General features: G+C 56.0%; 40 protein-coding genes (1 of these 40 running past the window's edge). 15 read left to right on the top strand and 25 right to left on the bottom strand.

Annotation, left to right across the window (positions count from 1 at the left end; translation table 11 throughout):
* From Pla52o_RS25675 to Pla52o_RS25655, 5 genes are all read right to left on the bottom strand, one after another.
* On the bottom strand, window positions 1-967 hold the 5' end (the start) of the coding sequence (locus Pla52o_RS25675) for a polyketide synthase (RefSeq protein WP_146597501.1). The gene continues 1,376 nt to the left of window position 1, outside the view; the window shows 967 of its 2,343 coding nt (coding positions 1-967); the start codon lies at window positions 965-967; the stop codon falls past the left edge of the window.
* Complete coding sequence (locus Pla52o_RS25670) at window positions 968-3,772, bottom strand: VWA domain-containing protein (RefSeq protein WP_231612665.1); 2,805 nt, start codon at window positions 3,770-3,772, stop codon at window positions 968-970. It lies immediately after the preceding gene.
* Window positions 3,769-6,168 carry a BatA domain-containing protein gene (locus tag Pla52o_RS25665; protein WP_197169536.1) on the bottom strand — a complete coding sequence of 800 codons (2,400 nt, stop codon included), beginning with the start codon at window positions 6,166-6,168 and terminating at the stop codon, window positions 3,769-3,771. Before Pla52o_RS25665 ends, Pla52o_RS25670 begins: the two co-directional genes overlap by 4 nt.
* Before the next feature lie 69 nt (window positions 6,169-6,237).
* Entirely contained in the window at window positions 6,238-7,119 is an 882-nt protein-coding gene (locus Pla52o_RS25660) for a DUF58 domain-containing protein (RefSeq protein WP_146597510.1), read from the bottom strand.
* On the bottom strand, window positions 7,109-8,173 hold the full coding sequence (locus Pla52o_RS25655; protein WP_146597499.1) for an AAA family ATPase: 1,065 nt from the start codon (window positions 8,171-8,173) through the stop codon (window positions 7,109-7,111). Before Pla52o_RS25655 ends, Pla52o_RS25660 begins: the two co-directional genes overlap by 11 nt.
* A gap of 474 nt (window positions 8,174-8,647) precedes the next feature.
* On the opposite strand from Pla52o_RS25655, the gene Pla52o_RS25650 reads away from it, so the two are divergent.
* A complete protein-coding gene (locus Pla52o_RS25650) occupies window positions 8,648-9,415 on the top strand; it encodes a ribonuclease E inhibitor RraB (protein WP_146597498.1) in 768 nt (255 codons plus the stop codon).
* A gap of 222 nt (window positions 9,416-9,637) precedes the next feature.
* On the opposite strand, the gene Pla52o_RS25645 is transcribed toward Pla52o_RS25650, so the two are convergent.
* The gene (locus Pla52o_RS25645; RefSeq protein WP_146597497.1) at window positions 9,638-11,116 is read right to left on the bottom strand and encodes a Gfo/Idh/MocA family protein; all 1,479 of its coding nucleotides are present in this window, start codon (window positions 11,114-11,116) and stop codon (window positions 9,638-9,640) included.
* Between the two features lie 621 nt (window positions 11,117-11,737).
* Here Pla52o_RS25645 and Pla52o_RS25640 point away from each other — a divergent pair.
* The 3 genes from Pla52o_RS25640 (at window position 11,738) to Pla52o_RS25630 (ending at window position 17,227) form a co-directional block, all read left to right on the top strand.
* A complete protein-coding gene (locus Pla52o_RS25640; RefSeq protein WP_231612664.1) occupies window positions 11,738-13,051 on the top strand; it encodes an NAD(P)-binding domain-containing protein in 1,314 nt (437 codons plus the stop codon).
* Window positions 13,052-13,904: 853 nt separating this feature from the next.
* The gene (locus Pla52o_RS25635; RefSeq protein WP_197169535.1) at window positions 13,905-15,794 is read left to right on the top strand and encodes an exo-alpha-sialidase; all 1,890 of its coding nucleotides are present in this window, start codon (window positions 13,905-13,907) and stop codon (window positions 15,792-15,794) included.
* A 332-nt stretch (window positions 15,795-16,126) separates the two neighbouring features.
* Window positions 16,127-17,227: a hypothetical protein gene (locus Pla52o_RS25630; RefSeq protein ID WP_146597494.1), complete on the top strand. Its 1,101-nt coding sequence runs from the start codon at window positions 16,127-16,129 to the stop codon at window positions 17,225-17,227.
* 515 nt (window positions 17,228-17,742) lie between these two features.
* Here Pla52o_RS25630 and Pla52o_RS25625 read toward each other — a convergent pair.
* The 5 genes from Pla52o_RS25625 to Pla52o_RS25605 all read right to left on the bottom strand — a co-directional run bounded on the left by Pla52o_RS25625 (window position 17,743) and on the right by Pla52o_RS25605 (window position 22,898).
* On the bottom strand, window positions 17,743-18,816 hold the full coding sequence (locus Pla52o_RS25625; RefSeq protein ID WP_146597493.1) for a pyridoxal-phosphate dependent enzyme: 1,074 nt from the start codon (window positions 18,814-18,816) through the stop codon (window positions 17,743-17,745).
* Window positions 18,813-19,772, bottom strand: coding sequence for a succinylglutamate desuccinylase/aspartoacylase family protein (locus tag Pla52o_RS25620; RefSeq protein ID WP_231612663.1), 960 nt, complete (start codon window positions 19,770-19,772; stop codon window positions 18,813-18,815). The genes Pla52o_RS25625 and Pla52o_RS25620 overlap by 4 nt, the downstream gene beginning before the upstream one ends.
* 2 nt (window positions 19,773-19,774) lie before the next feature.
* On the bottom strand, window positions 19,775-20,587 hold the full coding sequence (locus Pla52o_RS25615) for an SDR family NAD(P)-dependent oxidoreductase (protein WP_231612662.1): 813 nt from the start codon (window positions 20,585-20,587) through the stop codon (window positions 19,775-19,777).
* Window positions 20,574-21,335 (bottom strand): HpcH/HpaI aldolase family protein, encoded by a 762-nt coding sequence (locus Pla52o_RS25610; protein ID WP_146597490.1) that lies wholly within the window; start codon window positions 21,333-21,335, stop codon window positions 20,574-20,576. The genes Pla52o_RS25615 and Pla52o_RS25610 overlap by 14 nt, the downstream gene beginning before the upstream one ends.
* A gap of 63 nt (window positions 21,336-21,398) precedes the next feature.
* Window positions 21,399-22,898, bottom strand: coding sequence for a sodium:solute symporter family transporter (locus Pla52o_RS25605; RefSeq protein ID WP_146597489.1), 1,500 nt, complete (start codon window positions 22,896-22,898; stop codon window positions 21,399-21,401).
* Window positions 22,899-23,055: 157 nt separating this feature from the next.
* Here Pla52o_RS25605 and Pla52o_RS25600 point away from each other — a divergent pair, with 157 nt between their 5' ends.
* The gene (locus tag Pla52o_RS25600) at window positions 23,056-23,304 is read left to right on the top strand and encodes a transposase (RefSeq protein WP_146597488.1); all 249 of its coding nucleotides are present in this window, start codon (window positions 23,056-23,058) and stop codon (window positions 23,302-23,304) included.
* A 631-nt stretch (window positions 23,305-23,935) separates the two neighbouring features.
* Here the strand turns inward: Pla52o_RS25600 and Pla52o_RS25595 are convergent.
* From Pla52o_RS25595 to Pla52o_RS25550, 12 genes are all read right to left on the bottom strand, one after another.
* Entirely contained in the window at window positions 23,936-24,352 is a 417-nt protein-coding gene (locus Pla52o_RS25595) for a hypothetical protein (RefSeq protein ID WP_146597487.1), read from the bottom strand.
* Window positions 24,353-24,606: 254 nt separating this feature from the next.
* Window positions 24,607-25,575 carry a DUF1559 domain-containing protein gene (locus tag Pla52o_RS25590; protein ID WP_146597486.1) on the bottom strand — a complete coding sequence of 323 codons (969 nt, stop codon included), beginning with the start codon at window positions 25,573-25,575 and terminating at the stop codon, window positions 24,607-24,609.
* A gap of 291 nt (window positions 25,576-25,866) precedes the next feature.
* Window positions 25,867-27,033, bottom strand: coding sequence for a sialidase family protein (locus Pla52o_RS25585; RefSeq protein ID WP_146597485.1), 1,167 nt, complete (start codon window positions 27,031-27,033; stop codon window positions 25,867-25,869).
* Between the two features lie 120 nt (window positions 27,034-27,153).
* Complete coding sequence (locus Pla52o_RS27230; protein WP_197169532.1) at window positions 27,154-27,291, bottom strand: hypothetical protein; 138 nt, start codon at window positions 27,289-27,291, stop codon at window positions 27,154-27,156.
* 374 nt (window positions 27,292-27,665) lie between these two features.
* Window positions 27,666-28,613 carry a DUF1559 domain-containing protein gene (locus Pla52o_RS25580; RefSeq protein ID WP_146597484.1) on the bottom strand — a complete coding sequence of 316 codons (948 nt, stop codon included), beginning with the start codon at window positions 28,611-28,613 and terminating at the stop codon, window positions 27,666-27,668.
* 503 nt (window positions 28,614-29,116) lie between these two features.
* Window positions 29,117-29,284: a hypothetical protein gene (locus Pla52o_RS27225; RefSeq protein WP_197169531.1), complete on the bottom strand. Its 168-nt coding sequence runs from the start codon at window positions 29,282-29,284 to the stop codon at window positions 29,117-29,119.
* Between the two features lie 321 nt (window positions 29,285-29,605).
* Window positions 29,606-30,772, bottom strand: coding sequence for a sialidase family protein (locus Pla52o_RS25575; protein WP_146597483.1), 1,167 nt, complete (start codon window positions 30,770-30,772; stop codon window positions 29,606-29,608).
* Window positions 30,773-30,909: 137 nt separating this feature from the next.
* Window positions 30,910-32,367, bottom strand: a complete 1,458-nt coding sequence (locus tag Pla52o_RS25570) for an MFS transporter (protein WP_146597482.1) — start codon at window positions 32,365-32,367, stop codon at window positions 30,910-30,912.
* Window positions 32,352-33,458, bottom strand: coding sequence for a D-TA family PLP-dependent enzyme (locus Pla52o_RS25565; protein ID WP_146597481.1), 1,107 nt, complete (start codon window positions 33,456-33,458; stop codon window positions 32,352-32,354). The genes Pla52o_RS25570 and Pla52o_RS25565 overlap by 16 nt, the downstream gene beginning before the upstream one ends.
* 34 nt (window positions 33,459-33,492) lie before the next feature.
* Complete coding sequence (locus Pla52o_RS25560; RefSeq protein ID WP_146597480.1) at window positions 33,493-33,882, bottom strand: RidA family protein; 390 nt, start codon at window positions 33,880-33,882, stop codon at window positions 33,493-33,495.
* Between the two features lie 80 nt (window positions 33,883-33,962).
* Complete coding sequence (locus Pla52o_RS25555; RefSeq protein WP_146597479.1) at window positions 33,963-35,567, bottom strand: M81 family metallopeptidase; 1,605 nt, start codon at window positions 35,565-35,567, stop codon at window positions 33,963-33,965.
* On the bottom strand, window positions 35,554-35,763 hold the full coding sequence (locus Pla52o_RS25550; RefSeq protein WP_146597478.1) for a hypothetical protein: 210 nt from the start codon (window positions 35,761-35,763) through the stop codon (window positions 35,554-35,556). The genes Pla52o_RS25555 and Pla52o_RS25550 overlap by 14 nt, the downstream gene beginning before the upstream one ends.
* Window positions 35,764-36,349: 586 nt before the next feature.
* Here Pla52o_RS25550 and Pla52o_RS27990 point away from each other — a divergent pair.
* The 5 genes from Pla52o_RS27990 to Pla52o_RS25525 all read left to right on the top strand — a co-directional run bounded on the left by Pla52o_RS27990 (window position 36,350) and on the right by Pla52o_RS25525 (window position 41,875).
* On the top strand, window positions 36,350-36,457 hold the full coding sequence (locus Pla52o_RS27990) for a helix-turn-helix domain-containing protein (protein WP_197169530.1): 108 nt from the start codon (window positions 36,350-36,352) through the stop codon (window positions 36,455-36,457).
* 530 nt (window positions 36,458-36,987) lie between these two features.
* Window positions 36,988-37,737, top strand: a complete 750-nt coding sequence (locus Pla52o_RS25540) for an RraA family protein (RefSeq protein ID WP_146597476.1) — start codon at window positions 36,988-36,990, stop codon at window positions 37,735-37,737.
* Between the two features lie 15 nt (window positions 37,738-37,752).
* The gene (locus Pla52o_RS25535) at window positions 37,753-38,820 is read left to right on the top strand and encodes a dipeptidase (RefSeq protein WP_146597475.1); all 1,068 of its coding nucleotides are present in this window, start codon (window positions 37,753-37,755) and stop codon (window positions 38,818-38,820) included.
* Window positions 38,821-39,080: 260 nt separating this feature from the next.
* Entirely contained in the window at window positions 39,081-40,253 is a 1,173-nt protein-coding gene (locus Pla52o_RS25530) for a glycosyl hydrolase family 28-related protein (RefSeq protein ID WP_197169529.1), read from the top strand.
* 374 nt (window positions 40,254-40,627) lie between these two features.
* The gene (locus Pla52o_RS25525; protein WP_146597473.1) at window positions 40,628-41,875 is read left to right on the top strand and encodes an alpha/beta hydrolase family protein; all 1,248 of its coding nucleotides are present in this window, start codon (window positions 40,628-40,630) and stop codon (window positions 41,873-41,875) included.
* A 444-nt stretch (window positions 41,876-42,319) separates the two neighbouring features.
* Here the strand turns inward: Pla52o_RS25525 and Pla52o_RS25520 are convergent, their stop codons facing one another.
* Both Pla52o_RS25520 and Pla52o_RS25515 read right to left on the bottom strand, forming a co-directional pair.
* Complete coding sequence (locus tag Pla52o_RS25520) at window positions 42,320-43,303, bottom strand: YncE family protein (RefSeq protein ID WP_146597472.1); 984 nt, start codon at window positions 43,301-43,303, stop codon at window positions 42,320-42,322.
* Window positions 43,304-43,683: 380 nt separating this feature from the next.
* Window positions 43,684-46,128, bottom strand: coding sequence for a type IA DNA topoisomerase (locus tag Pla52o_RS25515; RefSeq protein WP_146597471.1), 2,445 nt, complete (start codon window positions 46,126-46,128; stop codon window positions 43,684-43,686).
* Between the two features lie 550 nt (window positions 46,129-46,678).
* Here Pla52o_RS25515 and Pla52o_RS25510 point away from each other — a divergent pair.
* From Pla52o_RS25510 to Pla52o_RS25490, 5 genes are all read left to right on the top strand, one after another.
* A complete protein-coding gene (locus Pla52o_RS25510) occupies window positions 46,679-48,862 on the top strand; it encodes an acetylxylan esterase (protein WP_231612661.1) in 2,184 nt (727 codons plus the stop codon).
* Between the two features lie 230 nt (window positions 48,863-49,092).
* Window positions 49,093-50,382 carry a 3-keto-disaccharide hydrolase gene (locus tag Pla52o_RS25505; RefSeq protein ID WP_146597470.1) on the top strand — a complete coding sequence of 430 codons (1,290 nt, stop codon included), beginning with the start codon at window positions 49,093-49,095 and terminating at the stop codon, window positions 50,380-50,382.
* A 913-nt stretch (window positions 50,383-51,295) separates the two neighbouring features.
* A complete protein-coding gene (locus Pla52o_RS25500) occupies window positions 51,296-54,421 on the top strand; it encodes a DUF1592 domain-containing protein (protein ID WP_197169528.1) in 3,126 nt (1,041 codons plus the stop codon).
* Window positions 54,411-55,745: a DUF1552 domain-containing protein gene (locus tag Pla52o_RS25495; RefSeq protein ID WP_146597468.1), complete on the top strand. Its 1,335-nt coding sequence runs from the start codon at window positions 54,411-54,413 to the stop codon at window positions 55,743-55,745. The genes Pla52o_RS25500 and Pla52o_RS25495 overlap by 11 nt, the downstream gene beginning before the upstream one ends.
* A 231-nt stretch (window positions 55,746-55,976) precedes the next feature.
* The gene (locus Pla52o_RS25490; RefSeq protein ID WP_146597467.1) at window positions 55,977-57,443 is read left to right on the top strand and encodes a sulfatase-like hydrolase/transferase; all 1,467 of its coding nucleotides are present in this window, start codon (window positions 55,977-55,979) and stop codon (window positions 57,441-57,443) included.
* Window positions 57,444-57,671: the final 228 nt, after the last annotated feature.

The following is a 57,671-nucleotide window of genomic DNA, read 5'->3' as shown; positions in this document are numbered from 1 at the left end:
GCGTAACCGCTTCGATCCGAAAATCGTCTAGTCGAGCATCAAGACCTCGGACACTGAGCGTCATCGAATCGCTGAGTCCGGCCAACGGCGGGCCATCGAGTACAAACGATTGATATCCATCGACCACGCGTCCAATGCGTCGCATATTCGATTGCCCACGCGTTCCATCGTCGCTGCGATAGTAAACGGTGCACACGACCGGGACTTCGGCTGCTTCGGCCAGGGCCCGAATTCGCAAGGTGCCGCTGCTACCGCGCGGAAGCTGGATCACCTTTTCTTCAAACTCGACCAACGTCGGCGCCAATGCTTCTTCGTCGGTGGCCGAGATGACCGGCAACTCAATGCCGACCATGTCAAGCGTGGCACGGCGTGGCCAAGGATCATTGGATAACAGCGTCAAACGAGTGGTGGCGCGGGCAAAGGCCGTCGGGTTGAGCAGCAACAACGCCAGCGCCGCAAGCAACATCGGGGCCACGAACATCGTTTTTCGCAGGATCGGTTGCCACGTGAAAATGCGGGTGGTGTCAACTTGGTCAATCGCCGCGGTCGCTTCGAGATGGACTCGCTTTAACAATTCCGGGGCATGGGAGTCGTTGTCTCGGTCGCTACGATTGAGTTGGACGGTCGTCACCAAGCGGCCGCCCAGGTGCGGATGTTGGCGTTCGACGAGCAAGGCCAAACTGTCATCGGGCAACGGACGACGCAAGCGTCCGATCAACAAACGAGCGACCATCATCAGCACGGTCACGGCAACGACCAGCAACAGAATCAAACGCGCCAGTGGCGGCATTTCGGTGCCGCCTAACAACACCGGCCCGTAATCCAACGCTAGCCCGAGCCAGAACGCGGCTAACACCACCGCGGCAATCGCCAGCAGCGAATCCACGATGACATACCGACGAATCCGCTGGCGTAGCGAATCGATCAGACGTCGAAGTTTCGGGTCAAGTGAAAGTGGTGTTCCCATCTAAGCCAATCGGTGCAATCGCCGGGTTACCCATTCCATCGTCAACATGGTCGCGATCAGCCACATCAGCACGATGTTGCGACGACGGTTGAAATCGATGTCCGGCGTTCCTGGCAATACGGTGGTTTGAGGTTGCGGTTTTAAAAACGAAACAAGTGACCCCGAGAGCGATTCGAGACTGGTTTCTTCCGACATCGGAGAATAAGTTCCACCGGTCACGTCGGCGAGTTGTTTCAGTTCGTCGTCGTTGCGTCGCGGTCGTTCGAGTTCGACGGTGGGCAAGCGGACTTGGACGCTTTGCCGCAGCACTTGTTCCTCCAATGCATCGCCGAGTGTCAGTCGTAATTCATAGCTGCCCGCCTCGCGGACCACAAACCGACCGCCATAGGTTCCCGGTCGCGGTTCGCCTTTGAGTGGTAACAATTGGATGTCGTCGATTCGGCCGCTCGGTGCCAGTAGTTTGGCGGAAACTTCGGGAACGTTCAGCGGTTCAAATTGATCGTCGGTCAAGATGGCGCGGACCGTGATCGTCTCGCCCACCATCGCGCGTGCGGAATCGACCAACAACACGCCTCGCGTGCTGTCACGCATCAACCGCCCTTCGCTGACCCACCGCACGAGCTTGGTGTAGTAGCTATCGAAATAGGCATCACTCTCGCCACGCAAACGCCATATTTCGCCGCTGCCTTGGAAGTAGACCCGACCGGCACCATAAAAGTGAGACGCTAAATAGACCGGTTTTGTACCCCCGATTTCGGTCGTGGGATCCGAGAAATTCGCATACACCTTGGCGCCGGGCTTGGCACTTTTGACGCCCACAAAATCATAGACACCACCAAATTGTTGCCAAATCTCGAAGCTTTCCTTGGCATCTTCGGCGATCCAAAGGAACTCCGCGCGACGCGCTTCGGCGGTGAATTCCAGAGGCCACGGATTGTCGCCACCTTGGCGTCCGCCGCTTAGCAACGCACCGCGAGTGGAGAGGTTGACGGGAAAGAAGCCCGAGATTCGGCTGACCCGCGGGTCGGTTCGCAAACGGGTCCATTGAGGATGGTAGACCGGGCCTGCGACAATGATTAATCCGCCCGCTTGTTGGCTGATCCAACGATCCATCAAATCCAATGATTCCGCTGGGATCGCGGTCCAATCGGGATCAAACACCATGATCGTATCGTATTCAAACAACGCTTCGGGTTGCGATGGAAACGCTTGCAGCACTTGATCGGCGTCTTGGCTCATTCCGGGTTTACCGGTTTGTAACCAGACATCCAACTCGATGGATTTATCACGGAACAGTAAATTGCGGACAAAACGATATTCACGTGTGGGGCCGCCTGCGATCGCCAAGACGCGAAGCTTCTTGGCAACGACCTCGTAACGCGCGTCCCTGGTATCGTCGCGTTTGTTTTGATCTTCGGCGGGCGAGACGACACGGACTGCTAAACGTCGACGGCCGACCGATTCGGGCTGCATTTCAAATCGGATCGCTGTCAACGTTCCGTCGCTGGTGACTTTGACCTTTTGGCTATCGATGACTTCGCCCAAGTTCGCCGGCGCGTTGGTTTCCTCGTTCCCGGCATCGTCATCGAGCTTGTCGAGCAATTGAACGTCGACCTCCAAGTCGCTCGCACCGCTGGCTTGTAGCATCGCCGTGATCGCGAACTTGTCGCCTGGGTAGACGCGGCGTGGTGCATCCAAATCGACGACACGAATGTTGGTCGGGGCACTGCTGCTACCCAAGCCGACTGGGAATACCGCAACTTCGCTACGTGTCGCCGTGGCGATCGCCGAGGTCATGCCCGCGCCGCCGTTATTTTGGCCATCACTGAGCAAAACCACGCCGGCGAGCGTGGAAGCATCGTGGTCGGCCAAGACGCTTCGCAGGGCGTCGCCGATGCGACTTTGGGTGCCGGTCGCCGCAATCTCTTTGCTCCAATCGGAAACGCGAAGCGGGGTTGCCGATTCGTCGGTTTCCTCGTCCACAGGGTCTCGCTCTAAACCGGGGTCCGCCGGACTTGGCTCTCGACCGAGTATTTGTGCCAAACTGTACTGGGTCTCGATCGCGTAGACGCCGCCAAGGCATACGATTCCCAGCGCCAGCGAGAGTGCCGCGCCGCCGACGCACCAACCGATCGGCTCGACCCGTCCGGCAACTCCGAATAGCAGCGACAAGATCGAAAAGACGGTTCCTAAACCAATCAGTAGCACGCCTCCGACTGCCCATTTCGAGATCCCCGGCTGCGCAAGGTCCTTTTCGGAGGGATCGGAATTCGTAGCGGAGAGTCCTCCACGCGATTCCAATAATTTCGGTTCGCTGGTTTGGTCAAATGCATAAACACTGACGCGATGTTCGCCTTCGAGTCGTTTCAGCAGATCCGTTTTTCCAAGCAAACTCGCCACCCGCTCGGAGCGACTCTCGGTGCTTGCCAACGATCCGGCCGGCAACGACATGCTCTGGCTGGTGTCGACCAAAATCGCCACTTCACTCGGCCGAGTGACCATCCGTTCGGTGCGGCGATGGAGATCAAAGAAGAAAAAAATCAGGGCTGCGATCGTGACCAATCGCAATCCGATCAACGTTCGCCCGGTGATCACGGCCAAGGCGTTTGTATCGCGACGATAAAGACGGATACAAACAAACAGGATCGCGGCGAGCGCACCGATCAACAACGCCCACGACCACCAACCTTCCAAGGTGGCCGCTCGGGCGAATTCGTAAACCACGTGCTGAGTGTCGCGATTGACGGAGTCCGTCACCGCGGAAGTGAGAGTTTCATTCACGTTTGGATTTAGCGTTTCATTCATCTGGCAGCTCGCAACGAAAAGGCTCCGAGATGACTGGCCGCACGTTTGCCGTCGGTCGTTGAGGGGGATGCCGTGTGATAGCTAGCCCAGTAGGCAAGGGCTTGTTCGGCCGCCAGCAGCGTGATCAATAATCCCAGCAAGAACAACGTCAACGTCGAACTGCCGGCCGTTTGATTCTCGGCGTTCCATGCTTCACTGCTCAAAAATTTGACTTCCACTGGCAACAATCCTTGTTGGATGATTGCGGGGTCGGTGCGTTTTAAGTTTCCTTCGCCCGTTCGAATCACGGACGCCACGGGGACGATTTTGACACGTCCATCGGTCTGGGTGATCGCCCACTCGGAAATACCGGGGTTCAACACATCGTTCACGCTCGCCTCATCCGCAATCACCATCTCCATCGGATCCAAAGCCACGCGTGCGAGCACGCCGGCGTTGTCACCGTCAGCGATCGGTTCGGCGACCAATTCGATCGGCACTCGCGGAGGGGACTCGGTCGCAGGCAAGTAGGTTGCTTCGGGAGCGTATTGATCCAGGGCTAGGATTCGCTCGACGGGATCATCGATAAAGCGATGCGTCGCAGGGGCTGCACCACTCCATAAATCCGCATTGGCCTGCAACAGGAACACCACAAAAGTGGGATCCCCCGGCCAATTGGTCCATTGCCCATCAATTCCGCTGAGCACGGTGATCACGCGACCTCGATCGACATCGTGCTGAGTCACAAAGGGATTGCCGTCACGACGCTTTAAGACGGTTTTTACACGCGGGCCATTGGGATCAAGCTCCTCCGCCATCGCCGGTGACTGGAGCGTCCATGTACGCGTCAAACCGATCAGCGACAATGCCGCGTCTCCGCCCGCTTTCAGCGGCGCGAGAAGCTCCGGAGCGTCCCCAAAGACCACATCGGCCGACGCGTCGCCGCTCGCATGGGCCACCGGCGCGGACTCTCCTAACGGCATCGGCAACAGTCGTCGTCCGTTGGAAAGTAAATTGCGATTGTACGAATCACGATTGACGTCGTCGCCCAAGAACCAAGCCACCCCGCCGCCGCGTCGCACGTAACGATCCAATGCATCGGCGACGTTTTCATTGATCTCGGGTAAGTTAATCAAGTACACGGCGCGATAGGCGGCGAAGGTTTCCAGCGTTGCCGATCTTAAAAACGAAGGAGGCTGGACATCGGGAATGGCTCCGATCCGAACCTGGCTCCCTGGATCGAGTACTGACGCGACATGGTACGCACCGCGCGCGTCGGGATCGCCATCCACGATCAACACCTTTTCTGCATCTGAGAGTGGCAGGGAACAGGTGCGTGTATTGTCGATCGAGAGAGCGTCATCCGGTAGCGACACTTCGATCGCGTGGGTTCCCTGTTCGGCAATAAAGACTTGGAAGGTCACCGTGACCTCTTCGCCCGCCGGGATCGATTCGATCACGCGTGTTGGAAGCGGTTCGACCCGCCCGCTGGTCACCAAGGTCGGATCGGGCTGAGGAATGTCGCTTGGATAGTGGTAAACGCGTGCGTCGAGCGAGACGTTGTTGACGTTGTTGGAACCGTAATTGCGAACGGTGGCATGGATCACCACCGGCACGCCAGCGACCCAGACGTCTTGTACCGGTGAGAGATCGGTGACCGCTAGATTCGCTGCTTCCACGGCGGCACAATCGATCAAGCGGATCGAGACATCGTCCGCTGAGATCGCTCGCATCGATTCGGCCAAGCGTTGCGGCGCTGCCCAATCACGGTCGCGAAAGTCGCTGGCGATATACAAAACTTTCTGGTCCGCGGGAGTCGATTGGATCAATTTGCTCGCCAAATCCAAGGCGGGAACCAGGTCGGTCAGCAACGACGAGGCGTCCGTCGACATCACGCGGCTGATTAAGCGTGAATCGGAGGTGATCGTTTGAGCGGACAAATCGGCTGCGGAATCACCCGATTCGCTTCCTCCACGGACGGTCAGCGCCGCCCGACTCGATCGCATCACGGTCAATTGATGGTTGCCGTCATCGGTTGCCAAACGCCGCGTCAGATCTTGCAGTGATTGCAAGGCCCTCGCATAGGCGAGCGAACCGCCGCTCGAATCTCCCATCGAGTAGCTGTCGTCCAACACGACGACGTGATGGGTGGTGGTTCCGCCCAGCACGCCGAGCATTTGTCCGCCGCCGGTCCATCCGCATAACATCGCAATCAAGACCGTGGCCACCGCCAAACGAGCCAACAATAACAGCAGTTGGCGCAAGCGAATCCACTTTTTCTGCTTGCGGTAACTCGCGAGCAAAAAGTCCATGGCGGCCCACTTTTGTCGTCGGTGCCGAAGCATGTTGATCAAATGGACCAACAAGGGCACGGCGACGAACAAGAAGCCGATCGTTAATGCGGGGTAGAGAAACAAGGGAAGTTTAACGTGAATAAGGTGAGGTTGAAATGATGGAAGCGGTAGCCGAGCGAAGGCCCGCGGTGACTAGCGTTTCAGTTTAGGGAGCGATTGGCGCGCGGCGAGGAACTTGGCGAGCACGGCGTCCAACGGTTCGCTGGTGCGAACCTGTAAATAATCGATCGACAATCGCCCGCACGCTTTTTTGGTTTGGCTCAAGAACGTTTGCAACGCTTCGAGATAACCTTCTCGCAAAGCGCGAGGGTTGCAATTGAGAAAGTCATCGCTTTCGAGTCCTTCGAATCGCGTGGCGCCGCTAAATTCAAAATCCATTTCATGATCGTGTAAAATATGGAACATCGCCACGTCATGGCCACGTTGGCGAAGCATTCGCAACCCTTCCAACAATGAGTCGACGCCGAGCAAGTCAGAAATGATCACGACCAACCCACGGCGTGGAATGCTTTGCGAAATCTCCTTCACGACTGCGGACAAGTCGGTGCGTCCGTCGGCGCCGACCGAATCGAGCATCGAGAGGATTCGCGTCAATTGTTGTTGATTACTTTTCGCCGGCACGGTCGCCCGCACCTTGGTATCAAACGTGACGAGTCCGGTCGCGTCCTTTTGCCGCAACGCCAGATAGGCAAGTGATGCGGCAATCGATGCTGAATAATCAAATTTATTCGAGTCGCCATCACCGTACGCCATGCTAGCGGAGCGATCGACCAACAGCGTCAAGCGAAGATTCGTTTCCTCTTCGTATTGCTTGATGTGCAAACGATCTTGACGTGCATACACCTTCCAATCGATGTGACGAATCTCGTCGCCTCGAGTGTATTGGCGGTGCTGCAGGAATTCGATCGATTGCCCAAAGTAGGGACTCCGATGCATTCCCGACAAAAATCCTTCGACCACTCGCCTCGCCGACAACTCCAGACGACGAATGCGGGCGGTAACCTCAGGACGCAAATATTTTTTGGAAGCGGGCATCGCGGGAAAGTTCATCCTCGGTCGTTGGCGTCGCGGCAATAATCCGTTCAATCACGTCGTCACTGGTCACGCCGTCGCTTTCGGCAGCAAAATTGACGACCATGCGGTGCCGGAGCACCGGTTTGGCCAAGTATTGAATGTCTTCGATTTGCACATGAAAACGTCCTTGTAAAAGTGCCCGTGCCTTGCCACCGAGAATCAGGAACTGAACTGCCCGTGGACCCGCTCCCCAACCGACCAATTCATCGACAAAGTCGGGGACGCCGTCGCCTCCGACGCGGGTTTGCCGGACCAGCGAAAGGGCGTAGCGAACGACATGGTCGCTGACAGGGACTTGGCGAACCAGTTCTTGCAGTCGCAGAATCTCTTCGGCTCCCAACACCGCTTCGACCTTTTCAGCAGCCTTGCCCGTCGTGCGACGCGCTACTTCGAATTCTTCGTCGAAGCTGGGGTATTCCACAAAGACCTTGAACATGAAGCGATCTTGTTGGGCTTCGGGAAGCGGATAGGTTCCCTCTTGTTCAATCGGGTTCTGAGTCGCCAACACAAAAAACGGATCGGATAAGACGTGGCGATGACGCCCCACCGTGACTTGCCGCTCCTGCATCGCTTCGAGCAATGCGGCCTGCGTTTTGGGTGGGGTGCGGTTGATTTCATCCGCCAACACGACATTGGCAAACAGCGGCCCTTCCATAAATCGGAAGTCGCGTTTCCCGCTGGCCCGATCCTCTTCGATGATCTCCGTTCCTGTCACATCGGCGGGCATCAAGTCGGGGGTGAATTGAATGCGGCTGAAGGACAGGTCCAACGTTTGGGCCAACGTGCTGATCATCAACGTCTTGGCCAGCCCCGGTACCCCTTCGAGCATGCAGTGACCACGGCTGAACAGGCAGATCATGATCTCGTCGATGACGATTTCCTGGCCCACGATGATTTTGCCCAACTGCTCGATAATCCGCTTGCGAGCGTCATGTAACAGCTTCGAGTCTGCCTCGCTGATCCCGTTTTGATTTGCCGCGGCGTCTGCGGACATGCAACATCCTTCGCTGAAGAGGTAGTCAATCGTGGAGTGGTTTGGCGACGAAAGCATCCGCCTATTGGTGATAACAGAATACCAGGAAATTCAACTTCAAGCGCCATGGGGGCCGAAAAAGGAAAGCTTGCCCCCTTTGCCAGGAAAACGGGCGGCAACGAGACTCCGATCTTGGGGGGAAACGCTCACTGGCAAGCCAGCGGGAGAGTGATCGTGAACGGGGGCAATTCTCCCTCGAGTCGCGCTGTTTGGCGTCCCATTTAACCATTCACGCTTCGATTCGCGGCGGCGAAATTTAATGCGGTAGGACGAACGCGTCGGTCATTGGATCCAGCGGAAATCGATCGCCCCTAGGTGAGCGAAACAATGCCCGAATTGAGCCTTTTCGTCCGCTCCCGAATTTGGGTACGTCTGTTATGCTACGCGAAAATACAACTGCCAGATGGCTTTTACCCAATTACAACTGCGGCAAAGATGAACGAATCGAGTAATGACTTCCACGCTCAGATCAATGAGCTGTTTGATCACATGGTCAACAATCTTGACTATAAAACCGACGAGCCGCTGGAGTGGGTTTTTGGAATTGAGAGCACCGATATAGCGCTGCTTGAAAAAATCGGTGAACGGGTCCCAGAGAGCTACGGGTTTGATATTGAAGAAGAGGTCGAGCACGTCGATGACGAGGGGAACTCCACGATGAGCGGCCCCATGTTGTCGCTGCATCGCTGTGAAGCGTTGACCCCCGAGCAAGTGAAGGCATGTGCCGATGAAGTCGATGCCTTGGCGAAGGAGTTCGGTTTGATGCTCGCCGATGTGACCGCCTTTGACCCGATCGACGAAGATGACTTTTTTGACTGGATGCCGATCGAAGATGCCCAGTTGCGATTGCAACACTTCACCGAATCGGGCTTAGAAGTCGATAGCGACTTGCCCTGGTTGTTCTTGTTGTTCTGTACTGCCAAGGACGATTTGGATGCGTTGACGGTGGCATTGGATAACGAGAAATTAGGCACGATCGAAAGCTACGACGAACCTGACGAAGATGGCAATTACGGGTTGTGCTTGTTCATCGAAGGCAAGAATAACGAAGCGGAATTGGTGGCGATGAATGATCGTATTAACGCTATCGCCGCGTCGAATAACTCCGAAGTGGTGGGGATTCAGTTTCTCGACCAAGAAGATTTCAACGATGTCTACGGTGATGGCGACGAGAATGGCGACAGCGACGAAGACGAGTCGTGATCTTGCACACGCGGGAATCACGCGAGATTGAATCCCGTTTTGCAACGATCGTGAAATGGCAATGCAACGGAGTGCTGCGGAGCCGGAGTGGGTAAGGAAAACCAGGGTTTCTACGAAACGACAACGAGGCGGCATGTCCCAGCGCGGACGGCCGCCTCGTTTTTTGTTATCCAAGCCCGAAAGGCAGTGGGGTTTCCTTGCCTTTGCTTTCGACGTTCTCGCTTAGACCTCAGAGATCTGGGGGATCTTGAAGTTCGCGTTGTTGGGGTCCTTGAGCAATTGATTGGCCTCGGTTGCGAATTCGCCCGTGTGTTTTTCCGTTTCCGGATCGAACGTCAATGTGGGGCCAACAACGTACTTAGCCTCGTTCTCGGGCACGCCAACGCCGTCCTTCATGATCGAGTGTAGCTTGCCAAAGTGGATTGCCGCGTCCTTGTTGTCACCGAATTGGCCTGCTTTGGCGTTGAATGGAACCTCGCTGCCTAAGCGGTACGAGTTATTCATCAGGTGACCGAGTACACAACCGTAATGGGCGTCCATGACGTTCCCATTGGCCATGCTCGGATCGTTCGCGCGAACCGCGCTGATGAACGCATTGAAATGGCCGCCGGGGGTTACGTTTCCGGATGGCACCTTTAGCTCTTCGGGTTTGTCGGCACCGGGACGCAAGATCTTGTAGCGTCCTTCGCCCGTGATCACGCTGCCGTCTTCGAGATAATACTCGTTGTAGACTTGGGTCTTGTAGCCTTCGTGGTTCACGTTGCGAACATTAAAGAAGACCTGCTGGCCGTTGGGATATTCGGCCATCGAGAACATCGTGTTAGGGGTCTCGCCTTGATCATCCCATTGGAACCGGCCCCCCATTGCCATCATACGCACCGGATGCGTTTGGTCGTCGTCGATCGCCCAGCGTGCGATGTCCAATTGGTGGGTGCCTTGGTTGTTGAGGTCGCCATTGCCGGTTTCCCAGAACCAGTGCCAATTGTAGGGGTGGTAATTGGCATGGTATTGATCGATCACCGCGGGACCTTTCCAAAGATCCCAATTCAAATTCGAGGGTGGCGCTCCGTTTGGCTTCGTACCGATGCTACCTCTTGGTTTGCAGCAATAGCCATAGGCAATCTTCAGCTTCGGCAAGTCGCCGGACTTGAGCAATTCGTGAAGCCCTGCGATGCCGGAATCGCTTCGTCGCTGAGTTCCATGTTGAACCACGATGCCGTATTTCTTTTGTGCTTCGACCGCGACGCGTCCCTCGGCGACATCATGACTGAGCGGCTTTTCCACATACACATGCTTGCCGGCTTGAGCGGCCCGAATCGTCATCAGCGAATGCCAATGGTTCGGAGTCGCAATGGAGATGGCGTCGAGCGACTTGTCGTCGAGCGCTTCGCGAAAGTCCGACAAGCCCTTGGTGGTAAACTTTCCCTCGGCGCGTTTTTCGATTCCCTTCAAGCGATTCTGTAGCACGTTCTCTGCGGGATCGATTACATAAATGAGCTCCACGTTCTCGGCCTTCATCCACCCGCCGATGTGGGCATTGCCTCGGCCGTTCACTCCAGCCACCGCGATCCGCACGCGATCGTTAGCGCCTTTGATCCCTGCGGTTGCTTTGGTTCCCATGATGATCAGCGATCCGCCGATCGCCGAGGTGGTCTTCAGGAAATTGCGGCGTGTCGGTTTGGAAATCGGTTTGTGGCTCATAAAGTGATCCTTGCGTCAAAAGGTGGGGGGAGAGGTAGGGAGGGTGACATTGTAAACGCTTCCAGCACGGTTGTGTGAAAACTCCGTGTTTGTTCATCGCCCCAGTCCTGAATGCATGACGCAAGTCCTGAAAGTAAGACGCAGAAAGACAAGAGTGTGCAGAAATCCTTGTTTTTCTCAGGTTGCCTTCGTACTTTCGGGCGACCACGCGGACTTAGGGGCGATTCGAGGTTGAGCCGACACGCGTCGACTTCCCCGCCCCCCCGGTTTTCCCCACCGAGACGGCTTTCTTGCTTGAGGCTCTATCCAACGGGGGCCAGCCCGCAGATTGTCTGTCGTAACCTCTCCATTTTGTCGATTCAAACGCTATACGCGATCGGAGCGGCGGGATTCATTTCATGGGGGGCGACTCATGCTGGATTGATGCCAAATCGCAATTTTTTCGAATCAAACTTGATTCGTGTTGCATCTTTCCCAGAATACCTGCGTCTACATAGGTGAGCCGGTGCGAAGTCCGCGAGCCGCTGCGATGGTGGAATGTTGTGGAGCCACAACGACGCTGCTCCCAATGCCCGGCGTATTTTTACTTACCCAAACGCGAATCCTGCGGATCGAGAGAGCATGACAGAGTCAAATAAGTTGCCCATCGCCGTGATTGGTGCAGGGCCCATCGGGCTTGCTGCTGCAGCAAATTTGGTCGAACGAGGGCTGACTCCCCTGGTTTTTGAGGCGGGGCCTCGAATTGCCGCCAGCGTCTGGCAATGGCGGCACGTTCGATTGTTTACGCCATGGTCTTTCCTGATTGATCCGGCAAGCAAAAGATTGCTTCAAGCAGATGGAAGCTGGAAAGAACCCAATGGAGAGGATGTTCCCTACGCACAAGAACTTGTGGAGGGGCTGCTTGATCCGCTGGCGGCACACCACGCGATCGCCGCTCACATCAAGCTTGAACATAAAGTGGTTTCCGTTTCGCGTGACGGACATGATCGCATGGCAGACGGCAACCGCAACGACGCTCCGTTTCTAATCGTTGCGGAGACGCCGGAGGGCCCGCGACGCTTCAAAGTGCGAGCGGTCATGGATGCGTCGGGAACCTGGACGACTCCGAATCCGCTTGGCGCTGGGGGCGTCATGGCCGATGGCGAGCAAAAACTTCAATCGCACATTCGCTATGGGATGCCCGATGTGTTGGGACAAGAGCGAGAGCGATATGCGGGAAAACGCGTCTTGGTGGTGGGGTCGGGGCATTCGGCGATCGGGAGCGTATTGAGTTTGGAGAAGCTCAGGCAGGAGGACCCTGCGACCTCAATCGTGTGGGGCATCCGGCGAACCGACCCCACAAAGCTTTGGGGAGGTGGTTCCGCGGACGAAATTGTTGAACGCGGTGCGCTCGGAACCCGTGTGCATTCCGTGGTGAAGTCGGGGCTCGTGTCGCTGCTAACGGGGTTGTCAATCAGTGCACTCGAGGAGCGTCCTGGTGAAGGAATCGAGGTGGTTGACGTTGAAGGGGTGTCGCGGGTGGTTGTGGACGAAGTCATCGTTGCCGCAGGTTCACGTCCTAACTTAGAAATGCTTCGAGAGCTACGCCTTGAACTGGATATCTCGACTGAAGCGGCAAAACGACTCGGTCCCATGATTGACCCCAATCACCATCGTTGCGGTTCGGTTTCGCCACACGGAGCCGAGGAGCTGAAGCACCCAGAGAATGGGTTCTATATCGTTGGCATGAAAAGCTACGGTCGTGCACCCACGTTTTTGCTGCGAACAGGGTATGAACAAGTGCGTTCGGTTGCTGCGGAGTTGGCCGGCGACCTCGAATCCGCGCGGCGAGTGGAGCTCACCCTGCCACAGACAGGCGTCTGCTCCACCGACTTGGCTTATCGCGGTGAAGGAACCGCTTGTGGTTCGGCAAGTCGCGACCGTTGTGATTGCTAGTCCTTAGCCCGCTAACGCCAAAGGTATTGTTGGGTAAAACGCTCGTCCTTAAACAAGCGAAGATTTTAGAGGCGATGGGCTCTGGACGGGAGATCGACGCCATTCTTGGTACGGGTGCATGCGGTAGTAACGGTCGATTGCAGGTGAATGACGATATCCCGTTTCTTGGATCGAAACGGTCGCATGGCTTTGCCTCCTTTTGTTTCTTAATCGTAGCCTTGCTCTTAATCCTAGCCTTCTCCGGTTGGTGGCGGTCCAGCGGAGCTTGCGCAGACGGGATTGAAGGTGTAAGAGTAGGGGTAAGATCAAGAGTTGCCTGTTTCAGGGCTAGTCGCGTTGAAGGGATAGACTTCCCTTTGCCTTGCCAATGCAAATCATCGGAGACGAGGCGGCTGGCGAAGGGCAACCGCGATGAAGGGCTCCAGAACTACCCGGTTGACTTGTTCGGTTACCGGAGTGGCTGGGCCGAGTCAAAACACGAAAGTACAATCTGTAATCCATCTTGAGAATGCGTGGTCGTCCACGCAAGTTCCTCCAATCTTTCAATTAGGCTCCTGCCCCCTTTTCCGGTCCACAACACGAACACGATATTCGGTGGGGCGGCCTGGGGCGTTGCCGCCCGGACGATGCCCGATGCCAAAGTGATGCAGAGCGGGGGGCGCGAAGCCATTGCTCGACATTCCACTTTTTCTCTTTCGGGGGACCTGAACTCGGCGGGCTGAAAACTCGGCACTGAAGGTCCACACCGAAGGTGCAAACCGTGTAAGATGTGGCGACATGGTCTCAATATAGCCTACCAGAACAGGGCTCCGATGTATCTTTGCCGCTCAGTCGGCTTCAACGAATGCTTGCGATGAACACACTTGTATATCCGTTATTGATCAGTATCACATTGTTGTCAGTCAACCTATCGGCAGCCGAGCGGACGCCGATCTCGTTGGACGAGCCGACGCGTCAGCGGTGTCTAGAGATTTTGCGATCTGGGCTACGCAGCGACGAGTTCTGGCCGTCGATTCATGCAGCCGAGGGGCTGACGCTGGCCGGCTACGGCGACGAAGTCCGCGATTACCTGACTGATAAACTGGCGGCAGAAAAAGACGATCAACGGCGCTGTGGGATCGCTCGCGAACTCGTTCGTGCCGGTGACAAAGCTCGCACCACGGTGATGTTGGACATACTGGCTGGCGACGATCCCTACGGTCACGTTCACGCAGCCGAGAGCCTCTACAAAGTAGTCGAGATTGGTGACGGTGTGGCCCTGCGAAAGGCGTTCGCAACTACCGATGATATGCGAATACTCAAGCTGATGGCAGCTGCCGCGCTGGGCCGCTGCGGTAATCCGGATGCGATGCAGTTTCTCCGCGACTCATTAAATAGCGAAGACCTAGATGTACTTCGAATTGCGGTGTGGATTTTGGGGCGGATTGGAAACGCAGCGGACATCCCGCAGATCAAAGCTCAACTGCCACGCTGCGACGATGCCATACAGAAAGCGTATGTCCATCATTCCTTGGCGGCGCTGGGCGACGCGGAGGGGCTGCGGGCCTTGGCAGCAAACTTGCACGCACCGGACCCGGCTGTGCGAACCTATGCAGCCACGTTCGCTGGGGACGCTTGGGCCACCGGCGTCGTGGATTCCCTCAAGCAGCTTCTCGATGACGAGAACGCAGACACATCTTATCGCGCGGCGCAGTCGCTATTGGTTTTGAGCGGGCCTGTGCCGGAACCGAGCGACGCTGACGTTTCAACGCTGGTGTATCAAGCCAAGCCTGAGCATCCTCGTTACACCGAGGGTTCGATCGTGGCCTTAAATGATGGTTCGCTGTTGTTTGCCGTCACCGAATTTCACGGCAGTGGCAGTGATTTTGCGCAGGCGCATGTGGTGGCACGCCAGTCCACCGATGGTGGCCGGACGTGGTCAGCGTCTCGCGTACTGCAGCCCAACACGGGCGGCATGAATGTGATGAGCGTCACCTTGCGGCGATTGGCCGATGGTTCGATTGGGATGGTCTATCTGCAGAAAAACAGTCACAGCGAGCTGACCCCGTACCTGCGAATCTCCACAGACGAAGGGGCGACGTTTGGAGAACCGGTGAAGGTGTCTACGGCCGCCGGTTACCACGTTGTCAACAACGATCGCATCACGGCTTTATCGACCGGACGTCTGTTGCTGCCCGCCGCATCGACACCAGATGTAGCGACTAACAATCACTTTCAATCGCACTGCTTTCTGTCCGATGACGGGGGGAAAACGTGGCGAGATAGCAAAGGCAAGGTGGACGCGGACAAACGCGGAGCGATGGAACCGGAAGTCATCGAACTAAAGGATGGCCGCATCATGATGCTCGTCAGGACTCAGCTAGGTTATCCGGGCAAAGCGTATTCGGAGGATGGCGGAGACACCTGGGGACCAATGACGTCGCTGGGGATTCAGGGGCCAGAGGCTCCCACTACCTTGCGGCGGATTCCGTCCACGGGGGACCTGCTGTTAATCTGGAACAATACCTATGCCCCCGGAGCGGGGCATGGCGGCAAGCGAACTCCATTGACGGCGGCCATCTCGCGTGACGAAGGTGAAACGTGGACGGTGGTGGGCAACTTGGAGTCTGATTCGAGTCGCACGTTTTCGTACATCAGTCTCATCTTTGTGGGCGACCGGGCGGTAATGAGCTATTGGGACCAGGGCAAAGGCGGGTACTCGTGCCGATTTCGATCGCTGCCCGTCACTTGGTTTTATCGTTAATTGAAGAGAGGTCGGGGACAGTGCAGAGGTCGGGGACAGTGAAGGTCGGGGACAGTGCATGCATCTGCATCGGGTGCATCGGGGACAGTGCATGCAGGTACTTGCTTGCCAACTGGTTTGAGTATCCAGGTGGCCAGTCTACATGTAGTGCTAGCAGGAGCTGCGGGGCGAAGCACTTTTTGCGTCGCAAGTGCAGGCATCTACTGGACCTAGATCGACAAGTCGAATTTGTAAGCTCCCCATTTGTGGATTCTCGGCTGTACCCGCCAGACGCAGCGGTATGATAGAGGCGAGGTTGCTCCATCTTTACTCTTCTTTAGGGGATCGATGCGATGTCCCGGACAAGTCGATGTTGTACGTTTGCACGCGATGAAGTGGGGGTTTACCACGCGTTTAATCGCACCGTCAGACGAAGCTACTTGCACGGAGTCGATCCGCTCACCGGCATCGACTATGGCTACCGCCGCGAGCGGTTTCGCCAGCGAATGCAGTTCCTGGCCCAGCGATTCTGTATCGATGTGCTTGCCTTTGCTATCATCCCGAACCATTGGCACTGCGTGCTACGCAACCGCCCCGACCTAGTCCGGGCGTTAAGCGATCGGCAGGTCGCGGTGCGCTGGCTCTCGTTGACTTCGCGAAAGCGCTGTCAAAACAAACTTGGAGGAGAAATCCAAGGAAGTGAAATCACGCAAATCACGAGCGACCCCTCGCGTGTTGCCGAGCTTCGATTGAGGCTATCGGATATTTCGTGGTTTATCCGCTTGATGTGTCAGACGATTGCGCGTGAATGTAACTTAGAAGACGAGTGCACGGGGCGGTTCTTTGAAGAGCGTTTTAAACTGAAACGCCTCGAAGATGAGCCCGCAGTGCTGGCCTGTATGGCGTACGTCGATCTCAATCCGCTTCGCGCCGGATTGGCCGATTCGCTCGATGACTACAGTGAAGTTTCGATCGGCGAGCGTTTGCGGACACTCTCCGGCGGCGTGCCGGACACTTCGGAGTGGTTGGCGCCACTGGAATTGGCCAGCGAAGTGGTCGCGCAACCGCTAAATCCTGTAGCAGAAAACTCAAGCAAAACGGATGTGGGATCAGCTAATCGCACGGAGATCTTAACGCGTCTTGGTTGTTTGCCGATGGCGCTTGAGGCTTACGAACGCCTATTGTGGCAGCTAGCACTGGAATCCCGACCGGAGCTGCAGGCGAGCGAAATGTTAACGAAAGACAAGCTGCAAACGCCGATTTATTTAGACGGTAAAGAAGTGAACGTCTTGGAGCTACAGGAGCGGCACAGACGCTATAGCAGACGCTGTCAAACCCAGCTCGGTCAGCATGCTTGTCGCGCCGTGCGCGCCCGGCTCGCCGCTCAGCGGCAAGTCGCTCAGCAGCCTGTGTCGCCGTCCGTCACTCGGACGCCACTGAGCGAGCGCTTGTGAGTTCAATTTCAAGTTGTGACGCTTCGACAGCAGGCAGACGCCTCACTGCGGGGCTACCGCTACAAGCGAAGCAGAAAAAGTGGGCGAGACGCGACATGTTTAGGGCGCTCAGGCACTCGTAAAATAGCTACAGCACTGTCAAGACCGAGTGTCGATCCGAATCGAAGTTGTCATTTCCGTGCTCAACGGCTTCCGTACGATCACTGTCCCCGACCTGGGCCCCGATCTCTGTCTGTGCGATCACTGTCCCCGAGCTGATCACTGTCCCCGAGCTCCGTACGATCACTGTCCCCGACCTCTGTCCCCGACCTGGGGCCCCGATCTGTCGAGCTGTTTCTGTCTGTGCGATCACTGTCCCCGAGCTCTTTCCGTGCTCAACGGCTTCCGTACGATCACTGTCCCCGACCTGGGGCCCCGATCTCTGTCTGTGCGATCACTGTCCCCGAGCTGATCCTGTCCCCGAGCTATCACTGTCCCCGAGCTCGAGCTGTCCCCGAGCTCCGAGCTCGAGCTGCCTACTGTGATTGGAAAAGATCCTCCAGCTCGACAAGCTGATAGCCGCTATGCTGGTTCATGCGTTCAACGGAGGTGCCATCTTTGAATCCACTGCCCGAAACAATGCAGACGACAGACGCCTCGGGCGCCAGTTCGCCCTTGCGGAACGCGTTCAGAGCTCCCGCTAGTGCAACCGCACCCGCAGGTTCGCAGAAGACGCCCTCTTCTCGCGCCAGCCGCTTTTGAGCTTCAAACGTTTCGGCATCACTGACGGTATATCCGGTGCCTCCCGATGCCCTGCAGGCCGCGATCACCTCGTGGCCGTCGATCACCGAGGCCACTTGCAAACCGCTGATCGAGGTGGTGCACTGCACGTCGGTGGCTTGATCGCTGCGATTGCGCAACCGGCTGGCGATCGTGTCGTTCCCTTCCGGCTGAACACAATGCACGGCGGGTCTTGCGGGAGTTTTCAGGAAGCCGCGAGCCGTTGCCAACGTCAATCCGCCCCCGCCTGCCGGACAAAAGACATGATCGACCGAACGATCCGAAGAAGAAAGTTGTGCTTGGATTTCAAACGCGATGCTTTCGACCCCCTGCATGCCCAACGGACTTAAACGATAAGCGCTGATCTGCAATTCACATTCAGGACTTTCCGCAAGTTGGTGCAAGCGATCAAAGACCTGATTCGTAATCGCCGCGTCCATCCCAAAGCCACGGACTTTCTGGATTTCGGCTCCATAGGCCATCATTTGTTGCAATTTGGCCAGCGGGGCTGATTCGACAACTGCAATCTGGCATCGAATTCCTGCCGCAGCACAATAGGCGGCCAAGGCGGCGCCGGTGTTTCCACTTGATGTCGCAATGCAAGTGCTTTGATTACGCTGCAGCATGTGGCTGACCGCCAGCGCCGCAAAGCGATCTTTGTACGATCCACTGGGGTTGGTCGATTCGAGCTTGAAGTACAGATTTTTGATTCCCAACGCGGGCCCAATCCGCCGGGATCGGACGCACGCGGTGTGTCCTTCGCCGAGTGTCACCTGAAAGCCTGGGTCGACGATTGGTGAATAGCGATCACTCCAGTTCCAAACGCTCATTCTGCTTTAACGCTTTCGGCAACCACCGCTACGGCCTCGCCTTGATTGATTCTTGGATAGTCACGAATGACCAGAACTCGGCCACTTTGCTGTGATAGTACTTGATGCTTTGTGCGGTCGGTTGCGGTAACGATCTCGGCCAGCAAATCACCCTTCGCGATTGATTGTCCTAGTTCGACGGCCGGTACAAGGAAACCGGTTGCGGGTGCGGAGGGTCCTGCTTGCATGTGACCCGCTCCGGGTCTTTCATCTTCGACAACATCGCAGGCTGCAGGCAACGGTTCCGCGATTTCAGGCAAGATGCCCAGATGCCGCATCACGTTCAAGCAGCCCGCTACCAGCGGATGATCGGGCGTCCGCGATTGTGCGGCCCCAGATATGGCCTCCGCGAGCTCGCGGTGGGCACCCAGGTACTCGACATAAATCGCGGGGACTCCACAATCGCGAGCCAGCGATAGCGAGCGTCCCTGCAACTCGGCAGACGTTCCCCAGACAAACGGTAACCCAAATGCAACCGCTAATTGACGTTGTTGCTCCAAAATGGACTGATCCGAATGCAGGGTGTATCCTGCCATTGGAAAGACGCACAGCTCGGTGCCTCCGGTATGCAGATCGACGAAAAAATCGGCTCTGCGAATCTGGTCACTTAACGCGCAGGCAAGTTGCTCCGTCGGATTGCCGTTAGGCGTTCCTGGGAAGACGCGGGCAAGGTCGATGTTATCCGCACCGCATCGATTGCCTCGTTCAAAGGCCGCCTGGTTGGCAATCGGAATCAACGTGAGGCTGCCGCGTAGGCTCGAACGAAGCTCAGCGTCGGTATCAAATCGATCGATCAATTCCTTCACTGCCAGCATCGGCAGATACTCATCACCATGAATCCCAGCAGTGATCAGCAACCGGGGGCCATCGCAGTCACTGGTAAATTCTCGATAGTCAAACAGCGAGGCATCTGTCATGTTCATGTCGCTTTTTTGGGTGCCAATTGAGAAACACTGCGCATGTCCTTGAATCGAAATCCGCCGTCAACAGGAAGCACGGTGCCGGTGATGTAGTCCGCAGCATCGGATACTAAAAACGTCGCTGCTCTACCAATATCAGCTGGCGTGCCGAGTCGACCCCAAGGCAGGCTAGCGCCGCTCGAGTCGATGACGTCATCGGAGAAGGTCACGCGTTCGTTTGGCGTGTCGATCCAGCCCGGTTCGATTGCGTTGACATTGATTCGGTGTGAGAATAACTCCACGGCAATGCACTGTGTGAGTTGATTCAACGCTGCTTTGGCGGCGCTGTAAGGTGAACACTCTTCAAACGGCATCTCCGCCACAACGCTGGTAATGAACAAGATCTTGCCGCCGCCCCCAAGTTCAACGCGATGGCGGGCCATCGCTTGGGCGATGTGAAAGCCAGACTTGAACGTGGCGTCGATTACCTTGTCGAACTCGCTTGTCGAAAAATCCAGAAAGCGATCTCGTTTTCCGTAGGCCGGATTGCTGATCAGAATATCGATTTCACCAGCCTGCTGAATCGCTGATTGGATCAGCGCGGCGCAGCCGTCAGGTGAAAACACGTCGGCCTCTACAGTCCAGCACTGGCGCCCCAGTGCGCGAATGTCGTCAGCCGTCTGTGCGAGCTCTTGACTGCCCGGGCGATCATTGAGAATCAGGTCAGCACCCGCCCGCGCCAGCTCAAGGGCACAGCCTCGACCGATGCCTTTACCAGCCCCCGTGACGAGTGCCCGTTTGGAATTCAGACGCATGGGTTCATCGGAGGGCATCAAATTTCAGACTGTCTTGTGATAGGGAGGTGGACCAACCATGGAATTCGCTGCTGTTGACCAGCAGCTTCGCACCCTGGTCTTTTCTTTTCTGCATCTCGCCATCAGCGACCACCGGGCCACCAAATGCCTTGTTGTGTTTGCGACACGCCGTGGCAATGATCTCCCATGCTTCGTCGAGCGTCATCTCTCCGCTCTGACGAAGTCGAAGTCCAAGGTCTCCTGGACCGACAAAAATCATGTCGACACCTTCAACAGCCGCAATGGCGTCCGCATTGCGAACGCCTTCTGGCGTTTCGATTTGCACACACAAAAACGTTTCGCGGTTCGCCCAGGCAACGTACTCATCGGCGTCATGGATATGGAAGTCGGCGTCCAATCCAGCATTGTCCAGTCCGCGATCTCCTAGCGGAGGAAACTTGACGGCATCCACCAACATCTTGGCTTTGTCCACCGTTGATACATGCGGAATCATCAGCCCCGCAGCACCGTCCTCGAGATAACGAGACAGTCGCGTTTTCCCCAATGTGGGAGGACGGAGCATGATGTCGATGTCGTACAGATGCGAGAATGCGAGCAAGGCTTCCACTTCGCGACTCGTCATCGCTCGGTGTTCCAGGTCGACCCAGATGCAGTCGTATCCCGCTCGTGCTGCGTGGCAGACATAGGCTGGAATGTAATGTCCCATGACGCACGTGCGAATGATCTCACCGCTGCGTATTTTCGCAAGTGTTTTGCTTGTTCTCATTGATTGAATCGACAGGTGTTTGGGTTTGTGGAGCTGGGTTTCGAATGATGAAAGATGACGCGGCTATGGGGCGGGTTCTTCTTTGGAAAATAGTTTGCACGCGACGAGGCCGACGCTGACACCGGTTAACAAAGCGGCTGGTTGGATCCATTGAAAGCTGATGGGATCATTGCCCGTTTCGGGATTCACCCCAAAAATCACGCCTGAGAAAGCAACCAACACAGCCACGCTAACGCTCGCGATTGTGGCAATCCAAACGCCGATTGCGTTGGAGAAAGGCACAAACAGTGCAAAGAAAAACAGCAATGCAATCGGGATCGAGAGCAGGTTGACGGTTTTGTTCGTGATCGCCAAGAAGTTGCCGGGAATGTACTGAATCAGACTGCTCGACAGAACGATAACGGCACCGATTGCGACTGCCAACAACCTCGCAAACAGCAGATGCTTGGCTTGCGTTGATGGTTTCCATCCGAAACGATCTAGGAAATCGGTCATGACGACGGCAGTGATTGAGTTGACGCCTGAGTCGATGCTAGACATCGCGGCGGCAAACAATCCCGACACGACCAAACCGGTGATGACCGGGGGAAGCCGGTTGGCGATGAAGTACGGAAACAATTCGTCGGCTTGGAGCCGTAACGTTGTGTCGCGTGGCAATAATTCGGGGTTGGCCTGGTAGTATCCCAGTAATGCGACCCCTACCAAACCCAGGGTGATTCCAACGATCGCCCCCACTGCTAGCTGGATTGCGATCGCTCGTCGCGCCGTTTTTGCGTCCTTGGTCGCCATGAATCGCTGCACGGCCACCTGATCGCCTGCCGCAGTGGCAACCGTCCATAAGAATACCGACAATATCGAACCAAACACCGTCACTCGGGTCGCCGGGTCCCAGCTGAAAATTTGCTGCCTATCCCAGACGTCCGATTGCCACTGCGTCGGGAACCAGCCAAACCCGCCCATGTTCCATGTGATGGTCCCCAGGACCAGCAGCGCACCGCCGTAAAGCAGCACCGTTTGCATGAGGTCGGTGATCACAACGGCACGCAACCCACCTAGCGACGTGTACGTGATGGCGAAGGCGCCGGTGACCAAGACAATCCAAGGCACCATTTCGTCGCCCACGCCGATCATCGTCGCGATCGCTTTGGCGGTCAGATAAACCAACACCGACATCCAAACCAGTCGCAACAGCAGGAACATCGTTGCGCCCAGCATCCGGATGCTCAGCCCCAACTGATTCTCCAATAGCTCGTACGCACTCGTGACCCGTTGTCGCATGTAAACGGGCAACAGAATCATCGCGATGAATAGATAGATGAAGGGGTAGGCAAGGTAGTTAGTCAGAAAACTCGGACCCTTTCCAGCAACTTCACCCGGCAGCGCCAGATAGCTGATCGTGCTCAGCAAGGTCGCGAACAATGAAACGCCGATCAAGATCGGGTTCATCTTTCCCGAGCCTACGAAATACTCGTCCGAGCTCTCTTGCTTGCGACCAAAATACCATCCCAGGCCAATGGTCGACAACGCGTAGATAAGCAGGATGATCCAATCAATAGGGGCCATGATGAGCGATCGAGTTAGTTGAAGTCGATTGTGAGCTTGAGCGATGCAATTGATTTAAAACCGAATCACTCACCAAGCACTTGTTGGATTGAGAAACCGTCATGTGGCCTTTCTCGTTTAGCGTGTCTCTAACACAAGCACAAGCGAGAGTCACGTGATGGGCGAACGACAAGATACTCTTTTTGAACCAGATTTCAATCGTCCCATCGAGGTCCAGGCAGCTTGCCAACGGCTCACCTCCAATGCTGATGTGATTCTACTTCGTGACGCTAATCACAGACTCGGGTTGACCGACGGCATCGCTAAAGGAATCAGCGATCCGAGGCGTCCTGATCGCATTCGATATGCAATTGATGAACTTATTCGCGACCGAGTCTTCGCGATGGCCATCGGATGTTCGGCTTAAGGTGATTTAGAGTGACTTGCTCAAGGCCTGGTTTTTCGTATGGCGGTTTGGAGTCGATCGGGCGATCAAGTGGTTCATGGATGGTTGGCAAGCCCTCGAACTCAGTCTTGGTTGGTCAACACGCTCGCATATCGCACCAGTCATCTTGCGAGTTTACGAGGAGGTCAGGCAACAAGCGTCGAGCGTCACGTGATGGTTTCCAGTGGCCGGCGAGTCAGCTGAGCCGCGGTCGACATTTCGTCAATCACTTGAGCAAACAAGTGTTTGTGATCACCCGGTTTGGCCCCGAGCAGATAGTGTATTTTGTGTTTTGCAAGTTTGCTATGTGCGGCGCAGGCTCGGTGTGTTGTTACCGAACGCTGCGGCGGTGCCACCTTTGCCGAGGAGTTCGCGAACTTCTGGCGGCTGATCTATCGTCCGTGGCGATGCTTCATCGTGTCCAAAATCCAGGTTGAACGATCCGATGATGGAGCTATGAATCCGCGTCGCCGGAACCGCAACATGAGCATTGTCTCGAGGTGATTTAACACCTCGATGCCGTTTTCCAAATCACAAAACGTCCCAAGCCATCGCCACCTCCGAATAGGGTGATTCATGTGCTCAGGAGCAATGCTCTGTCCCTCGGTGCTTTCTATTTCGTCAGCTCAAAGTCTGCTGTTTGCATGCCGGAGCCAGATTCGATGGTGGCTCGCAGTTCTGATGCCTGGTTGTACTTAGGCGGAATGACGAGAGCCTGTGGTGGTTTGGAATTGGGGTTGGCATCCATTTCCTCAAGCGTCATTGGAGCCGCATCATTGGTGGCGACGATTTCCACTTTGGTTTCGCCCAACGGAACGCCGCCCTTGTTCGTGACTTCATACTTGCCCTGGGAAATGGCAGCAACGCCCACGGGGCCGGACGGCACGGGAACAAATCGAATCTGGCCGGACGCAAGCGGTTTGCCGTCGAATGTCACGGTTCCGTTGACCGGTCGCCGACCGATCTCGTTCTCTGTTCCGCACCCGATGGTCAAGCAGACCAGTACACACATTGATACAGTTTTGAACACCAGTTTATCCTGCTAAATGAAGTTGGGTTGTTTCGTTGTTGTAGTGGGAGCGCCGGAGTTTGCGATTGGCCACGATGTCGTTTCGACCGTGGGGACCGCAAGTTTGCAGTCAGGTTGTGCGATCACCCTTATCGAGGCTGGAAACGCTCGTGAGCCTCACGTCCCCGAGTTCCACTCGAGGATAAATGATTGGCCTCTTTGGGGCCAATCATTGCGTGACCGTAAGGAGCGTCTCCGGCTTCCTGAAAAACTCTTTAGTATTCGCCGACCGTTTCGCCACCTAAGCGTGTCGTCAGTGCTGAGAGAATTCCCGAGTCCATGTTTTCCGACAGGAAGTGAACAGAGCCGTCAGAGAAGAGGAAGTGTCCCCCACCTGGATGAAAGCTGGAGAATCCCTGGGGGCGGAACGCAAAGGTGCCACCGCCTGGAACCGTAAAGGGGCCATTGATTCCGGCCGATGTGTCGTAAACGTCATATACCGTGTACGAGGTTCCGTTCAAGGTTGAAAAACCGGTTGCGGTTCGGATGTCTCCAGTGATTTCTCCCACCATCAACGTGTTCGACGTTCCATCGATGATGTCGCGAAACTTTGTTTTTGAGAATGCATACAAAACGCCATCTCCAGTAGACGTCGGTCGCACACCCTCGGTACCCGAGGAATAAAAACATTTCCAGCTGCGAGAATCGGCTACGCCCGCCATGTCCGTGCGTGGCATCCCAACTCCGTTTAGCGAGGCACCGAACCCGGAATTGACCAGTTTGTCGCCCTGTGGATTGCTGGGACAAAGATAAGCCTCTACAGGCGTTAGGAAATTGTCCGTGGTGTAATTGGCAGCCAAGTTGACCACTTCCGCTGAATTTTCAAAGATCACGTTGTCGTAGAGGCTCGCCTGCTCCAGGTAGGGAAGGATGTGGACCCCCCACGAGAAAATGTGGCGTCCGGTTTCTCCGCTGCACCCACCCGTGATTCCGGCACCCATCGGAAACACACGATGTGAGTCGTGGTAATTGTGCATAGCCAATCCCACTTGCTTGAAATTATTCGAGCATTGCATCCGTCGCGCCGCTTCGCGTGCCGCTTGCACGGCCGGCAACAGCAATCCCACCAACACTCCGATGATGGCGATGACGACAAGTAATTCAACGAGGGTAAAGCCGCGTGAGTGCTGGACTCCGGAACGTTGAGGGAGGAGGTGGTAACGTTGAGGGTGGATGTGGTTCATGAGATTATTATGTTGGGAAATGAGGTCGCTAGTGACTCGTGAAACGGGAAGCGGGAGTCACCAACGGCACGCTAATGTGGTAAGGAATGCTGTCAAAACCTATTGCAAAACGATCTTTAGGGCAACGGGGATTAATGCATGTTTTCTGTGGCTGATCCCTTTTTGGTTTTCAGTATGAAAATCAAAGCCAAGGCGGGCAGGCTCACCGGTGACAGCGGTGGATTGCCTAGCCCCTACGGTGACTGCCCGCCCGGTGGGGGTGCGGGCGGTGGCCACGTTGAGTGATGTGGGTCACTCGGCGGCGTCGCTTGACTGGTACAGCCAAGTGACCGGGAAACGAGTGATTTGCAGTGAATTCAAACCGGGGTACTCGCAATGCCCTAGCACCACGTGATCACCAACGAACTCGATCGCCGTGTAGCAATACCAACCCTGTGGATCGGTGCCGATGTTCCGCATGTGCTGCCACGTGGCACCTTCATCTTTAGAGATCGCCGCTGTAAATGGGCGACGGCCGGTCGGCTTGACTGCGGCCAGCGGGTCGTCGCCGTTATTCCACACCAATAGCAAATCACCGGTTGATGGGATTCGTTCGATCGAAGCCGGCGAGGCGCTCGGCTGGGCGATATTCGATCGCTGCATCGCCGACCACGTTTCGCCACCATCTTTGGAATGCGAGACAAGTTGACAATCGCGACTGCGAACGAACATCATCAGTTCACCGCTCTTTAATTCCACCACGCCGGGTTCCTGGGCCAGCAGTTCGGATTCCAACGTGCTGGTGCTCACGCGCCATGTCTTGCCATTGTCATCGGATAGGTAGCAAACGATCTGCGCCGAGTTCCGCCACCCCGACCAGCCCGGTAAATAGTGAACAGCCAGCGGAACCACCAGCCGACCAGACTTCAGCTGGATCACGCGGTCATTGTTGAGCACGCGATAGCCTGGTTCGTCTTTCGGCACTACGTAGGTCGGCTCCGACCATGTCGCCCCTTCGTCAGCACTGGTGCGCATCAAGATATAATCGAGTTGTGAATACTTTGTTCCCGGCGGACCCACATATTTCTGGACATAAAACAGTGCGATCCGGTCATCTTGCAGACGCAGTAGGGAGACCGACATCAAGTTCGTCTCGCCCGACTTTCGTGAGAGAATCGGCATATCCTCTTCGCTCCACGTCTTGCCACCGTCTGTGGAGTGCCGTGCCACGAGTTCGGCGGGAGCGTGATCGCCGGTACCGATGAACTTCGTGTAAACGAGCAAAAGTCGTCCGTCTTTGAGTTGGATAAAATCTCCCTCGCTGTTCCGGCCATTTTCAGGTCGGGGGGAAATCCGCAGTGGTTTTTCGATCCCTGGGGCCACGCCTTGTGGCGTTGCCTGTTGGCCGTGAGCGGTCGCGGCCACAAGGCAAGTCGCGATGGACAGAGCAAAGATCGAAGCTCGGTAGTGAAGTCGCATAATGATGACCTTTTCTAAGGTGGAGACGTGTCGTTGAAGATCGTAGCAAGATCCCGAACATGCACCAGACGCTTGTTGAATTGAGAAACCATCGCGTGATCTCGCGCGTTTAGCGTTTATCTAACACAAACACAAAAAGAGTTGCGTGATGGTTTCCGGTGGCCAGCGAGTCAGCCAAGCCACGGTCGACATTTCGTCAATCACTTGGTCAAACAAGTATTTGTGATCGCCCGGTTTGGCCCCGAGCAGATAGTGCATCTTGTGTTTTTCAGGTCTGTTTTGTGCCGCGCAGATTCAATGTGCTGTCACCGAGCGCTGCGGCGGTACTACCTTTGTCGCGGGGCACGCGAACTTCTGGCGGCGGGGCGATCGTCCGTGGCGATGATTCATCGAGTGCTGAATCCAGCTTGAACGATCCGACGATGGAGCTAGGAAACCGTGTCGCCGGAACTGCGACATGAGTATCATTTCGAAGCGATTTAACACCTCAACACCGTTTTTCAAATCACAAAACGTCCCAAGCCATCGCCACACCCCAGTAGGGTGATACACGTGGCCTGGAACGATGCTCTGTCCCTCGGTGCTAATCATGACGCGCCAGTAAGGAGCGTCTCCGGTTCCTGGAAAACTTCTTAAAATTCACCGATCGTTTCGCCATTCAAGCGTGTTGTCAGTGCTGCGAGAATTCCCGAGTCCATGTTTTCCGACAGGAAGTGAACGGAGCCGTCAGAGAAGAGGAAGTGACACCCACCTGGGTGAAAGCTGGAAAATCCCTGGGGTCGGAACGCATAGGGGCCACCGCCTGGAACCGTAAAAGGTCCATTGATACCGGCCGATGTGTCGTAAACGTCGTATACCGTGTAGGAAGTGCCGTTCAAGTTTGCATTGCCGGTTGCGGTCCGGGGGTCTCCTGTGATTTCTCCCACCATCAATGTGTTCGACGTTCCATCGATGATGTCGCGAAACTTTGTTTTTGAGAATGCATACAAAACGCCATCTCCTGAAGGCGTCGGTCGCACACCCTCGGTACCCGAGGAATAAAAACATTTCCAACTGCGAGAGTCGGCCACGCCCGCCATGTCCGTGCGCGGCATTCCGATTCCATTCAAGGCGGCACTGAACCCGGAATTGACCAATTTGTCACCCTGGGGATTGCTGGGACAAAGGTACGCCTCTACAGGCGTTAAAAAATTGTCCGTGGTGTAATTGGCTGCCAGATTGACCACATCCCCGGAGCTTTCAAAGATTACGTTATCGTAGAGGCTCGCCTGTTCCAGGTAAGGCAGGATGTGAACACCCCATGAAAAAATGTGACGCCCGGTTTCTCCGCTGCACCCACCCGTAATTCCGGCGCCCATCGGAAACTTAAGATGTGAGTCGTGGTAATTGTGCATGGCCAGTCCCACTTGCTTGAAATTATTCGAGCATTGCATCCGCCGTGCCGCTTCGCGTGCCGCTTGCACGGCCGGCAACAGCAGTCCCACCAACACTCCGATGATGGCGATGACGACAAGTAATTCAACGAGGGTAAAGCCGCGCGAGTGCTGCGCTCTGGAGCGTTGAGGGAGGAGGTCGTTCATGAAGTTCTTCCGTTGGAAATGAGGACGCAAGTGAAAGGGAATGCTGTGAGCCCCTAGTTTCGCGATAGCGTGACGAAAGCTGACGCTAAAGCGTATTGTAGAATGATCTCAGGTGCAACAAAAAACAACTCGCATTCTTGGGTAGCTGATCCGCTGGCTTTTTCTGCATCAAGGCCAAAGCGGGCAGGCTCCGGTGCCCACCGGTGATTGCGGTGAATTGCCTGCCTCCGACGGTGGTTAGCAGCGAGGTAGGGATACCGATGGCATCCGTTTTAAGGCACTACGCAGGCGAGAGGGCGCTACACCGTCGAGCGTCTTTGCCGATGCGGCTGGCGACATGCACACCGGCGGTCGAGCGAGCGTTCGGCCGCTGGTGTGGGCCGAATTACCCAGGAAATGCAAGGATTTGTCGGCCGCATGATCTGCCAGAATGATGGATCATCTCTCGCGTCCAGTCGGTTTTCTGGTGGTGCTCGCGGCGGAGCTTCTTGTTCGTCTTGGTTTTAGGTGAAGCCGCTGGAGCTTTGGCAGGCATCGCGGCGCATGCCTGCGCCGTCGACCTTCAATCCTGTCTTGTGGATGAGCGTGTCATCACCGACGAGATAATCGGTGGCTTGATCGGTATCGTTGACGACCCGATCAACCAGAGCCAGGCCAGCTCGATCGACCATCGCGCCGAAGCAAAGACACCGTGGTAGGCGCTGTGATGCTTGGTTGCGTTGGTGGCTCAAATTCCGCCCAGGATGGTTCACCTAGGCGCGATGATTCAGCCGACGATGGGTTTCCGAAACGACTGGGCGGTTGGCTCGGTCATCGCGGCGGTGAAGGCTTGCTGAAGTGGCATAAGAGATGTTGCAATGTCCATTGAAAGCGGCCTCCTTGAATGGGGGGGGTAAGCACAGGCAATCGCCTGCAACCCGGAGGCCGTTTTCGTTAAAAGGTTTGCTAACAAGCAGCAGTAAAGCTGCGAACGTCGAACTAAGTGGCGTGAGTCACTCGGCGGCGTCGCTTGACTGGTACAGCCAAGTGACCGGGAAACGAGTGATTTGCAGTGAATTCAAGCCGGGGTATTCGCAATGGCCCAGCACCACGTGATCACCAACGAACTCGATCGCCGTGTAGCAATACCAACCCTGTGGATCGGTGCCGATGTTCCGCATGTGCTGCCACGTGGCACCTTCATCTTTAGAGATCGCCGCTGTAAATGGGCGACGGCCGGTCGGCTTGACGGCGGCCAGTGGGTCGTCGCCATTATTCCACACCAATAGCAAATCACCGGTTGATGGGATTCGTTCGATCGAAGCCGGCGAGGTGGCTGGTTGAGCGATGTTCGATCGCTGCAGCGCGGACCACGTCTCGCCACCATCTTTGGAATGCGAGACGAGCTGGCAATCACGGCTGCGACAGAAGATCATCAATTCGTCATTCTTTAATTCCACCACGCCGGGTTCCTGAGCCAGTAGTTCGGATTCCAGCGTGCTGGTGCTCGCGCGCCATGTCTTGCCATTGTCATCGGATAGGTAACAAACGATCTGCGCCGAGTTCCGCCACCCCGACCAACCTGGTAGATAGTGAACGGCCAGTGGCACCACCAGCCGACCAGACTTCAGCTGGATCACGCGGTCATTGTTGAGTACGCGATAGCCCGGTTGGTCTTTCGGCACTACGTAGGTCGGCTCCGACCATGTCGCCCCTTCGTCAGCGCTGGTGCGCATCACGATATGATCCAGTTGTGAATACTTTGTTCCCGGCGGACCCACATATTTTAGGGCATAAAACAGTGCGATCCGGTCATCTTGCAGACGCAGCAGTGAAACCGACATCAAGTTCGTCTCGCCCGACTTTCGTGAGAGAATCGGCATATCCTCTTCGCTCCACGTCTCGCCACCGTCTGTGGAGTGCCGTGCCACGAGTTCGGCGGGAGCGTGATCGCCGGTACCGATGAACTTCGTGTAAACGAGCAAAAGTCGTCCGTCTTTGAGTTGGATAAAATCTCCCTCGCTGTTCCGGCCATTTTCAGGTCGGGGGGAAATCCGCAGTGGTTTTTCGATCCCTGGGGCCACGCCTTGTGGCGTTGCCTGTTGGCCGTGAGCGGTCGCGGCCACAAGGCAAGTCGCGATGGATAGGGCAAAAATCGAAGCTGAGCAGTGAAGTCGCATGGTGATGATTTTTTCTAAGGTGGGAGACGTGTCGTCGTGGATCGTAGCATGATCCCGAATTGTTTGCCACGAGGTTGAATTGAGGAGCCGTCGCGTGATCTCCCGCGTTTAGCGTGTGTTTAACACAATCGCAAAACTCAAGAGGATGCTCCGGAGTCGGCGTCCCGAGGCGGCTGTACTAGTTTGGTAGCGTCCATCCCCAGCACCGCGATGCCGGACAAAAAGAAGGCGCCGCCCAGGAATACAAACATGAACGAATCGCCATTGCCGTACCCCATGCTGGCACCGAGTGTCGCTAATCTTGGCAGCACCGATGACGTCAATGCCGCGCCAAAGTTGCCCCACATGTTGGACCACGCGAAGATCCCTGACGTATTGCGGCCACCAATGTCTTGAATCAGTGCCCAGAACGGTGGGTTCTTGACATCCGTCATGAACGAAACGATCGCAAAACAGGTCACCACCATCCAAACTTGATCGAACCCGATGCAGGCGACGTACGCGAGTCCCGCGATCATGCTGCTTACGGCGACCGGCAGCACACGGCCCCAACGGATTCCGTAGCGGATCACGCACCAATCGCCGATCCATCCGCCGATCAATTGGGCTGGAATTCCGACACCCAATATAATCGTCAGCAGCACCCCGCCGTTGAACTCGCTGAGCCCGCGGTCGATCAAATAGGTTGGCAGCCACGTGATCAGAAATGCCCAGCCCACGTTCGTCGCAAACTGAACGATTGAATTCAACCACAATGTTCGGCTGAGGCAACAAGCCCACAGCATCGGCAAAATGTCGCCGACTTCGCTGCGATGGTCGTCTGCAGGCGATCCGATCCATTTCGCTTCGGCTTCATTGACGTCCGGGTGTTCGGAGGGGCGTTCTCGCACAACCCAGTAGTAGATCGCCGCGGTGGCCAAGCCGACGATCCCGTAGATGCCGAGGACGATTCGCCACGATCCAATTTGGTTGGCCGCGAAAACGGTCAGCACCGGCGCAACGGCACCGCCAATACGTCCGCCCATCGACACCCAACCGCTGGCAATGGAGCGGTTCTCGGTTCGAAACCAGCGGCGGATCACGCCGCCCGATGTCGGGTATGCACCTGCCTGGGCCAGCCCCAATGCCAAGCGAGCGAACAATAGCCCGGTCAACGTGGCGGCTAACCCGGTCGCAATTGTCATCAGCGACCAAGCTGCGATGTAGAAGGTTAACATCTTGCGGGCGCCGAACCGATCGCTGGCCCAACCCGCTGGGATTTGAAAGCTAGCGTAGGTCCAGAAGAAGGCCGCCAAGGTGTCACCGATTCGAGCCCGCAACACATCCTGGTCCATCTCGACGCCCGTGGCATCGCCGCTAAAATCTGCCAGAAACATCTCCAGCTTGACGATCTCTCCCAGGCAAACGCGGTCCAGATAGAGGATGAACGCCATCAACACGCTGACACCGATGACGCGGTACCGGACGGTGGTCGCGCGTCCGCCAGCATCGGGCAGCTTGCGAGCAAGTTCGGACAAATCGGCATCGTGGGCGTCGGGAACGGGTTCACCGGCGGTGGCCCTGAAATGTTCCGGTGAATTTAGATCGTCAGGCATCGAGCTCTCGCGGTGATCGGCCAAGTTTCAACTGCGCGACCTTCGCGAACACACCATGCCTGTTGATGCAGTGCCATCGTGGGGCAGACGTGTCGCGGCAGTCCATACAACACCGTGCCTACGGGATAGGCCTGGGCGTCGTCGACTTCGAGCACCAAGTGCTCTTCGCTGTGCATCACCGCCGACGCGTTGTCGAGTCCAAGGAAGGTGACGCGGGGATGATCGAACTCCGAGGCAACCGCTTTGTGCCCCAGGTCGACGCAGATCCGGTTGGGCGTGGGGTGGCTGATGACTCGCGAAATCAACACAGCCGCGTTTTGAAAATTCAGATCAGGAGAAATTTTGGGTTGGCCTGTGTCCCACAGCACCGACGTGCCAGCGCCCACTTCGACGTCATGCCGGTGTGCCATCGAAAACGAAGTCGGCGTGCCCGAGACGACCATGGTTCCGGCTGACATTCCAGCGTTTTCGATCGATTCCTTCAATCGCCAGACGGGGGCGAACGCCGCTTGAATCTTCGCCTCCAACGCGTTCGGATCGGAGTCGTGCACGTGCCCATCGTAAGCGTGAAGTCCGGCGGCTTCGACGCCATCGAGGGACGCGATCCGCATGAATAAATCAAACGCTTCATCCCCAGGCACGATTCCGCTGCGGTCCATGCCGACATTCAAGTCGACGAATAATGGCACCGATATGTTGGCTGCGACCGCCGCCGCCGCGATCACGTCTAAGCAATCAACACAATCCACCAGCGCCGCGAACCGCGTTTGTGGATACGTCTGAATCAGCTTAATCAGCCTTGGCACGTTGGGGCCAACGGGTTGGTAGGCCAACATCACATCGGGACCACCTTCGATTGCCACCATTTCCGCCTCGGCGATCGTCGAAGTCTTGAACTTCGTGATGCCGTGCGACAACTTCATTCGCACGACCTGGGGCAATTTGTGGGTTTTAACATGGGGACGAAGTTTGCGAACGTCGCCAGCCTGATCGATCATCATTTGCAAATTGAAATCGATGCGATCGGGATAAACTAAAACCGAGGGTGACGGAACATCGTTGATGTTGGAGACTTCGTACCAAGCCGACATGGGGATTCGCTTCTGCGCGGGAGGTTCGGGTGGATCATTCCGGTAGGACGGCGATGCATTCGACTTCATAGCGAAGGTTGTCGCCTAAGCACTTCACGATCGTCGTGCGCGCGGGTTTCGGATCTTTGAAATACTCGGCGTACAACTCGTTGTATTTCGCCAAGTCGCTTTCCTCGCGAACGTAATTGCGAGTTTGAACCACGTGGGCCAAATCCGTACCGGCCGTCTTCAAAACGGCTTCCACGTTTTCTATCGATCGGCGGAATTCGCTTTCGATGTCACCCGAGATGATCTTGCCGGTCTTGTCGACGGATGCCTGGCCGGAGACAAAAACGAGATTGCCAACGACGACACACGGACTGAATGGTAGGTGGGAAACCGGCGTGTCGGCGTCGCGAGGATAAGAAACCTGGGAATTGGACATGGATCGAACTTCTGAAGTAACTGTTTTGAGTTGAGATAAGGATTGGATGCCGGAACCACGGTTCACGCCCAAACGGCTAATCAGCCGTTTGGGCGGTTGCCGATCACTTCGGCGAGTGGATCGAGTGGATAAATCGGGCGGGTTAAATTTTGAAACGCAAAGGACTCCAATCGCGAGGAACATGGCCCCGGAGTATCAACCCAAAACTGACGTTTGGCGATCGGATCGTAGGCCTGGCGGTGGGAGACCGCCGCCTTGATTGGCATGACCGAAAAAGATTCTGGGTCGATTCCGACGTGTCGCCATGAGCCCAAATCCATCGGTGGAGTGCGGAGGGTGGTCAACAAGATGATTGCCTCGCCGCCAGACATGTTTGGGTCGGTCGCGCGAACGACGGCAACTTGGCCCATGTCGAAATGGTCGCCGACGCAGGATGCCAAATGACTTTGCTTGTCCTCTAATTCAAACACGCCGTCACCGAAATGCAGTAATTCGCACTGGAGATTGATTGGAGGGTCGAGTAGGCTGCTGCCGCGACCGCCGAGCTGGAGCGTCATCACGTCTCCAGGCTTTGCTTGCGAGGCAGCATCGACGGCCGGCGGGTCCCACAAGCAGACGCCAATGCCGGTGTAGCCAGCTTCGATCAAAACACGGAGCATCGTGATACCGCTGCCCGGCGCGCCGCCGCCAACGTTATCGGAGGGCTCGATCAGTAATGTTAAACCATCGAGTTGGCCGAGTTTTTTTAACTGCTCTAGTTGCTCCATCACCGCTGCTATCGGTTCGTCGGTCGCGTTGCCAACGGACGCGTTCTCAAACGCTAGGGCATGGAGGGATTCGATCGCGGGTTGCGTTTCCTGAAGATCGCCAGCAGTGGAAATCAAGAACGAAACGCCGGTATCGGCTGTGTCGGCAAAAGAGAACCCCGCGTTAACGCTGACCGCCAAGAAGTCGGGGTGATCTCGCTCGAGTTGGCGTGCCCTCGTCAACAATGTGGACATCGGTTTGCTGGCCGTCGCGGTCCCCGTCGGCGGCCAAACGATGCCTGGGCGTGACACGATTTGACGCGGGCGGACGCCCGTTTGCAATGATTGGCTGAGTAGCTTCGCCGCCCGAATCGATGACTCCCGTGCGTCGGTGTGGGGGTTCTCTCGGTAGCCCACCAGACAATTGGAGTGCTTTGCCATCGCATCGGAAAAGTTCGCGTGAAGATCGTACACGCCAAAGATGGGTAGCGTTTCGAAGCCCTCGAGGCCGCGGATTCGGGCTAGCAGTTCCCCTTCGACATCGGCAACCGAACGCGACACCGATGCGCCATGGAGTACAAGGAAGATGCCATCGATCCCAGGCGACGCAAGCTCACGTGAATCGGAACCGAACCGCACAGCCCGCTGTTGAAACTCCGACCAGAAGTTTTCTAAGACGTCGTCATCGAGCGTTGGGCCCGGCGTGGTCGCGGCGTAGATCGTCGGCAGCGCGTCCCAGCCTTCCGCGGCGGCAAACTCCAGGACTCCACCCATCGGGGACGCGTCGCCGCTGAGCTTGAGCAGTTCATCATCGCGGTAGACCGTCATCTCGCTCCATCGCGTCGGCCCTTCCACGAACGTGTGTGACTCGTGGAAAAGGCCAGCGATCAAGACGCGGGGCCGTGTGTTCGTTATCGAATCACTTTTAGTAGGAATCATGATGCTCTGTCTCTCGCCGGAGTGAGATGTCGTCGCGACCGGCCAACTCTCGGTCGGGCTGCATTCGAGCCACCTGAATCCGGTCCGTCAAGAGGAACACGGATTGTGCGTCCAGAATTTGGGGTTTGTACTTTTCAACGCCCCATAAGCGAAGGATGGCCGCGTGAATCCGTTCGCTGACGCGTCGAGTTACCATGAGGGGCCGGTCGGCTAGAGGGTTTTTGAGTTTAACATGTGCTGTCCCTTTTCGTTGTTAGTGAACAGGTCACACGTATGTTTTACGCGTACATTTCGCGCGAAGTTGCTCCAACGTCAAGCTTGGATCCTGACGAAGTTAGCGCATCCAAACGCTCGGTTCGTTACTGCGTTAAGCACCGTTTGCGACCGACCTTGTGGGACTGAAGCGTGTGGGAGTGAAGAGTGCACGGTCTCGGGATGTGCAAGGTCCCGAGATCACGTCACTGGTCTATTGGAGTTTTTGAACCACGTTGTGACTGACCGAAAACCTGGCTGCAATCTTTGGCATGTTCTCATCGCCCTTGAGCACGGCCGCCCGCATCCGCTCGCGCGCATGTCCACGTCCAATCGTCTTCATCGAAGCACCGCCGTGTTTGTGAAAACATCGGTTTGTCGCAAAGCCGACGATTGACGTGCCTCAATTTTTGAAATGCTCTAAGGTGAAATCAATTCATTAAAAACTTACCTCTAGGATGCTAGCATTCCTGCGCGAGGAACGCTAGCTTGTGGGACGTTTGTCGTAAAATCAGCTCACATTGCTGAAGGTGTTCGCAAATTTGGAGGCAACGGCCACTCCCCCGGAATGGATCTCGTTGATCGAGCTCGCCGCTCTAGTAGGCTTGCCCAAGTCGCCGGCACACCGGCTGCGTTAAAACGCTCTGCACGCTTGGATGCACCGCTAACTTTGGTGGTACGTGCCGGGCAAGCGGGGATGGTGAAACGTTGCCGTTGGCAGCGAACAGCCCGGATTGGGGTGTCGGTCGCCGCCCCCGTGATGCGAGGGGGGATAAGTCAACGGACGAGGCAATCCACTTGGGGATCGAAACGATGTTTTACCTGCACGTGATTGAAACTGCTAACATACTTCGACGGGCCGTTTCGCCACCGATGCGTGTCCCCTGTTTCCGCGCCGCACGGGCGGACGCGATCGTGTCGTTCCTACTGGAAACGCGGCCCGGAAACGCGGCAGAAGTTTTTGCTTCGGTGCATCGGTTTTTGACAACGACAAGGTTTTCGACAACGACGAGGTTTTTGCCGTAATCCGCTTGTCGGTGCCAACGGTAAGAACTAAAGACGACAACGTTCCAACAAAATGGATACGACAGTTGCTTGAAGGATCTCAAGCAATTTCCTAAACACTTCAAACTCAACAGGAGAAGCCGGACTTACCGCCTTAATACCTATGACGAATCAGTCTTCGGATCAATCCAGCAACAAAAATGGGCTGCGGTCAGGGGAACCCAACCAACCTGCAACGCCGACGCCAGCGATTGCGGAGTTGCCGATACCGCTTGACGAGTTGCGGCAAAAGTTGACCGTGCCGCTGCTATGCGATGCGTTGGATGAGGCCGGCTATCGCAATCAGTCGCCGTGTTTGCCGATCAGGCCATTGACCACCGAGGGCACACTCTTGATCGGCCGCGCCAAGACGACGGCCTGGGAGGACCTCAACTATGAAGACCCAAATCCCTACGAATTGGAGTTGGAGGCCATCGACTCTTGCCAACCCGATGACGTGATCGTCTGTGCTGCGAACGGATCGATGCGCTCAGGCGTATGGGGCGAGTTGCTTTCCGGTGCCGCGATGAATCGAGGTTGTTGCGGCGTCCTGGTCGACGGAGCGGTGCGTGATCGGCATAAGATGCGGGAGATGAACTTTGCGGTTCACGGGCGTGGAACCAGTCCCTACGACAGTCGCAACCGACAGCGAGTGGTTCGCTACGATGTGCCCATCAATCTCGGCGGCGTTGACGTTCATCCCGGTGACATTGTCGCAGCGGACGACGACGGAATTGTGATCGTACCTCAGGCGATGCAGAGCGAGGTCATTCTCGCAGCCTGGGCGAAAGCCAATGCCGAGAACGAAATGCGGATCGCAGTTCAGGGTGGAATGTCGGCCACCGCGGCCTATCAACGTTTTGGTGTTCTATAAAGTTTTCGTGTTGCTATGCTTTTATTTGATGCTCATTTAGATCTTGCCCTCAACGGGGTTGATTTGAACCGCGATTTTCGCCAGGCCGTGGACGATATTCGCGTCCAAGAACGAGTCGCGGGGATGGACGGCATTTTGGGGCGTTGTAAAAACACGCTCAGCTTTCCCGAACTTCGCGATGCTGGCGTTGCGGTTTGTTTGACGACGTTGTTGGCAAGATTGGAGCCGAACGTAGGACACGATTTCGGTCACATCACCGCCGAAGCCTGCTATGCTTACGCGCACGCCCACTTGGCGTACTACCGCGCGATGGAGCGTAGCGGATGGATGCGGATGATCAAGACAAAGTCCGAGCTCCGTGAGCATTGGCAAAAGTACAGCGCGCAACCCGATAGCGAACCTCTCGGATTCATTCTGGCCATGGAGGGTGCTGACCCACTATTGACGCCTGGGACCATCGATGAGTTCTACGAACACGGGCTGCGAGCAATCGGTTTGACGCATTATGGCGGCAACCGGTACGGGGGCGGCACGCGAAGCGAAAATGGCTTGGCGCTCGATGCGGTGGATCTGCTCAGCCACATTGAGCGATTGGGAATGACGGTTGACATGACCCACTTATCCGATAAATCGTTTTGGCAAGTGGCCGAGCGATTTGGTGGTCGCATCCACGCTAGTCACCAAAATTCTCGCCGGATCAGCAATTGGCAGCGCCAATTTAGCGACGATCAGTATCGTCTGGTCATCCAGCGTGGCGGTGTGATTGGGATCGCATTCGACGCGATCATGATGCAGCACGGATACACTCAGGGAAAATCCGAACCGGTCGCGACGATCGATGCCGCCATCGAAAACATCGACATTGTTTGCCAGCTTGCCGGTAATGCCGACCACGTCGGCATCGGCACCGATTTGGATGGCGGATTCGGGTACGAGCAAACGCCAACGGATTTAAACCGCTACACCGACTTGCCGCCGGCACTTCTAGCAGGCATGTCGGATCGCGGTTATTCCCAAGCCGACATTGAGAAAATCATGCACGGTAATTGGATGCGGTTCTTCGGCGAGATACTGCCTGAATGAACCCCGTCATTGCTGGCGTGCGATGTGTGCGGGAGGAAAAGTAAAAGGGCCGGTTCCCGCCGGCCGTCCCTCCTGAATACCCTGCCCTATCCACTCGCTCATGAAAAAAACACCGCCGCATCGAAACGCGATGCGGTGTGATCCTCGAAATCTGAGACCGCCCCCCGCCGCAGGTCTGATTCCCCCCGTTGCGCATTGCATGGCAAGGAAAGGTATCATGCGGTCGTCGAACACATTCAATCGAGACGATGGGGGAAAGTATGAAATCGATCGCAACCATCCTGTTGCTTGTGGTTGGCGTGGCGATTCCAGCCACCGCAGGCGACTACGATATCACTGATTTCGGAGCGACGGCGGGGGACCAGAGCGATGATACATTGGCCATGGAGAATGCGCTGGCCGCATGCGCCGATGCGGGAGGCGGCACCGTGTTTGTTCCGGCGGGGACATTCATGCTGTCGCGGCGGAATAGTGAATCGCCGATTCTTGAAATTCCTCCTAATACAATTCTTCGAGGGGAGGGAGCCGCATCGATTCTAAAGTTCGCAGCGGAAGTCAATCAGAGCAACTTTTGGCGAATGATCGGCGCACCGGTCAAAGGCGGAACAAAAAACGTCGTGATCCGTGACCTGCATCTGGATGGTTCAAATACGCATTCCGAGTACGTCAAGGGCGAGACGCCCGAGCACAATGCCGGCCTTTGGTTCTATAACAAGGATCATGTGATCGAGAACGTGACCGTGGTCAATGTCTTTGCCGAAAACTTCTCCGGCGACTGCATGGCATTTTCGTACAATTGTCGAAGCATCACCGTTCGTGACTGTACGCTGCGGAATTTCATTCGACAGGGGATTCAGATGGGAGGCAGCCCTGGTTCTCGCGATTATCTGGTGACCGGCTGCCGTGACCTCGAACATTCCGTAAAACCCGGTGGTTCCACAATCCATGTCGAACACGCTCGTGGCCTGAAAAATGTAATCATCGAAAATAACCAGTGTCGCAAATCGATCCTTGCCGGTGGAGTGGATGGCATGATCATTCGAGGCAATACCGTCACAGGAAAAATCGTCGGCAACGGTAACTCCAATCTGCTGATCAGTGACAACCTCGTTCGCGCAGGCGACAATTCCGGAGCCGTCGTCCAGCTTGGGTATACCAAAGGCCTGACAATCCGAGGTAATATGATTTTGGGAACGGAAAACAATCCGACCGGACTCTATGTATGGGGAAAGTCACGCTACAACGACCAACCCGGCGAAGACGTTCTCATCAGCGGCAATCAAATCAGCGCCGCCGATCACGCGATTTCTCTCAACGGAGCGATAAACGTCCGCATCGATGGTAACTTGTTGAAAGCTTCGCAGCCGTTGCTCCAGCGGCGCACGGAGAGTGTGGTTTCCGACGTGATCGCTCCGACACCTGATGTCGAGTAAGGTGCCGCCCACCATTCAGACATTTAATACTTCTAAGACGATCATCGCCGTTGGCTTGAACTGGAAGTCCCAGAGTAAACGGAAAAGCTGAGTAAACGGAGAAGCTGAGTAAACGGAGACGCTGGCTAAGTCCGCCTCTGTTCTCTGGGTTCCCTCCTGTTGGTTCATCTCTTCTTGCGGTGAACCGCAAAAGTAGGGCCGGTTCCTGCCGGCCGCCCCCCGATGCGCGAACGGTGGGGCCGATCGATCACGCTCTCAACCGGGGCAATCAGCGACAATAAATCTTACACAAGGCTCGAGATTATGAAGCCTTCGTTCGAGTGCTAGCCGAAGGGCTCGAGAAGTATCCTATTGAACGATTTCGTTTTACACTGATGTCCAATCAACCCCCGTCCGTTTATCTCGGCGTCCCCCTGCAACCTGGGGCGATGCGTGGAGATGGATCGGCAAGCATTAAAAGCAAATTCCTGGTAGTCAGCCGTATGAAAAAGCAAATTCTTAGCAGTGTGATCAAGTGTTTATCGCTCGTTCTCGGTTTCGCAATTCCCAGCGCAGCGCTAGCGGAGTTTCCCGTATCTGAGAAGTTGAGCAAGCCCAGCTATGATGATCTTGGCAAGGATCAGGAGCTTGCACCGCTGTTTGCCGGCAAGCCCGATAAGAGCGTCTGGGAACAACAGCGTCCCGCGTTGCGCAAGAGCTGGGATGAACTACTTGGCAAACCTGAGTTTGCACCCGGTGCCTACGATAAGACCGCAAAAGTGATCGAGACGTTCGAGCAGCCGGAGTTCCGTGGCACGATCCTGCAGCAGCCGACGGGACCGGACGGCGCTCAGCAACTGGTTCTAGTGATGGAGCCGAAGAACGTTACGATTTCGCCGCGTCCCGGTGCGGTGGTGCCGTTCTATCATCCCGACGCGATGGCGGGATTCGATCTCGCGAAGCGGACGCGGATCACTGAAAAGGTCGCGACTCAATTTGGCAGGCACCTCGTTCAGCAGGGCTACGTCGTGGTCTGTCCCGAAGCCTTCCCCTACAACACCGTGCCTCAGCCCGCGAACAGTCGGGGGTTGAATCATTGGCGAGTTGCCGCAGAAAAGATTCATCAAGATCACCCGAACTGGACCGGCATGGGAAAGCTTGTCCACGATACGCAACGGGCGATCGATCTGCTATTGGAGCAGCCGGACATCGACCGTGATCGCATCGCGCTTATCGGGCATTCGCTGGGCGGCAAAATGGCGTTCTACACCGGCTGCCTCGACCCGCGCGTCAAAGCGACGATTGCGACCGACTTTGGCATCGGGTGGGATTTCACCAATTGGAGCGATCCTTGGTATCTCGGAGACAAGATCACCGGCCAGGGGTTTTCGCTCGCCCATCATCAGCTATTGGCCCTGCATGCACCGAGGGCATTCTTGATCGTGGCCGGCCAATACGACAAGCCGGAGAGCTGGCAATACCTGAACGCCGCGAGGCCAGTGTATTCGCTCTTCGGGCGCGAACACGCGCTGGGGATGATCGATCATGCCAGCGGCCACACGCCTACCCAAGACTCGATGCGCCAAGCATACCAGTGGCTGGCCGAACAACTCGAACTCGAACCACGCGATTGGAAATTTTAAGCGTCCACCGCCGGGTTTGCATTGGTTGTCAGTTGAGCGAGATTCGAATGGCTAGATGAGATCCTGGCGAACTGAGATTGGATCCATATTTTGTTCCAGTAAAAGTAGGGCCGATTCCTACCGGCCGTCCGCCATGTGCGAACGACAAAACCGGTCATCCCTGTCGCCCGCATTTGCAACTAACGGCAGCGAACATTCAATGACCGTGGCCGGTGGGAACCGGCCCTACATGACTCCTTGCGAGTCGGGGGAAAGGGAAAGAGCCGCTTCGCTGAGCGATCGAACGAGGTCAGTCCTTCGGTGATTTGGGGTGAGTCGGTTCGAACGCATGAGCGTGCAATCTGCAATCCAGGCCTTGTGAAAACGTGGTCGTCCACGCAAGTGTTTCCCCAACAGCCAATGAGGCTGACCCTTTTCCTTTGCCGGAGTTGAGAGGCCGCGAACTTACGGCGTGTTAGGGGCTAGGGTTAGGCGGTAGATGCTGGCCGCGGTGCCGCGAGATTCGTGGCTGAAGACGCCGATGTCCAGGCCCGCGGAATGCGGCGTTAGGAAGTAGGGGACCACTTTGCTGGGGAGCAAGTGACTGAGGTCGTCCCAGGTCCCTTCTTTAAAGTCACGCCAGGTTTTGAAGCGGATGAATTTGTGTTCGTCGCAGTTGTTTTCGCCAGCATAGCTCGGGCAGAAATAGCTGGTCGCGTACCAGTGCCCCTGGTAGTAATCGACGTCGTTGAGGACCAGGCCGGTTCCCTGCCAGCTGCCTGCGACGGCGTTCCTTTTTTTTCCATAGCTGCTGTGGATTTGGAACTCTTGCTTTTCGAAGTCGGTTACTTCGACCACCACACCATGACTGGATCCGATCACGTACAGCGTCCCCCCGGCAATCGTCAGCGCACGAGAATAGCCCAAGTGCTTGGATAGATCCAACACCGCGGCACTGTCGCCGGTTCCTTTGAACCGAAACACCTGGCCGTTGTCGGGATTGAGCGTGTACATCCAACCGGTTGCATCGTCGAACAGGATGTCGTGCGGACGCTGCAACTTGATACCGGCCATCGATGTTGCAAACGTCTCCCACGGGTCGCTTGCGGGATCGGCAAAAGTGATCAATCGATGGTTGCCGGTATCGGTTGCGTAGAAACGTTTCTCGATGGGGTTGAAGACGACGGAGTGGGCGTCGGACAAGACACTGATCGGCGACTGGCGAAACGGTGACTTCGCATCGGTTCGAAAAAACAGTCGGTCGCCGCTGGTCACGATCTCGGTCTTGCTACTGTGGTCGATATGCGTGCACGCCGGAAACGAACCACTCTGCGGCGCGTACTTCTCGACCACGATTCCGCTCGCCGCCCCCGACTGAGCATCCGCCTGGAGGCCATTGAACAGACAGGCGAAAAGAACGCCGGCGAAGATCAAGTTAGTATTGTTCATGTCTTGCGGGCCTTTGGAAAGCAGTCAAGTATACACGGCGACCCCCTTCGAGGTTGATGGTTCCATGACGGTCGTTTCACTAAACGTCACTAGACGCGGATCGCCGAACAGGTCGAAACTCTCGCGTGAGTTCCCTTACGTTAATAATTCGTGCGAAGGGCCTTGGTGCTCCGTCCAAACGAGCACGGCGGAGTGAGCAATTTTTTGCGTTGCGTCTCGAGTCCACATTGCGGCTTCGGGGACGACCCCAGAAAAAGCCGTCAGCGGAGCAGGAAATGGAAATCGAGTCCTGACCTTTATCCATCCCAACGAATCAGGGGGAAAGATATGGAAATGGTCAATCCATCGATTCGCTCGGTCCAAGACCGATTTGCAATCGGTTAAAAGTCGAAACGCACCTTGCCTTCGTTCAATTTCAACTTAGCGTCGAACGATTTACCCGCTTTCGATTTAAAACCTTTCAACACCGCCGTTTCGCCGCTACGAAGCAACTTCCTGGCATTGCTGACGGAGATTTTCTTTCCCGAAATCGTTTTCCAAATTGTCAACCCGCATCCCTCACGCCATCGGCTGCACGCATACGACTTCGTCTGTTCCACCACGGGACTTCCGCACAACGGACAAACTCCAATCTCAGTCGTATTGGAATTTGCGTCCTTTTTTGTCTTGCTTTGTTTCTTTCCGCCCGACTTTGTTGCGGCCGATTTTTTTGCTCCGTTTTTGCGTTTGGTTCGTTTCCGGCCTGACGGAGTTCCCCCACCATCCTGTTCACTACCCTGCGGAACGGGGATTTCAACCAACATTCCTGATTCCGACATGGCCAGCAGGAAGGGGGGGCTACCATTAATCGTCAGCGGTTGGTTCGTCACTCTCAACTGCAATAGCTCGCGAACCTGATCCATCGACAGATCGGCGTCACGGTAGGAAGGCTGCAATACAAATTTGCATCCCTTCCGCCACCCCGAACATCCAAACGCCCGTTTCCCCGCGATCACGTTTTCACCACAGCGTGGACAGGAACCGTAAATTTCTTGATTGACGCTCACCGCGGCACTACTTTGAATAATGGCTCGGGTGTAATCTGCAATCTCGTGCATGAAAACTTCCGGCGACAACTGGCCGGCTTCGATCTTTTTCAGCTTCGCTTCCCATTCGCCTGTAAGTTCAGGTGACGTCAAGTTGCGGTCCCTGACGATCGCGACGAGGTAGCGTCCCAGGTCGGTGGCCAATACATTCTTTTTATCACGGACGATGTATTTTCGGTTTAACAGCGTTTCGATCGTTGCCGCACGGGTCGCCGGCGTCCCCAGGCCTTTCTCTTTTAACGCCTCTTTCAGCTCTGCTTCATCGACGAGTTTTCCCGCCGTATCCATCGCACCGAGCAAGGTGTTTTCGGTGAAATGCTTCGGTGGCGACGTCTGTCCTGATTTGATAAAGGGCTTGTGTTTCCCTGATTCTCCATTTTTGAAATCAGGCAACGACTGCTGCTCTTCGTTCTGCTCACCGCTTTTTGCTTTTCGCGGATACAGCTGCGTCCATCCCGGTGCGACGACTCGCACGCCGCGAGCGCGGAACGCGATTTCGCCCGCCGTTGCATCGACCGTCGTGATCTCTTTTTCACACGGCGGATAGAATGCCGCGATGAACCGAACGACGATCGCATTGTAGACCTGTTGTTCTCGCCCTCGGAGTACTCCCGCGGATGCGCCGGTGGGAATGATCGCATGGTGGTCGGTCACCTTTGCGTCGTTGATGATACGACTTGTGAACGGCAAAGCGGCTAAGTTGAGTTTGGCGATCTCGTTTGCTTTGATTGAACTCAGTTGTCGCATGACACCGGGGATATCCTTCCGCATGTCTTTGCTCAAATACGGCGAGTCGGTTCGCGGGTACGTGATTAATTTCGCTTCATAGAGTGACTGGGCCGTGGTCAAGGTTTCGGCGGCTGAGATACCAAAACGACGGTTCATGTCCCGCTGTAATTCCGTCAGATCGTAGAGCTGTGGTGGTTGCGACTTCTCGGCACGGCTTTGGATCTCTCGAATCGTCAGGTCATATTTGCTGGCTATCTGAAGTACGCTTTGTGCATTCTCTTGATCGTCGAACCGCTTGCCTCTGTACCGAAAGTGGACATCGCGATATTGGGTCATCAGTTCCCAAAACGGCTCGGATTGGAACGTTCGGATCTCATCATCACGGCGAGTGATCATCGTGAGCACAGGAGTTTGTACGCGACCGAGACTCCACAGCAGCCCCGACGCACCACGCTCGGACGCCGATCGATAACGCACCGTGTAATTTCGAGTCGCGTTGATACCCACGACCCAATCCGCTTGACTTCGGCACTTGGCTGCGGCGTAAAGATTGTCGTAGTCCGACAGTGGACGGATCATACGAAATGCGTCGCCGATTGCCGTCGGGGTTAGCGAACTGAGCCACAACCGCTGGGCGGGCTTATTCGTGCACCCCGTAAGCGACTGGATGTAGCGAAAGATCAGTTCTCCTTCACGCCCCGCATCGGTCGCACAGATCAATGAGGTGGCCTCGAGAAACAACCGTTTGATTACTGCGAATTGCTTTTTTGCACCGTCATCACCCCGCAGCCGCAACTGAAATTTCTTGGGAACGAAGGGCAATGACTCGAGTGTCCAACGTTTCAGCGCCGGGTCATAGTCACCGGGTTCCTTCAGCTCAACTAAGTGGCCAAAGGCCCAAGTCACCTGATAGCCTCCGCCCTCGAAGAATCCGTCACGGCGATCCGAAACGCTGAGGAACGACGCCAAATCGCGAGCCACCGAAGGCTTTTCTGCTAAGATTACCTTCATCAAAACACCTTCGTATCAGGTCCATGACCTCAGTGAGTTGAAGGAGCGCCGGTTCCTCCGGCCGACCCCTTATGTCTGACCGACTAACTTGATCATCCGCCCGTCGCGTTTCATTTGCAACTAGCGGTACTGAACATTCAATGCCCGCGACCGGTGGGAACCGGCCCTGCTTGGCCTGTCCGGTTGCTGAAGAGGGGGGCTGAGTCAAGCGGCCAATGGGTGAGAAAGAGGAGGAGCAGCGTTGCCGTGCGATTCGCCGCAGTCAGCCGTTCGGAGGTTGGGTCTGGGGCGAGCTAACGGCGTGAAAGTGCAATCTGGAATCCTCGCTGTGAGTAAGCATGTCCGTACACTCACGTTTCCCCAAACCTATCTTGAAACTCCTGGCCCCTATTTTTCCTTATCGTTTTTCCCCGCTTGAAATCTTTCGTTGCCGCCGCAACCGCGGCTAGTTTGCAGAGAGAGACCGATGGTTGTCGCCGATTCGCTTGCAGACACGATTGCCGGGGTGTAGCCTTGGAGGCTTCCCGCCTCTCGATCTAGGAAGCCCCGCATGACGAGTTCTTTCTCCGCGTCCTACCTCATGAAACATTTCATCGCGATTGCCGTTCTGCTGTGCTTCTTTGTAGCAGTGTTCGCCCCGGTGATCGCGTCCGCCGAAGATGTCCGTCATCAGCCGCTCAAGGATCTGAATGGCTATTTTCCCTTCCATCCGCCGGAATCCCTCGAGCAGTGGGAGCAGCGTAAAGAGCAGGTGCGGCGGCGGGTTTTGGTGGCGACCGGACTCTGGCCGATGCCGACCAAAACTCCTCTCAATCCAGTCGTGCACGGCAAGATCCAACGCGATGGCTACACGGTGGAGAAGGTCTATTTCGAGAGCGCCCCCGGTTTCTTCGTGACGGGCAACCTGTACCGCCCGACCCACATCCAGGGCAAGGTGCCGGGAGTCATGCTGGCGCACGGCCACCGCAAGGATGCGCGTTTGGACATGACGCCCGAGAGTACGTTGCGAAGTCAAATTGCCGACGGCGCGGAGCGTTTTGAGCGGGCCGGGCGTAGCACCTACCAATCGCAGTGTCGCCAATTGGCCTTGATGGGCTGCGTGGTTTGGCAATGGGACATGCTCGGCGACTCGGATTCGATTCAGCTCTCGCGTGAGCTTGTCCATAAGTTTGCGAAACAGCGGCCGGAGATGAACAAAACAAAGGACTGGGGGCTGTTCAGCCCGCAAGCCGAGGCACATTGCCAGAACGTCATGGGCCTGCAGACGCTCAATGCCGTGCGCGGACTCGACTTTCTGCTCAGCTTGCCGGAGGTCGATCCGCAACGCGTCGCCGTCACCGGTGCGAGCGGCGGTGGTACACAGGCGATGGTTTTGGCAGCGATCGATGACCGCATCAAACTCTCGTTTCCGGTCGTCATGGTTAGCACCGCGATGCAGGGTGGTTGTACCTGCGAAAACGCGAGTTTGTTGCGTGTGAATACCGGCAATGTTGAGTTCGCCGCCTTGGCCGCGCCGAGGCCGCAAGGGATGAACACTGCGAACGACTGGACCAAGGAGATGGCGACCAAGGGATTTCCGGAGTTGCAACAGCTCTACGCGGCGTACGGCAAGCAGCACGATGTCTTTTTGAAACGTGGCGAACACTTCCCGCATAACTACAACGCGGTCACTCGGTCGGCCTTCTACACGTTCTTGAATAAGCATTTCAAGCTCGGTTCCCAGGCACCCGTGATCGAGCACGATTTCGATCCGTTGCCGCCCGAGCAACTCACGGTTTGGGACGACCAGCATCCCGCACCCAAGGCCGCCGATCCGGAGTTCGAACGCAACTTGCTGGCGTGGCTTAATGAGGACGCCGAGCGACAACTGCGCGATGCCGCAGCGACACCTGAAGGCCTGCGAGACGTGATCCTCCCGGCGGTCGAGGTGACCATCGGCCGCACGTACGCCAATGCAGGCGACGTGACATGGGAACTCAAAGACGAGCACGATCACGGCGACTACGTAAAACGAACCGGCACGCTACTCAATAAGACCTACGGCGAGGAGGTGAACGTTGTTTGGTTGTGTCCAAAGCAACCGAGTGGCCGCTTGGTCCTGTGGCTCGATGATCACGGCAAGGCTGCGGTATGCAGTGACGACGGCAGCGTGAACCCCGAAGTACAAAAGTTGGTTCAAGCGGGCGCAGCGGTTGTGGGCGCCGATTTGTTTCTTCAGCGTGGCGAAGCGGTGAAGCAGGCTCGCGTCGTTGGCAATCCCCGTGAATTCGCAGGCTACACGTTCGGCTACAACCACGCGTTGTTCGCCCAACGCACGCACGATGTGCTGAGCATTGTCCGTTTCCTGCGTCACGCGGACGGCGTCCCCTGTGAGAATCCGGTAAAAACGATTGCCGTTACCGGATGGCACGGCAGCGGGCCAATTGTTGCCGCCGCCGGCGCGCTTGCTGGCGATGCCATCGACCGTACCGCGATCGATACTCAAGGGGTTCGCTTCGGCCACCTGCTCGACTATCGTGATCCGATGTTCTTGCCCGGTGGAGCGAAGTATCTCGATCTGCCTGGTTTGATCGCCCTGCATGCTCCGCACCCGCTGTGGCTCGCCGGCGAAGGTTCACAACCTGCGTTGATCAGCGCCGCGTATCATGATGCTTCCCAGGTTGATGGATTGGTGACCTTTGCCGGCGAAGCAGCGAAACAGCAGGCCGCGGCTAGCGAGTGGCTGTTGAAGTAAGTATCGTTCGATACAATTGTCGCTGATTGCTCCGCGATCAGAACGATGGATCGCGGGAGACGTCGACTGCTAATGCAGAGGTCGTTTCGGTCATCCCGCAAAACGAAAGTCTTGACGACTTCCGCTAAAACTAAATGCGTCACTTAGCATTGCGACGTGTTCCAGCGATCTAGGACATTGATCGCCCGACGCATCCCCACCCACAATCCCCCCTTCCAAGAGAAACAACGATGAGAAAACTTTTTGTAGCTGCGATGATGATCGCGCTAATGATGCCCTGCGTTCTGACCGCATCGGCGGCGGACGTCGAAGATGGATTTACCTCCCTGTTCAACGGCAACGACCTTTCCGGTTGGGTCAAACGCGGCGGGTCAGCGGAGTACGAGGTCGAGGATGGATCGATCGTCGGGAAATGCATTCCAAATACGCCGGGCAATACGTTCCTGTGTTCGGAAAAGGAATTTGGCAACTTCGTTTTGAAGCTGCAATACAAATTCATTGAAGATGGAAATTCAGGTGTCCAGTTCCGCTCCGCCGCACGTCCCGAAGGCGATGGCGAGCGGGTCTATGGCTATCAGTACGAAATGCGTCCCGGCGGCAACGCGACCGGTCGCATCTATGATGAAGGGCGTCGCGGCCACAAATTTGGCATCGTGTGGCTCGATGCCTACACCCCTCAGGATCGTCTCGATGCGGCTCAGGCAAGCTGTAAAAAAGGTGAGTGGAACGACGTGGAAATTCAGTGCGTCGGACCGTCCATCAAGACTTGGCTAAACGGCAAGTTGGTCGTCGATATGTTCGACAGCTTCACGATGAAGGGCTTTATCGGACTGCAGATTCACTCCGGAAAGTCCGGTTCCGTCGCTTGGAAGAATATCCGCGTCAAGGATTTGGGCGAGAGCAAGTGGGAGTCATTCTTCGTCAAAGGCGACGATGGCAACTACCAACTCGCCGACGCCAAGTTCGTTCTCCCTGAAGAATGGTCGTTCACCGAAGAGGGCGTTCTGCACGGCGTCCACCCCAAGAGTCAACGCAAGGATGGACTGGTTATTTCCAACAAGAATTACGACAACTTCATCGCTCGCGTCACGTACCGGATGCACGGCGGCAACAGTGCATTGTATTTCCGCGCCGAGGAAACGAGCGCTCCCTGGGTACTGCGTGGATTCCAAAATGAAATCGCCAACAACGGCAAGGACTCCGCCCTCTGGCACACCGCCGGCATTGTAGACGGCAAGACGATTCCCGGTCGCGGCTGGGTCGTCAAGAATGAAGAGCTCGTCGAAAAGGTCCGCAACAAGGACGACCAGTGGAACACGACCTGCACCGCCGCATACGGCGACCGTCTAGTCCAGACGCTCAACGGGTTCTGTACGTCGGATATCGTCGACGAAGCATGCGAGAAAACGGGCAAGCTAGGCCTGCAAATGCACGGTGGCACCGACTGCGAAATGTTCTTCAAGGACTTCGAGGTCATGCCCATCACCGAAGACATGATGAAGCTCATCGAGCGGAATTGATTGGCGGCAGGTAAAAGTAGGGCCGGGTTCCTACCGGCCGTTCCCGATGCGCGAACGACAAAACCGGTTATCTCGGTCGCCTTCCATTTGTTACTAAGCATGTAGGCAGGAGTCGCTCGGCAAATTAGCCGTTTTGGCGTGAGTGCTTTGTCACAGCTAAAAAGTAGGGTTTGACCGTAGTGGACGAGGCAACGAGTCCCTGGGATTCGTGGTAGGTAAGGGACTCGTCGCCTCCTGTTGATTACCCCCAAGTATCCCGTAGGGATTGCGGACATTAGCCGCAGGTAAGCGCAGCGCTACCTGTGGTCATTAGCCAAGCGAATCCTGTCGACCCCGAAGGGTGTCGTAGAATTCTTGGTGATGGATCTCCGGCCACCTTCGGGGTCGACGTTTAGGTTTTGATCTGTTTCCGGCGGTGTTCGCTGCGCTCGACCGCCGGCTAATGTCTGCGGACACCTCCGGCGTAATCGTATTTGTGGGTTCAACAGCTCGTCGCCTGGTCCACTACCCTAACCTCGGGCTGTAACAAAACACGAGCCACGGTTCCCACGTTCAACCGGGGGCTAGCGTCCAAGCGGCTGATGGGATTTCGCCCAATCATTCCTGCCTGCCTGCTTAACCGCACTGAACATTTAATGCCCGTGGCCGGTGGGAACCGGCCCTGCTTGGCTGAATTCCGCCAACGATCGAGCCGCTCAATCGCAATGATTGAATCGGTGTAATGCCAAACGGAGAGATCAGCGAGCGGAGAGATCAGCAAGCGGCGAGATTTGTTGGTATCATATAGGCCCCCCCACCCTGACTTGCCTGGAATTCCTTACTTAGCTCCGCTGCGACTTCATCGCGTCCGTTGCCAATCGCGACGGGACTGTGCGATTCCGAGCGGTGGCCCCTCCGAGGTATGAATGCGTCCATGAATGTGACCCCAAAACAAAAGCGGAGCCGTTGGCGCATGGCGACTTGGGTCGGCGCCGGGATGCTTGGCTTTTTCTCGCACGTAAATCTTCAGGCCGGATTCGAGGAGGGATTCGCTGAGATCAAACCGATCCTCAAAGAGTACTGCAACGATTGCCACAACAGCGAGGAGAACAAAGGAGGCCTCAATTTTGAGATCTACAAGACGGAGCAGGATGTTCTGGTCGACCTCCAGAAATGGTTCAGCGTCATGGATCAGGTTGAAACCGGGGTCATGCCTCCTGATGACCAGGAGCACCGGCCGACGGCGGAAGAGGTCGACAAACTCATCTCATGGATCAAAAGAACGATCGATGAATTCGATTATGCGTCCGTCAAGGATCCCGGCAAATATTACCTGCGCCGCTTAAACAAGGCCGAATACAACAATACCATTCGAGACCTTACCGGTGTCGACCTGAATCCGGCGCAGTATTTCTCAGGGGATGGCGGCGGCGGCGAGGGCTTCGACAACAACGCCGAGGGCATGCCGATGCTGCCGCTGATGGTGGAGAAATATTTCAAGGCGGCGCGGGACATCTCGCAGCATGCCAAGGTGAGCTACGCACGCGGCATCACCTTCGGCGCCGATCCCTCGCCCACTCATCCGCCGCGCGTCTATCTAGTTCGGGCGGAACGCGAGCGGACCAACTTTTACAACGACTTCTTCGAGAAACTTCCTGCTTACAATCCGAGGAAGGATTTCGAGCCCTACCTCATGCCGGCAATGAAACTGGCCCTGGAAAATCCCAAGGCCAGCGACCGGGAAATCTATGATGTGGCCATCCGCGAAAAGTTGATGCCGAGTGTTTTCTACAAATGGACCATCGCCTTTCTTCATGCGGACGAGGATATCAAAACCAGTCGCTGGGACAACCACTACGGGCATTGGGTTCTCGATCCCTGGCTGGAGCTCCAATCCCGGAAGGAGAAGGTCAGCGAAAGCGAGTTGCAGGCATTTCACGATGACTTTGCGGCAAAGGTCCTGCTTTCCGTTCCCGCCACCGGAATGATGATCAAGCCGGGCATGGAGGTGAAAACGGATATTCGCGAAGATGCGAACGCGTTGTACCTTAGCGTCGGCGACGTGGGCGAGGGGCATGAGTTTGATCGCATTGTCCTGCACGCCCCCAAGGTGACGTTAACAGACGGCAGCGTCGTTTATCTCGGCGACCTTGAACTGATTGAAAAGCAAGGCGAGGGAGCGATCCACAGGGACAACTTTCCGGACGGCACTAAGTTCGTTAGTTCGGCATCCGGGACGGGCGAGATCGAACGCGGTTTCTATATTGAAGCTCCCGCCTTGCTCTCCTTCCGGCTGCCGGCCGGCGCGAAATCATTCACTTCCACGATGGGGATGGAGAAGTCGGCCGAAGGCAAGGGGCTGGTGCAAGCCTATGCGTCGGATGAAGAGATCCCCTTTCCAAAGGGAAAGCACACTCATTCCTATTTCTATAGCGGCCCGGGCAACACTTCCGTCGAAGCTGCGAAAAAGTGGTGGGGCATTTACGCAGCTCTCGTCGGCTACGGCAAAGCCCCCGGTGCAAAGGAAATGATCGACGTCTCGTTGAGCCAAGAGGACAAGACCCGACTGGAATCGATCAAACGTGAAATCGAGTATGCCAAAAGGACGCCGATCAAGAACTTCTTCGACTTTGTTAAAAAGAAAAAGTTCGCTTCGCTGCTGAAAACCAATAAAGAGGAACTTCCGGCCCTCGCAGATCTCGCCGAAAAAGATCGCGTGGCTCCGGCCGAACTTTCCGAGGCCGACCAGAAACAGTGGAACGACCTGAGCAAGGCCGCTGAAGCCTTTCAGGCGGAGATGGACGGACGGGTCAAAGACGCCTTGCTGACATTTGCGAGTCGAGCCTTTCGCCGCCCCGTCAGCGCGGAGGATGCCCGGATCATTACCGGTATCTACGACCAATCGATGGCCGAGACCGACGATTTTCAAAAAGCGGCGCAATTGATCGTCCAAAGCCTGTTAACTCGTCCGCAGTTCCTCTTTCGAATTGAAGACGAAGCCCCCGGACAGGACGCGCGGCAGGTCGACGACTATGCCATGGCGAGCCGGTTGTCGTATTTTCTATGGAGCTCGATGCCGGATGAAACCCTCATGAAGCTGGCGCAAGAGGGCCGCCTGCAGGACGAAAAAGTGTTGCAGGAACAGGTTCAGCGCATGCTCAAGGATCCTAAGTCCATTTCGCTGGCGCAGGAATTTGCCAGTCAATGGCTCGGATTCCGGAGAATCCTTTACGAGAAGAAACCGGACTCGAATCTGTTTCCCTCGTACACCGACCAACTTGAACAAAGCATGTATCAAGAGGCGGTGATGACGTTTGACGACCTCGTTAAGCAGGACAAAAGCGTCCTGGAGATCTTGGATTCGAAAACGACCTTCCTCAATGAGACGCTCGCCGAACACTATGGCATCGCCGGAATCGAGGGAGACGAAATGCGCAAGGTCGAGCTGACCACCGATCAACGCGGCGGGTTTGCGGCGATGGGCAGCGTGTTGGTGGCGACCTCTTTTCCAGGACGAACCAGCCCCGTGATCCGAGGTCAATGGATACTCGATGCTTTGATCGGGAGCAAGGTTCCGCCACCGCCTGACGGCATCGAGATCGATGAAAGCAAGCTTAGCGACAAGTCGCTGAGCAAGAAGGAACGACTCGCCGCGCACAGCGTGAACGCGACTTGCGCGGTGTGCCATGAGCGTCTCGATCCGTTTGGGTTTACCCTTGAAAACTATGACGCGATTGGCCGCTTCCGGACCATGGAAGGCGACCAAGCGGTCGACTCAACGGGAGAGCTCAAAGGCGGCCCGAATTTGAGTGGGCTGCCAGGATTGAAAAATTACTTGATGACCACCAAGCGGGACGCGTTCCTGCATCAGATGGCGCAAAAGAGCCTCGGGTTCGCCTTGGGTCGCAGCCTTGAATATTACGACGAAAGCGTTATCCAAACAGCGGTCGCGGACTTGAAAGAAAACGATTACCGCTTCTCCGCTCTGGCCACCGCCATCGTCAACAGCTACCCGTTCCGATATCGCCGAGAGCAAGGATACCTAACCGATGCAAAATAAAAAGACTTGGAACTTGAACCGACGCAGCGTCCTGAAAGGCGTTGCCGGAGTCAGCCTCGGCCTGCCTTGGCTGGAAACGATGCTCTGGGGCGCCGATAAAGCGGAAGCCGAAAAGCATCCTCTGCGCTTTGGCGTTATCTATCAGCCCAACGGGATCAATCCCTACGAATGGACGCCGGAACAGACCGGCGCGGACTACCAATTGTCGAAGACTCTGCGGCCGCTGGAGCCGATCCGCGATGAAGTTCTCGTCCTGACCAATCTCAATCACGAACTCAAGAAAGGCCGCGACCGCCCGACCAGCGGACACTATGGCGGCACCTCTAACTTTCTGGTTGGCACGGGCGTCAAGCGAAGCATGGGGAGCGATATTCAATGCGGCATTTCGGTCGATCAGGCTGCCGCCCGGAAGCTGGCCGATCAGACCTTATTGCCCTCCCTCGAGCTTTCCACCGAAGCGGAGTGGACCGGCGTCGACACCGGCGAGCGCATCACCCAGTTGTATGGCAATTCCATTTCCTGGCTGACCCCGACCACGCCGCTGGCCCGAGAACGCTTTCCGCGACTGGCCTTTGACCGTCTGTTCGGCAAGACCACCGGTCTGGGCGACACGCGCAGCGTCATCGATCTGACTCTCGAAAGCATCGACGATCTCAAGAAAACGGTGTCACAGGACGATCAACATCGCCTGGATGAATATCTAACCTCCGTGCGAAGCTTGGAGAAGAAACTCGAATTCTCGGATAAGAATCATCGCCCCGTTCCGGAGTCACTGCTGGAGGGACGCATGCCTGAGCCCGGTCGTGCCAAATCGCATGACGAGCACCTGACCCAGATGATTGACATCATGACCCTGGCGTTCCAGACGGATCGCACGCGAGTCGCCACCTTCATGATGGGACGCAGTTCGAGCAGCATCGACTTTTCATTCGTCGACAAGAAATGTGGCGGCCTCCACGGGATGGCGCATCACGCGGGGCGAAAAGAGAAGCTGGAGGGGTATCAAATCGCGAATGAATATTGCGTGAAGAAGTATGTCGAGTTCCTGCAAAAACTCCACGCGATCAAGGAAGGCGAGAGATCGCTTCTCGACAACTCGATGATCATGTTTGGCAACAACATGCGCGACGGCAACTCCCACACCAGCGCCAATCTGCCGATCCTGTTGGCCGGCCGCGCGGGCGGTCAGATCAATCCCGGCCGACATATCAAGTACCCCGAAGACACCCGGCTCTGTAACCTCTACCTATCCATTTTGAAACGGCTTGGCCACGATATCGATAGCTTCAACGAAAGCACCGGAGAATTGCCCGATTTGAGCTGATTGCACGAATTACACGTTTATTGCCATTGCCGTGCTCGGTAATGGCAAAAAATGCTGGCAAGTTTTCGGAGTAAAAGTAGAGACGGTTCCTACCGTCCGTTCGTCATACGCGAACGACCAAACCGGTCATCCACCGGTCGGCCTCCATTTGTCACTAACGGCAGCGAGCATTCAATACCCGTGCCATTCGTGCCTGGCTTCCCTTTCCGAACCCTCTCGTTCTGAAGCACGATGAAGAAAATTCAAACGCTCGTTGCGACCCTGCTGCTCGTGATTCTGGCGTCTGCGTTGGCTCAGACGTCTGACGCTGCGCCGCCGAATGTTTTGATGATCGTTTCGGATGATCAGCGACCGGATACGATCGCGGCGCTTGGCAACGATCAGATTAGAACACCGAATCTGGATGCTTTAGCTCGACGCAGCAGTGTGTTCACTCGGGCGGTTTGTGCAAACCCAATCTGTACGCCGAGCCGTGGAGAGATTCTGAGCGGATGCAGTGGCTTCCGCACCGGCGTGCTGGATTTTGGCGGAAAACAACCGGCTGGCTTTGTTTCCTTCGCCGAAACGATGCAGCGTGGCGGCTACGAAACATCGTACGTTGGCAAATGGCACAACAAGGGCCGACCGAGCGACTACGGCTACCAGGACACCGTCGGACTATTCGGAGGCGGCGGCGCAAAATGGATGAAGCCAAATCAAGTCGATGCGCACGGAAGACCTGTCACGGGTTACACGGGCTGGATTTTCCAATCGAGCGACGGCAAGGAAAAATATCCTGAACTCGGCGTCGGTTTGACGGGCGACATCAGCGAAAAGTTTGCAGACGCGAGCATCAAGTTGATCGGACAGCCGCACGACAAGCCATTCTTTGTGCACGTGAACTTCACCGCGCCGCATGATCCGCTGTTGCTGCCTCCCGGTTTTGAGGATGCCTACGACCCGGCGACGATGCCACTGCCGAAGAATTTTCAAGCGAGACACCCCTTCGATCACGGCAACGAAAACTCACGCGACGAACTGCTGTTGCCGTTGCCTCGCACTGGGAAAGAGGTCCGCGAGGACTTGTCCGTTTACTACGCCGTGATTTCGCACCTCGATCAACAAGTCGGTCGAATTTTGAAAGCACTCGATGGCAGCGGCCAACGAGACAACACGATCGTGATCTTCACGAGTGATCACGGGCTGGCGATGGGCAGTCATGGATTGCGTGGCAAGCAGAACATGTACGAGCACACGATGAACGTGCCGATGCTGATCAGCGGTCCCGGCATTCCCGTGAATCAACGCTTCGACGCACAAATGTACTTGCGTGATTTGTATCCCACCGTCTGCGACTTGGTGGGAATCCCCGTGCCGGTTGCTCCTGACGTTGCTGGAACCCTTAAACCAATTGACGGTCGCAGTGTGGTTCCCGTTCTACGTGGCGAGCAGGACCATGTTCACGAATACGTGTTCGGATATTTTCGCAATTTTCAACGCATGATTCGTGGTGACCGTTGGAAGTTGATCCACTATCCGCAGATCGACAAGTGGCAACTGTTCGATTTGCTCAACGATCCCGATGAACGGAACGATCTCGCAGAAACGCCGCAGCACGCCGAGACCAAGATGCAACTGCAAGCAAAGCTACGCCAGTGGCAGACTCAGGTCGGTGATCCGATTGTCGTTGATCGCTCGGGGCGTGAAATCGATAGGTGAAGGTGTCTGGTCGTTTGGCGACTATCTTTAAATCCTGGACTGATACAGCAAGCCTAGGACCGGTGGGAACCGGCCCTACATTGATCCTAATCTTAATCATACTGGAATTGCCCACGAAAAGTTGACAGTGGACCGGCGGATGTCAGACTGTCTCTGACAGGAGATCCGATTCATGGACAAGCGTCGAACATTCAGCCGAGAATTTAAACTGGCTGCCGTTAAAAAAGT

The organism is Novipirellula galeiformis (genome assembly GCF_007860095.1).
GTDB classification, from domain to species: Bacteria; Planctomycetota; Planctomycetia; order Pirellulales; family Pirellulaceae; genus Novipirellula; species Novipirellula galeiformis.
The sequence above is the reverse complement of the archived record's forward strand: the minus strand, read 5'-3'. Positions and strand labels throughout refer to the sequence as shown.

Excerpts from the sequence above, each read along its gene's own strand:
- Pla52o_RS25670 (WP_231612665.1), bottom strand. The coding sequence starts at position 3,772 with ATGAATGAAACGCTAAATCCAAACGTGAATGAAACTCTCACTTCCGCG.
- Pla52o_RS25655 (WP_146597499.1), bottom strand. The coding sequence starts at position 8,173 with ATGTCCGCAGACGCCGCGGCAAATCAAAACGGGATCAGCGAGGCAGAC.
- Pla52o_RS25650 (WP_146597498.1), top strand. The coding sequence starts at position 8,648 with ATGAACGAATCGAGTAATGACTTCCACGCTCAGATCAATGAGCTGTTT.
- Pla52o_RS25645 (WP_146597497.1), bottom strand. The coding sequence starts at position 11,116 with ATGAGCCACAAACCGATTTCCAAACCGACACGCCGCAATTTCCTGAAG.
- Pla52o_RS25640 (WP_231612664.1), top strand. The coding sequence starts at position 11,738 with ATGACAGAGTCAAATAAGTTGCCCATCGCCGTGATTGGTGCAGGGCCC.
- Pla52o_RS25635 (WP_197169535.1), top strand. The coding sequence starts at position 13,905 with ATGAACACACTTGTATATCCGTTATTGATCAGTATCACATTGTTGTCA.
- Pla52o_RS25630 (WP_146597494.1), top strand. The coding sequence starts at position 16,127 with ATGTCCCGGACAAGTCGATGTTGTACGTTTGCACGCGATGAAGTGGGG.
- Pla52o_RS25625 (WP_146597493.1), bottom strand. The coding sequence starts at position 18,816 with ATGAGCGTTTGGAACTGGAGTGATCGCTATTCACCAATCGTCGACCCA.
- Pla52o_RS25620 (WP_231612663.1), bottom strand. The coding sequence starts at position 19,772 with ATGACAGATGCCTCGCTGTTTGACTATCGAGAATTTACCAGTGACTGC.
- Pla52o_RS25615 (WP_231612662.1), bottom strand. The coding sequence starts at position 20,587 with ATGCCCTCCGATGAACCCATGCGTCTGAATTCCAAACGGGCACTCGTC.
- Pla52o_RS25610 (WP_146597490.1), bottom strand. The coding sequence starts at position 21,335 with ATGAGAACAAGCAAAACACTTGCGAAAATACGCAGCGGTGAGATCATT.
- Pla52o_RS25605 (WP_146597489.1), bottom strand. The coding sequence starts at position 22,898 with ATGGCCCCTATTGATTGGATCATCCTGCTTATCTACGCGTTGTCGACC.
- Pla52o_RS25600 (WP_146597488.1), top strand. The coding sequence starts at position 23,056 with ATGGGCGAACGACAAGATACTCTTTTTGAACCAGATTTCAATCGTCCC.
- Pla52o_RS25590 (WP_146597486.1), bottom strand. The coding sequence starts at position 25,575 with ATGAACCACATCCACCCTCAACGTTACCACCTCCTCCCTCAACGTTCC.
- Pla52o_RS25585 (WP_146597485.1), bottom strand. The coding sequence starts at position 27,033 with ATGCGACTTCACTACCGAGCTTCGATCTTTGCTCTGTCCATCGCGACT.
- Pla52o_RS27230 (WP_197169532.1), bottom strand. The coding sequence starts at position 27,291 with ATGCACTATCTGCTCGGGGCCAAACCGGGCGATCACAAATACTTGTTT.
- Pla52o_RS25580 (WP_146597484.1), bottom strand. The coding sequence starts at position 28,613 with ATGAACGACCTCCTCCCTCAACGCTCCAGAGCGCAGCACTCGCGCGGC.
- Pla52o_RS27225 (WP_197169531.1), bottom strand. The coding sequence starts at position 29,284 with ATGGTCGATCGAGCTGGCCTGGCTCTGGTTGATCGGGTCGTCAACGAT.
- Pla52o_RS25575 (WP_146597483.1), bottom strand. The coding sequence starts at position 30,772 with ATGCGACTTCACTGCTCAGCTTCGATTTTTGCCCTATCCATCGCGACT.
- Pla52o_RS25570 (WP_146597482.1), bottom strand. The coding sequence starts at position 32,367 with ATGCCTGACGATCTAAATTCACCGGAACATTTCAGGGCCACCGCCGGT.
- Pla52o_RS25565 (WP_146597481.1), bottom strand. The coding sequence starts at position 33,458 with ATGTCGGCTTGGTACGAAGTCTCCAACATCAACGATGTTCCGTCACCC.
- Pla52o_RS25560 (WP_146597480.1), bottom strand. The coding sequence starts at position 33,882 with ATGTCCAATTCCCAGGTTTCTTATCCTCGCGACGCCGACACGCCGGTT.
- Pla52o_RS25555 (WP_146597479.1), bottom strand. The coding sequence starts at position 35,567 with ATGATTCCTACTAAAAGTGATTCGATAACGAACACACGGCCCCGCGTC.
- Pla52o_RS25550 (WP_146597478.1), bottom strand. The coding sequence starts at position 35,763 with ATGGTAACTCGACGCGTCAGCGAACGGATTCACGCGGCCATCCTTCGC.
- Pla52o_RS25540 (WP_146597476.1), top strand. The coding sequence starts at position 36,988 with ATGACGAATCAGTCTTCGGATCAATCCAGCAACAAAAATGGGCTGCGG.
- Pla52o_RS25535 (WP_146597475.1), top strand. The coding sequence starts at position 37,753 with ATGCTTTTATTTGATGCTCATTTAGATCTTGCCCTCAACGGGGTTGAT.
- Pla52o_RS25530 (WP_197169529.1), top strand. The coding sequence starts at position 39,081 with ATGAAATCGATCGCAACCATCCTGTTGCTTGTGGTTGGCGTGGCGATT.
- Pla52o_RS25525 (WP_146597473.1), top strand. The coding sequence starts at position 40,628 with ATGTCCAATCAACCCCCGTCCGTTTATCTCGGCGTCCCCCTGCAACCT.
- Pla52o_RS25520 (WP_146597472.1), bottom strand. The coding sequence starts at position 43,303 with ATGAACAATACTAACTTGATCTTCGCCGGCGTTCTTTTCGCCTGTCTG.
- Pla52o_RS25515 (WP_146597471.1), bottom strand. The coding sequence starts at position 46,128 with ATGAAGGTAATCTTAGCAGAAAAGCCTTCGGTGGCTCGCGATTTGGCG.
- Pla52o_RS25510 (WP_231612661.1), top strand. The coding sequence starts at position 46,679 with ATGACGAGTTCTTTCTCCGCGTCCTACCTCATGAAACATTTCATCGCG.
- Pla52o_RS25505 (WP_146597470.1), top strand. The coding sequence starts at position 49,093 with ATGAGAAAACTTTTTGTAGCTGCGATGATGATCGCGCTAATGATGCCC.
- Pla52o_RS25500 (WP_197169528.1), top strand. The coding sequence starts at position 51,296 with ATGAATGTGACCCCAAAACAAAAGCGGAGCCGTTGGCGCATGGCGACT.
- Pla52o_RS25495 (WP_146597468.1), top strand. The coding sequence starts at position 54,411 with ATGCAAAATAAAAAGACTTGGAACTTGAACCGACGCAGCGTCCTGAAA.
- Pla52o_RS25490 (WP_146597467.1), top strand. The coding sequence starts at position 55,977 with ATGAAGAAAATTCAAACGCTCGTTGCGACCCTGCTGCTCGTGATTCTG.